Origin of the sequence: Segatella copri, assembly GCF_009494395.1 — a bacterium.
Lineage (GTDB): Bacteria > Bacteroidota > Bacteroidia > Bacteroidales > Bacteroidaceae > Prevotella.
The window spans coordinates 1-57,671 of sequence record NZ_VZCB01000092.1 but is presented as its reverse complement, the minus strand read 5'-3'; the positions used below and the strand labels follow the sequence as shown (position 1 = coordinate 57,671).

Genomic DNA, 57,671 nt, shown 5'->3' with positions numbered 1-57,671 from the left:
CGTTCTCATTCGTCACACCGCCATTTATCAATGAAGAGTCACGAACATTCAGCAGAGCTACATTGGCGAAATCTACAGGGCGTTTCTTATTGTCGATGATGCGACCTATCATCTTGGTGGGAGTCTTCTGCGTACACTCCACAAAGATGTTCTCGCCATCTATCGTCATCTTCATCGGATAGAAGCCCATAATCTGGCGGATGGCATCCGGAGCTGTTCGCTTCACGATACTTGTGGTAACCGTGAAATCCTCCAGTTCATCATACATAAAGTTGATACGATAATCCTTGGTGCTCTTGGCAAGGATGGTGAGCGCTTCTGACATAGAAGTGTTGCGGAAGCTGCGGGTGATGCGTTGGGCACAGATGGTCTGAAGAGAAAGGCTCATCAGACCTGCCAGCAGCATGATATATCTTAATCTTTTCATATTATTCCACAATTAAAGTTTGACCTTCATGACGAATATTCACTTTCTCGAAATGATTCATCAGTTCGATGATATCATCCAGACTCATGTTCTTCTCCAGTTGCAGGAAGAGACGGATGTGGCGAGCCGACTCGTTCTGATAAGTTACCTGGAGATGGAAATGCCCGGCGATAGAAGTCAGGATATTCTGAAGCTCAGCGTTTTCGTAAACCAATGGGAGCTGGGCAAGACTTGCAGAATCTGTCTTTTCTTCTATGTTGGATTTCTGAGGAGCAGAAACCTGCTGTATAGAATCCTTTCGGGATGCCACGAGTTCGGTATTGTTCTTATCAGATGGCTGATGAGAACGGGTTACCAGATGAATGGCAGCAAAGGTGATGCCGGAGACGACAAGGACGGCTGCAACGGCAGCTACCTTTCTCATCGGGCTCCAGAGAGGAAGCTGCTTGGCTGTTTGCTGGGTTTCTGCATTCTGACTCATCTCTTCTTTCTGCTGCTTTTCTTCTTTCTGCTGCTTTTCTTTCAGCTTCATCTCGTTTTTCAGCTTCTCCCATTCTGCATCAATCGAAGGCATCTTCATCTTTTCCTTCGACTTGGCGAAATCCAGAGACTGTCGGGTCTCTACCAACTGCTGATAGAGTTCATTCACTTCCTCATCGCCCAGAAGTTCATTCTTCTGGGTTTCGGAATACTTTTCGGGATGCTCCAGGAGATCGAGGAGCAAATCCCATTTCTGAGAATCCATCTTCTGAGGATTTATGTCAGATAATTCATGTTTCATTTTCTTTTCCTTTCTTCATTTTAGGGTTATTGTATAAGCGGATTGCAAATCCGCAAAATAAAGAGGTCGAACCTTTTTTAACGACGGATTGCAAATCCGTCGGAACGACTGGCGGAGGACTTTCTTGCGGCAAAGACTATCTTGCCGGAACGCCTGGCGGATTATTTTCCTTTCAACTTTTCTCTGAGCATTCGCAAACCTTTTACGATATGCTTGTTCACTGCCGAGACGCTGATGCCCAGCTCCTCCGCCGTATCCTTATACGACATTCCTTCCCGATAGCACAATCGGATGACGGAAGCTGTCTGGTCGGTCAGGTCGTGGTCGATGCAATCCACGGCAGCCTGCCATCGCTCTTCCAGACGAGAAGGTTCTTCCTCCGTCAATTTCTCTTCCGAGAGAGGAAGAAGCCGTTTCAGTCTTTCATCTCTCTTCTTTCTGGCTATAAGATTGATGCAGGCATTCTTCACGCTCCGCATCAGGTAAGCCCGGTCTGGAACCAGCTGTTTATCCCACAATCTGGAGAATACGTCGCTCACCACATCCCTCGCCTCCTCATTATCATGGAGCAAGGCAAAGGCGAAGCGATACATCTGCTCGTAATGGTCGTGGAACAGCCGTTCCATCCGCTGTTCATTTTCTTCTGTCATCACGTCATTTTCTTCTTGTTTCTACTCTTATATACAAGCTTTCCGGAAATCAATTACCCCTAAAATGAAGAAATTTTCTACTTTCTTTTGAAAAACCGATGCAAAGGTAATAAAAAACATCGGTCAAGCAAAGAGCAAACCAACATTGTTTTGCCTTCGCTTGACCGATTGTCATATATTCATTGTTGTATTGAGAGAGAAATCTATTTAATCGGCTCTGCATGGATACAATAGTAACTCTTCAAGGGATTTTCCTTATTCTTTTTCAAGATTAAAGCAACTAAACATCCCTCATAATCAGAGTTCCATTGCACAGGCGTATAGCCCTTCCAATACATCACAAGGTCTGCATCGGATGGCAAAGCCTTGAAACGATTGCGGTACTTCTCTCTGTTCGAATCATCTACCACAACACCCTTGCCATACTGACCATAATACATATCCATCAGATCAACCAGCATCCTCTTTTGCTCAGACAACACAGCCTCATGCTTCTTCATGCTTACCGGATCCTCAGAATCTAACAGTACCCCTGATACAATGTATTTCAACTCAGAATATGGCTTTTCTGGAAAATCAGGAGAATAACGAGGAGAGACTATCCGGAACCGCTTGCTCTGGTCGAAGATGCAATACAAATCATAGTCTTCATTAGATGGATTCAGCAAATCAGAAGAGCCGAAATCGTAACCCATGAAACCAGTATTATAGATATTGAGATAGATGCCGGAAGAATAAACTACACGTCCACCCTTATAGCCATCAGCAACAATCAAGGTTCTATCTTCCTCCGTCATAGAAGTATTACGGTTGATCTGAAAAAGATAAGTGGTAAGGTTAATTGACACAACACTCCAATTGTAATCATTTCTGAGACTCACTACCCTATCTGGCATTCCCTTACAAGACCATACAATGGAATCATAATAATGATAATAAGGGTTAGCTGATGAGTTATTGTTCTGATAATCGGTCAAATCAAAACTCAATAGTCTGAATGACTGAAATTTACTATGTCCATCACCCATTCCATGGGCATCCTTAGAATTGGCATATACACACCGAATATAATAACGGCAATCATCCGGTACTTTTTCAGTTTCATTTGGCTTGTCTTCTTCATCACTCTTATCAATAGTATAAGTATTCTGCACATCAATCAGTTCTAATGAAGATAAACGCTGATATACCACCAAGCCATAAACGGCTTTTTCCTGATTGTCAGCTACTGTCACCGAACCAATCTTCTCCATCACATACAGGTAAGCTTCATCTTCATGAAACTTCACATCCAGGATTTGCATATAATCATCCACCTTACCTGCCTTATTCGTTTTGATGACAATGCCCGTCGCATCATCATACGACCAATCCTGCTTCTTGAAACAGAATGTACGTGCATCTTCATCACGATAATAAGTCATCAACTGATTCTCTGATAAGAATTCATAGACCTTCGGACTATAATCCTTGATGCCTTCACGATAATCAGTTTTCGCAAGTTTACCGTTTTCCTTCATCTGATAGATGCCGACAGGTTGCCAGCCATAACTTACAAGCCAAGAATTCAGAACATTCCTATCTATATCACAGACAGGAGCCTTTCCATCTAAGATGCAATACCCGTCCTGATTTAAAACAAATGACTGGTTGAACAGTTCCTTGTCATTCCAAGGAAGGCTGTCCAACTTATCATCATCACTACTACAGCCAGTTAGCATCCAGATGCCAACCACCATGACTATCATCCATAAACAACGCTTCATATACTTTCTGTTTTTTTATTTTATAATCTGTTCTTTTCTGCATTACCAGCACCCGTACCCTTATACTTACTTCTACTAACATTAAACTTATAGCTGAATGAGCACATGAACATTCGGGTATCGGTATATTTTCTGGTATAGATATCGCTGGTACCATATACCAATCTTGTGGAATTGCGCATCGTCGCAAAAAGGTCATTGCCCGCCAAAATGACATTTAGGCGGTCGTGAAGAAAACTTCTACGCAAAGAGACGTCCACTCCTCCTTGTGCCATATAAAGCGGAAGCGCAGAATGGCCCTGCGTGTTCCAACTCATATCAAGATTAAGCGTCCAACCGCATGGTAGCGAAAACGCATTATCAAAAGAGCCAATGAATATCGGCTTGCTGTATGCCTTACCACCAATGGTCAGGAACTGCTTTCTCATACCAGCGTCCAACGTAGGATGCCACCATCCTATCGTCGGCGATGCCGTCAGTCCCACGTAACAAACCTGAGTATGATTCAAATTACGAAAGGTGTACATACTGATTAACTCATTGTCATGATACGGTTCTATCACCTGATAGCAAGGATCTACAAGATAACGCCAGTTGGCAAAAAACTGGAACCATTTATATCCCAGATTAATCCCTATGCCATGTTCGAAGGTTGACTTGAGCAATGGATTTCCACCCTGATAATAATAGCGACTATTATATTGCACATTACTACTTAACTGACTATAGGAAGGACGACTCACCGTCACCTTATAAACCATATTCATTTTCACATTCCCGATAGGAAAAGTCAAGGACACATTCGGAAAGAAATGGTCGTACTTACGACTTTGGTCGGGTACGAAATAATCCTTATTCTCCTCGCTCCAATAATCACCACCTGTATTATAGTAATTGGAAGAAACATGTTCGTATCTGAGACCAGCATTCAGTTCTACCTTGTTTAGTCTCAATCCATAAGAAACAAAGGCTGCAAGATTACTTTCCTTCACCTGGTCGTCCGTCTTGCCTGGCAAGTCAGTTCCCTGTTCATCTATAGTATAAAGATTGGCACGGCAACTTTCGGTAAACTCATTACCAATCTTCAGGGTACCTTTCCATACCGGAAAGCTCAGTACCAGCTTAGATGCATGCATCCAACTATCAGCCGTGAAATCAGATTCTATCGTACGAGAATCTCCGCCCTCAATTCCTGTTTCTTCAGAATATTGAGTCTGTCCTGTTTTACGAAGATATATTTCCCCATTCCATTCTATGCTCACCTTTCCTATCTGTCCGGCATAATAAGCCGTAATATCCTGCGTAGGTCGGCTTTTGAAACGACAATACATATCATTTGTATAGCTTTCTGTCTTGGAGCCATTCTTCCAGACATCCATCAGCGAATTCCATCCACCCCGACTATAAGGATTAATGCTCACCTCGTAAGTGGCACCCACAGAATGCCTATCATTGAAAACATAATTAAAACCAAGACTTCCACTGGTATAGTAACTCTTGTTTTTGATAATCAAGTCTTCGTTGATATTCATGAGCGTCTTGCCGTAGAGTCTGTTATCATTATGCTGATCCTGATAGCCCTGAGACAAACCGCCATACAAATTGGAGAAGATATCCAATCCCCGATAGCGATAGTTCAAATCGAGGACTTCACGATGATTGTCCTGATGATTGCGCTGATAGACTTGCCGATAAGTCAATCCCAAACCTTCTCCCTTTTTTCTTGTCGTTTTGATTCTGATGACTGCCTGATAGGTTGCATCGTATTCTGCACCCGGCTCGGTTATCACCTCCACATGTTTGATGTCAGAAGAACTCAATCTATCGAGGTCAATGGTTCCCTTGATTTTCTTGTTATCGATATAAATCAAAGGTTTACCTTTTCCCAAGACTTCTATATCACCGTTCTTCTGCATCACTCTCGGAAGATGTTTCAAAACATCTTCTGCCGAGCCCATTTTCTCCAAGGATGTACCTTCTACCTGAGCCACCAATCCTTCAGAAGTCATTCTGAAAGGCTGTCGATGTCCTTTCACTACAATTTTCTGCAGGTTCATTGTTGCCTCTTTCAGAGTTATTGTCCCTATCTTGCCTATATTATATGTATTGCTTGCCGTAATATAGCCCACGCAACTTACTCTTACTATCGCCTTTCTCGCCTCGCAGGGAATCACGAACTGGCCGTTCTCATTCGTCACGCCGCCATTTATCAATGAAGAATCACGAACATTCAGCAGGGCCACATTAGCGAAATCTACAGGGCGATTCTTATTGTCGATGATACGGCCTATCATCTTGGTGGAAGTCTTCTGCGTACACTCCACCATGATATTATCTTCCACCTGCGTCATCCTGATGGGATAGAATCCTATCAGCTGCATGATGGCATCGGGAACGCTCAGGTTTCTGACGCTCTTGGTTACCCTGAAATCCTCCAGTTCATCATACACGAAGTTGATGGTGTACTTATGCTGGCGGGCATTCAAATCCTTCAACGCCGCAGAGAACGACACATTATTATATTGTCGGGTGATGCGCTGGGCTAATATGGTTTGAAAAACAGCCACACAAGCACAAATCATAATCCATTTTTTCATATACATCAGTCTTTCTTTTTTCTGTTACTTATTATCTATACAGTTGAGCCAAGCGAAAAACTAAGCAAAACATAGATTATTTTCGAAAAACCTATGCAAAGGTAATAAAAAACACCCTAAAGCCAAGTATTTTGAACTATTATTGCAAGAAAACCCAGCAAAAACTTGGAACATAAAAAATAAAATCGTATATTTGTGGCAAAAATGGAAAGATAATGAAAACGACAAACGATTATATTACCATACTTCGCAAATACCTAAGCACCAAAGCAGATGCTTATGGCATTACAAAGATTGGAATCTTTGGATCTGTGGCTAGAAACGAACAGACCGAAGACAGCGATGTTGATGTTTGCGTAGAAATGAAAAAGCCAGACTTATTTACAATGGTTCACATCAAGGAAGAACTGCAAGAGCTCTTTGGTAAGCCTGTAGATATTGTCCGACTTCGCAATAACATGAATCCGATGCTTTTGAAGCAAATTAAAAGAGATGGAATCTATGCATGACGAAGAACTCTTATACTATTCACTCAAACGAATTGCTTCGACTATTGAAAGAATCATCAATAATTCTCAAGCGATTGATGATTCACAATATTATGTACTTTCTCCTGCTGGCATGGAACGCCTCGAAAGTACCTGTATGTTGCTCCTTGCAATAGGAGAAAGTATCAAAGGTATTGATAAAATGACTCAAAAGCAGCTTCTTCCTAACTACCCAGAAGTAGATTGGAAAGGAGCTATGGGAATCCGTGACATTATTGCTCATCACTACTTTGACATAGACGAATCTATTGTCTTTGATGTAGTCAAGAACAAACTCCCTGGAATGTTAGAAACAATCAATAAGATGATAGAAGAATTATAAAAAACATCGGTCAAGCAAAGAGCAAACCAATATGGTTTTGCCTTCGCTTGACCGATTTCAAACCTAAGAACTCTACTTCTTCAAAATAGAGATACCCTCTTCTGTGCTATTCAAGACTTTGCCGAGTTTATGTTTCTTCTCAGCATTCTTGCGGAAAGTATATCTTAGAATTACCCATGGACGGAATTTCTGGTCCTTGTAATGATTCTCTATTACAGAATGGAAAGATCCGTCAACCGTCGTCACCTTGCTTTGATATTCACCCGTAAGATGCTGTAAGCAGACACCCATATAAAAATCTGGCGTAAAATTGAAATTTACCTGAAGATTGGCAACTGACGGATGCTTATATCTGGTATAAGCCAATGCCGTGTAATCTCTTGAATTATAATCTACATCACCATAGAATGAAAAGTTTTTCACTTGTGCGTCAAAGCCAAATGAAGCATAAGCAGAGTTTTTGGCATCTTGCCCCATATAATGATCGGCTTTCCAGCCCCCACCGGCATAGACCCGTCCCCACTTAAAACGATAACTCAAATCTGCGCCTGCTGATACTCGGGAGAAATGCCCAGTGTTGGCATAAGTGCTATAATAAATGCCCCCATCGGAATAACCGTAGTTTTCTATCACATCACTTACGTATTTATACCCAACAGTAGGGATAAAGTAGAGTTTTCCGACATTCAAAGTATATGACATAGAGGCGTAATGTGTCATCTGAGGTTTCAGATTCGGGTTACCTAAACTTACAAACAATGAATCTGTTGATGTATTGTAAGGATTCAGATAGGCGACATTCGGAGCCATATTTGTAAGCTGGTAACTTAAGCGAACAGAGTTGTGTTTGTTGGCTATCCATGTCATACTAACATTGCCCCTTGGACGGAAATAACTGTAGCTGGCTTCGCCTGCCTTTGCCCATATACCCTCCATTCCTATTGATGCATTATAGCGTAATTGCTTGAAAGAACCACCATAACCTACATACACATATTGATTATAGCTATGATGTTTGAAAAGAGGATTTTCACCAATGGCATTATCGATGTCATCCATAATAAGCGTACTATGACTTCCCGCTATAAGAGAGCTATTGTTGGCATATTCTTTGGAATAGTCTATATTAAAACTTCCAGAATGACGCTTGTTGTTATATAGAATATTAGCATCAACCTGCTGCTCGTCGTAATAATCTACACGATTGGCACTATAATCGTTTTTATTGAAATTGTATGCTAAGCGCAACTCCAAATCACTACTTTTTGAAAATGAATGTTTGTAATACAGACTCGTGGTGAGAATATTACTCTTATTCTTATCAAAGGATTGAAAGCCATACAACTGCAAAATATCCGTAAGATAATTTCCCTGTGCCAAGCTTTTTCCTTCTGTAGAATTATATGAGTCGTAGAACTGAGCCGCAAAGTAATCATTAGACGTAATCAGATACTTCAGTAACAATTCCCCTATCCATTTGTGAGTGTCATTACGAGTTGACTGGTCATAAGTCTGTTTATAACCTGTGTTCGTGCGATTAACAGAAGATTCCACATCTTCATGATATTTATAGTGATAGGCAGCTCTACCATAAAGACTTATCTTATGGTTTCCCACTTCAAAATACCCCACACCAAAGCCATTGCCAACAGGAATTTCATGACGTGTTGCCCCTTCAAGCCATAAATATGGTTTGGTATGTCTTTTTAGCTTTATGTTCAAAATACTCGTAACACCTTCTTGCAAATAGCGGGCAGATACTGAGTTTACAACCTCAACAGACTCAATGTCTGTTGGAGAAATCGGTCCGATACCCGAATTGACCATATTGCCATTGATGAGAATCAAAGGAGCTTTACCGTCAAGTGTCTTTACAGACGAAGTATTAGCATCTGATATGATGGCAGGAATCTCCTGCAAAGCCCTGAAAGGATTGCTCATTTTCTTGGCTGCAGACGACAGATAGAACACTTCACCATTAGCTGTCCTCTTTACTATTTGGCTACGGTCTGCAACAACTGTCACTTCTCCCAATTCCTTTGCCTCTTCTGTTAACTGAAAATTACGACGGGTTGAACCTTTTATTTTAAGAGAATCACTTACCGACTGATAACCCAAGCACGTCACCTCTACAATATAATTACCGTCAGGAACATTCTTCATTGAAAAATGCCCTTTTTTATCAGAAGAGGTGGTTTTAAATATCTTTCCATCTAGTATAAGCAGGACATAGCCATCTGCAATTCCGCCATTTCCTTCCTTCGACACAATTTCTCCATGAAAAACATTCTGCTGTGAAACTCCAGAATTGGGCTCCTGCGCTTTTACCATGACTAATGATAGCAAGCTGATTATAACGAATAAAAATCTCCTCATATTTCTTTCGAGTTAGTAAAACCTTATATTTCGCTTACAAAAGTACAAAAAAAAGACGACAACACAACAAAACGACAGAATTTAACCATATTTAATTAAAATATAACAAAACAACAAAGGGGCTTAATAAGAAACATCGGTCAAGCAAAGAGCAAGCCAATATGGTTTTGCCTTCGCTTGACCGATTGTCATATATTCATTGTTTATTAAGAGAGTTTCTTCCTAACAAAAACTACAAGCGGCTCTTTTCTTCATTACCAGCTCCCGTACCCTTATACTTACTGCGCTTGGCATTGAAATTATACGTAACCTGCAAGGAGATGCTACGAGTGTAGTTGTAGCAGTCTTTCATGGTGCCCGACCCTAGTCCATACATCGTCCAACGCTCCTTTGCCGTCTTGAAGATATCATTTGCAGAAAGATAAATGATCCATGTGCGATTGGCAAACGACTTGTCAAACTGCAGATTGACGCTGTAATCACTCTTCATCATAAGAAATCCATCAGCATTGGATGTTGCTGCATTCAGGCTGATTGCCGCATTCATGGTTTCCGAAAGAGCGAAATTATTGTCGAGCGAGCACGATAGCAAAGGTTTGCTCAATGCCTTGCCGGCACCATACTTCCTGGTATCGAAAAACTGCTGGTTATAATTGAATCCCCACGTAGGACGGAAGAAGCCAAGCTTTGGCGAAACATTGACTGAAGCATAAAGCAGCTGCTTATGGTCGAAATTCAACGACGTGTTATAAGCAAACTCCTTTCCTGGATAGATATACTTGGTCCATTCTATCACATCCTTCAGGTATTTATAACCTGCGGAAACATTCAGCCACTTATATAACACCATTGCCTCAACATTGAACACCTTCTCCGGTTGCAAGGCAGGATTTCCGCCTTCATACAGGAAACGGTTGTCATACTGCATAAAGTTGCCCAACTGTCGATAGCTTGGACGACTTATTTTCTCGTTGACATTCAACTGCCAATTCCAGTTACCTTTGTTCCATGAAATGCTGAGGTTAGGAAAGAAGTTGCTGTATCTTCTACTTACATCATCCTGCTTGACTCCACCAGAGAAATAGTCGCGAATGATATTCTCGTAACGCACACCCAAACCAATGTTCCACTTGCTGAGGGGCAGTTCATATTGTGCAAAGCCAGCAACATTTCTTTCATGGATATCCGTCTCTGTGGATGGCACCAACTGCTCTTCATTCAGAAACGTTCCATGTGAGTCGGTCTTCGACAGCTCTGTTCCTACAGACATATTTCCTTTCCACAAAGGAATATTCACAACCAACTTGCCTGCCCACATATCGCTATTCTGACGATTGCTTGAGTGTACCTCCAGATTGCCCAACTCCTTGCTGCTTTCAATACTCTCGTCACTACGTCTGTTATTGACAGTATAGTATGTGGCATTGAAATCGATGCCTACCTGTCCTATCTTTCCCACATAATAAATTTCTGCCTCATGTGAACCAAGGTGAGGCTTTGCAACCTCATTCTGCCCAATGCTTCCCTGTGCCACACCGTTCAGAAACACATCCTGTTGGCTTGCACTATTCGTCCTGCCATTCAACATGCCATAGTAGCGATAAGAGCCACCAATAGAATTGCTGTCGTTGAGTGAATAGTCGGCCGAGAGATATTCCGACAAGAAGCGGTGTTTGGTATCCGAATTAAAATGCTGGTCGTTGTGATAATGCTTGTCGGGCAAATTGATATCTGTGTTCAGGTGATTATCCTCGCCAATATGATAGCCCTGCGTCCATAAGCTATTGGCTATCTCAAATTTCTTGGTCTGATACCGGGTGCTGATAAGCTCGTAATCCGACATCCATTTATTGTATTTACCGTAAGCATCCGCACGCAAGCTGAACCCATTGGCACGCCGCTCTTTGGTGCGGATACGAATTACCGATTCTACCTCGGCATCATATTCTGCTCCAGGACTTGTTATCACCGAAATCGACTTGATGTTGTCGGGAGTGATGTTTACAATCTCATTATTGTCATTCACACGCTTGTTGTTGATATAAACAATCGGTGTGCCTTTACCAAACACGGATATCTTTTGTCCATCAACAGAGACACGGGGCAACAGATTCAGGACATCAAAAGTGTTTGCCATCTTAGAAAGCAAGGTATGCTCTACGGCAACCTCCACTCCTCCAGGCGACATTTTATACTGAGGCCTTTCACCCTTCACTACAACTCCCTTGATAATCATCGTTTCGGGCTGCAATTTGATGATTCCCATTTCCGGATTGCTGTATATACGGCTGATTGTCTTATAACCAACGTATGTGATACGGGCTAAGACTTTCCGGGAATTACAAGGAATGACAAAACTTCCATTCTCATTGCTCACACCATGCCCTACGATTGTAGAATCTATGGGCGACAACAAGGTTATATTTGCATATTCGGCAGCATTGCCACTCTCATCTATAATACGTCCCTTATAACGAAGGGTTGTCTTCTGCGTACACTCCACCATGATATTATCCTCCACCTGCGTCATCTTGATGGGATAGAATCCTATCAGCTGCATGATGGCATCGGGAACACTCTGGTTTCTGATGCTCTTGGTCACCCTGAAATCTTCCAGTTCATCATACACAAAGTTGATGGTGTACTTATGCTGGCGGGCATTCAAATCCTTCAACGCCGCAGAGAACGACACATTATTATATTGTCGGGTGATGCGCTGGGCATAAGACTGCTGAACCCAAAGCAACAGGAAGAGAAGCAGAAGCTCTCTGACAGGCTTGCCGTTAACGGGCATTGGTTTCCAAAAATCTCTCATAAACATTTCCTCCTATCTTATTTCACCATCAATGTTCCGTCAATATACTCTATCTGTATGCGGTCGAAAGCATTCAAAATCTCCAGGTTCTGCTCCAAAGTCTTCGTCTTGTTCCAGTTGAAGAAGAGACGGATGTGCTGGGCACCGGCATCCACATACTCCACCTTGACATGATAGAAACCGGATAGCTGAGCCAGGATGGTTCCCAATTCGGCATCATCAAACACCACGGGTTTCATATCAAGCGAATCCTTGTTCTCTGCTGTTACAGCACGAAGACTGTCATTCGCAAGCGCCTGGGGGGTTGCCTTCTGTTCTGTAGCAGCCTTGTTATCCGCTGTCTGATCAGAAGCCGGGAATCCAAACCAGCCGTTGTGAATCGCAGCCAAGGCTACACCCGAAAGGAAGATGATGCCGACGATGGATGCAGCAATCTTCATCCGGTTGCGATAAACGCTCTTGGATTTGCCGGCATCCATCGCCAACTTACCCTCGTGATGTGCCTGAACAAATTCCTTCCAAGCCCCATCCACATCCACCTCCTTCGGATTAGCTTTCTTGCCAGCCATTCTCGCCATCGCCAGTTCATGGAAGAACTCCTTCACTTCCTCATCGGCAAGCAGGCGCTCCACCTGCTCGTCGGTATATTTCTCGGGATGCTCCTGCATGTCAAAGAGCATCATCCGCTTTTCTTCTTTACTCATGTTTGTCATTGTCTTGCTCATTTAAATTGTTTCTTAATCCAGTCCATCGCCTTCGAGAGATGATTGAACACCGTCACCTTGCTCACTCCCACTTCATCAGCCACCTCCTGATAAGATTTCTCCTGAAGATAGCGCAGACGGAAAATGAGTTGCCGGATAGGCGGTTCCAGGTCTTCGATGAGAAGCATCAGCCGGTCGAGCCGTTCATCGGTCTCTTCCGAGAGAATCACGTCGGCATCATCCAGCAGCAGCTTCGCCACCCTTTCCTTCACGCTCTTATGAGCTATCAGGTTGAGACAGCGGTTGCGTACACTCCGCATCAAGTAACCATCCTCACTCCCAGGCACCAGAACCACATCATCGGCAAGAATCTGGGCGAATAATTCGCTCACCACATCCTTGCTCTCGTCATCATCCGAAAGAATGCATCTGGCCAGATTGTACATCTTCGCGTAATGCTGACGGAATAACTGTTCTATGTCCTTTTTTCTGTTCATATACTATCTATACAGTTGAGCCAAGCGAAAAACTAAGCAAAACATCAACTTTTTTGTTTTTTCCTTTAAATCCGAATCGAAAACACCAAGATTCTCCCCGGATTGGAATACAAAAGTACACAATCTATCGGAGATAGAAGACAAATGGTAAGGATAAATCGATTTTCAGTTGATTTATTTGTTCATTCCAACATTTTTTAGTACTTTTGCCCACCAAATTACGAACAAGTAAATAAGATTGGTATAAAATAGGTATTACCAAGATAAAAAAAAGAATAGATTAGATAAAGGAGAATAAGATTATGTCAACGATTATTTATCCATCACCGATATTCGGTCCGGTAAACTCCCGCCGTCTGGGAGTTTCACTGGGCATCAACCTCATGCCATCTGATGGCAAGGTCTGCTCATTCGACTGCGTTTATTGCGAATGCGGATTCAACGCCGACTTCCGTCCTAAGAAGAAGCGCCCTACCCGCGAGGAGGTAAGAGAAGGATTGGAGAAGGTTCTGAAAGAGCGCCACGACAACAGCCAGCCTCTGGACGACATCACCTTCGCCGGAAATGGTGAACCTACAGGACACCCAGACTTCAAGGGAATCGTGGAAGATACGATGGAACTCTGCAAGAAATATTTCCCTGAAGCACAAGTATCCGTACTCAGCAACGCCACCTATATATATAAGGAGGAAGTGAGAGAGGCGCTGATGCTCGTGGATAACAACATCCTGAAACTGGATACCGTGGATATGGATTACATCAAGAAGCTGGACCGCCCTCAGCAGCCTAACTACGACGTGAAGGATGTGATCAAATATCTGAAGATGTTCAAGGGGCACGTCATCATCCAGACCATGTTCCTGAGAGGTGACGGTTTGGACAATACCAGCGAACACTTCGTAGCTCCTTGGCTGGAGGCAGTGAAAGACATCCAGCCTCAGCAGGTAATGGTTTATACCATCGCCCGCGAAACACCAGACAAGTTGCTGGAAAAGGCACCAAAGGAAGTACTCGATGCCATCAAGGACCGTGTAGAGGCATTGGGCATCAAGTGTACAGCCAGCTATTAAGAGATAATCAGGATAAGAAAGAAAAGCAAGTAGAAAAAAGAAAGAATGAAAGCGAAAAGTAATATCCTTATTATCAGCGATATGTGTGGCTACGGAAAGGTATCTGCCGCAGTTCAGATGCCTATCCTCTCTTATATGGGACTCGATGTGTTCAATCTGCCCACCATGCTCATCAGCAACACCTTCCCATACGGCAAGTACGCCATTCTGGAATGCACTTCGTATATCGAGGAAGCCTTGCAGAAGTGGAACGAACTGGGCATTCACTTCGATGCCATCACCACGGGTTTCATGGCTTCGGAACGTCAGGCTAAGCTGGTGGCACGTTATTGCAGAGAACAGGCAGCACTGGGCACCGACATCTATGTGGATCCAGTGATGGGCGATTACGGCAAGCTCTATGGTGGAGCCAGTGAGAGTACCGTGAGATGCATGAAGGAGATGCTGAGCGTATCGCATCTCTGTTTTCCCAACTATACCGAGGCTTGCCTGCTGACGGATTCGGAATACAAGGAAGAGGGAATCTCGGAGAAGGATGCCTATGAACTGATAGATAAACTGAGAGCCATCGGTTCCCACTCCGTGCTCATCACCTCGTGCATCGTAGAGGGTCAGCATGCCGTGGTAGGTTTCAATCATCTTACAGAAGAGTATTTCCTCCTGCCCTACGAAGAAATCCCAGTTCAGTTCCCGGGCACCGGCGACATCTTCTCCAGCATCATCGTGGGCAGACTGAAGGATGGCGATCATCTCCGCCATGCCACCCGCATCGCCATGGATACCCTGCGCAACTGGATAGACATCAACAAGGATGACAAGGACAAGAACCGAGGAATTCCGATAGAAAGACATCTGGGGGACTTGTAGATTGCCATTTAGCAAACTCAGAAGCAAGGGAATATCAATTAAGTTATAATGGAAAAGAAAGAAACAAATACACTCAGTATATTTCAGCGCCCGGTATGGGTAAGCCTGTTCGCCCTTACGGCTGCTATCTCGTGGGGATGGGCTTACCCATTGATAAAAATGGGAATGGAGGAATATCAGATTACAGCAGACATGACCGGAAGCAAGATGCTTTTTGCCGGCATCCGCTTCTTCATCTCCGGCATCATCATCCTTGCCATCGCCAGAAGCTCGCATCGTAAATTCGGATTCAAGAAGAAAGCTGTTCAAGAGAATGTCTGGTTCCTTCTCCTCTATGCACTCCTCAACACCACCCTTCATTATGCCTTCTTCTATTTCGGACTCTCGCATAATGCTGGAGCACGTTCGGCGATACTCAATTCTATGAGCGTCTTCACGGTGGTTATCCTTGCCTGCATCTTCTTCAAGAGCGACAGGATGACGTGGCGAAAGGCATTGGGCTGCATCATCGGATTCCTGGGCATCCTTGCCTTGAACCTTGGCGGAAAGGAAAGCGGAAGTTTCACATTCCTGGGCGATGGTATGATTATCCTCAATGCCCTGTGTGGAGCCAGTGCTTCCCTGCTGACCCGAGGATTGAGCAAGAGGGTGGATGTTTTCGTAGGAACCGGTTATTCGCTGAGCATCGGTGGAGCCTTGCTGGTGATTCCTGCATTGTTAATGGGTGGTTATCTGCCAGTCATCAGCCTCTGGGGCATCACTATCCTTCTGCTGCTCATCGCCATCTCAACTATCAGTTTCGCTCTCTACAACAAATTATTGAGCTGCAATCCCGTAGGAAAGGTAGCGATATACAATTCGCTCATCCCCGTAGTAGGAGCCATAACCTCCTGTCTCTGTCTGGGCGAAACCTTCTACTGGAAGTATCTGATAGCAGGCGCATTGGCTACTGCCGGAATTTATATCATCAATAAAGGGAAGAAATAAATTCCGGCTATTGCCCATGCAACCCATATAGAAAGCAAAGCCAACTTTCCTAAAAGCGAAAAATATGACTGACATAAGTCTGACATTTATCAATTAACGAATATTATATCTAGTTTTATTCCATCTTTCATAGAATTTCTGTACTTTTGCATTTGAATATTTAAACAGTATATCATTTAAACAGAATAGATAATATGAAACTGAAAGCATATCATTCCATCCTCATCTTCGCCATCCTTGTGATGTCTGCGGCATTCTCCAGCGTGAGTAACTACCGCAAGGCACAGTATGCCATTGTACAAGATATGAACAAAGCTTTGGCTCTGACTCTTCAGGAAAATAAATATCAATGGATTACGCCTGATACCATCCAGAGCTACCGCTCACATCTCAGCATCAACCTGCTGAAGTCGACCAGTAATCTCTGCTATGTGATGGAAGACAGAAGAAGAGGCAAGAACAATTCCCAGTTGGTAAATAGCGCCAACCTGCTCAGCAGCAAAAAGATGCTTCTCAACGAGCATTCTATCCAAAGTTATGCTAACTGTTCGATGGCAGATGTTTTGAGTATGAGCAACCAGCGGACATCTTTGACGCTTACCCTCATGGCTATGATTTGGGCAATTGCATCGCTATACTATCATCGCAGAAAACAACCCTGGAATCATGAGGCTGATATGTTCGGCACCATGTGCTATTCTCAAGACGAGGATTCCTTCTACAATCAGGAAAACGGACAAGCCATCAAGTTTACTCCGATGCAACACCAGCTGATGCAACTCTTCTTCAACAATACGCATCATCAACTCTCCAAACAGGAGATTTGTGATGCTCTTTGGCCCAAGAAACCGGATGCCAGCGAAACGCTCTATACCTTGATTCGCCGTATCAAACCGGTGATTGAGCAGAATAGCAACCTCATGATTGAGTCGGAAAGAGGCAAGTCTTACCGACTGATAATCAGATAAGTTCAGAAATGTCAGCCAAATGTCATACTTATTATTTAGCATTTTCCCATCTTCTTCATACCTTTGCAGCTATAATACAAAAGAAGCAAAGATATGAAGAAGATTTTTTTGATAGCAGTTGTCTTGCTGATGATGATAAACTTCATCATCAACTATCATCATGAGGTTACGAAAGAGCAGCATACACCCATGTCGGATTTCAAAACCAAGGTAGAGATGGCACCCATGAAGGAATACAATGATCCAGACTTCGGCTACGTTATCAAGTATCCTTGCTTCTTCCAGCAGGAGGATACTTCGGTATCGGGATACCAGGGTTATGCCCGCTTCTCATTCACCAATCATGCCAACATCATCCTGGAGAGTTATGTTACCCCCAACTATAGCAACACCCTCCAGGCTTGTGCCGATTCTCTTGCCCAGAAGCTTCATTCGGAGCGGACGATGCAGGCATCGAATAAAGCATTCATCCTCTCCGGTCCTGTCTATGAAAACGGAGTAAGAGTAGATGGCTATAGTCATTACGACAAATTCATCAAGAGTGGCAGAATACTCTTCGTCTATTCCCTCACCTATCCCGACAGCTACAAGCCAGCCATGCCCCGACTATTCAAACTCATAGACGACTGGAAGGTTTTAGGGGCATATTAATCTGCCTTGAAGATATCCTCACGAGCCTCTTGAAATTGTATAAAAACAGCTTTCAAAGAAGACAAAAGCGCTTGATTATTTGCATATATCAAATATTAATTGTAAATTTGCGGTGGAAATATAAACATCGAAGATTATGGCACTTAAGTTATATCCATTAGGCATACAGACTTTCGAGCGAATCCGCAAGGAAAACAAGCTCTATATCGACAAGACGGAATACGTTTACCGCCTGACTCACACCAGCGGTACCTATTTCTTCTTGGGACGTCCACGCCGCTTTGGAAAATCCCTGTTTCTCACCACCCTCCAGAGTTACTTTGAAGGCAAGAAAGACTTATTCAATGGTCTTGCCATCGAAAAGCTGGAAAAGGAGTGGACAGAATATCCTGTGCTCCACTTTGATTTGAGCGGAGGCAAACACATGAATAAAGAACAGCTGGAGAGATATCTCGCATTCATACTGGAAACAGAAGAAAAGAAATGGGGTATCACACAGCCACAAATTGATGCCAATAACCGATTGACAGAACTGATCAATACTGCATACGAGAAATCCGGAAAACAGGTAGTCGTGCTTATTGATGAATATGATGCACCCATGCTGGATGTGGTTCACGAGCAAGAACAGTTGGATACTTTGCGCAATATCATGCGCAACTTTTTCAGTCCTTTGAAATACAGCGAAGCTAAACTACGCTTTGTCTTCCTGACAGGCATCACCAAATTCTCGCAAATCAGCATCTTCAGCGAACTGAACAACATCACCAACATATCCATGAATGATGACTATGCTGGTATCTGTGGCATCACCAAAGAAGAACTTCTGATGCAGATGTCGGAAGATATTGACGAACTTGCCCGAAGAAGAAACATAACGAAAGAGCAAGTCATCGACAAGTTAAAAGAGAATTATGACGGCTATCATTTCACAAGATTCTCACCCGATATCTTCAATCCATATAGCCTGCTGAATTGCTTTGCTGAAAACAAGTTCGGATCCTATTGGTTTACTTCCGGCACTCCAACTTATCTCATCAATATGATGCGCAAATATCAGGTAGTTCCTACAGATGTCATCACCCAAGTGGAGGCTGATGCCAGCGAGTTTGATGTTCCTACGGAGAATATGCCAACCATCATGCCGCTGCTTTACCAAAGTGGATATATCACCATCAAGGAATATCATGAAGACTACAACTATTACGTTCTTGATGTTCCTAACAAGGAGGTGAAAATGGGACTGACCAAGGCACTGATTCCATCATACGTCACACAAAATACACTTGCAACAACCAATACAGCCCGTCGTATCGCACAGGCATTGGATAAGCAGAATATGGAGGAGGCATTAACCTTACTCCAGACATTTTTGGGAACTGTTCCTTACTGCAACAACGCTCATTATGAGGGACATTACCAGCAGATGCTCTTCATCATATTCTCTCTGCTTACAGACTATCAGGTGGACGTTGAAGTTCATACACCCAACGGCAGAGTTGACATCGTATTGCTCACCCATACAGACCTTTTCCTGTTGGAGATTAAGTTGGACAGGAGTGCGAAGTCTGCAATGCAGCAAATCAACCTGAAGAACTATCACAAACGATTTGCACTAAGCGGCAAGCCAATAACCAAGGTCGGCATCAACTTCGACAGTAAAACTGGGAATATCGAAAATTGGATAATCGAAAAAGCATAAAATAAAAATATCTGTCTGTGACATCATAGAGGAAGGTATGGTCTATGCATAGATAAGACAGCTTTCTGATACATCTAAAAAGCAAAAAAGAAAAGTTTATTATGTCAATATTCAGTCGCCTCTTTGGAAGGAAGAACAATCTCACCGTAAGCTCTGACATCAAGAAGAAAGATGCCAGAAGCAGGAACATTGCCTTCGTAGATACCGAAGTAGGACTGAAAGACCATAAAATACACGACATCGGAGCATTGCGTTATGACGGAGCCACCTTTCACCAAGCATCGCAGCCGGCACTGAACAAGTTCCTGCAAGAAGGAAAGGTTAACTATATCTGCGGGCATAACCTCATTCATCACGATGCTCGCTATCTCCAACTCAACGGCATACTGATAGATACCCTCTATCTCTCCCCACTCCTCTTTCCCAAGCGCCCTTACCATCATCTGGTAAAGGACGACAAACTGATGAGCGAGCAGATGAACAATCCTGTCAACGACTGCGAGAAAGCCAAGGAGCTGTTGATGGATGAAATCGCCGCATGGAATCAATTATCAGAAAGGAAGAGAAAAATCTTCACCTTGCTGCTCCAGCATGAAGAGGAATTCAGAGGATTCCTGATGTATGTGGGAGCCATCGACACCGATGATACAATATCAGATGAAACAATATCGGATCATGCAATATCGGATCATGCAATCATAGACGTTTCAGAATACATTCTTTCTGAATACAAGAATCATATTTGCGCCCATGCCGACATTCCGGCCCTTGCAGCCCAGTCGCCTTGCGGCTTGGCATACGCCTTGGCCCTCATAGGCACAGACGATTACCAATCTGTTACCCCAGGTTGGGTACTCTACCATTATCCCGAAGTAGAACATATCATCTATATGCTCTGCCATACCCAATGCACCGATGGCTGCGAGTATTGCAACCGCATGCTCGACATTCATTACAACCTGAAGCAGCTCTTTGGCTATGATGCCTTCCGTACCTATGACGGCGAACCACTGCAGGAACAGGCATCGCAGGCAGCAGTGGATGGTAAGTCATTATTGGCGATATTTCCTACGGGTGGCGGCAAGTCGCTCACCTTCCAGTTGCCAGCCTTGATGGATGGCAGAACCATACATGGACTCACCGTGGTTATCTCTCCTCTGCAATCATTGATGAAAGACCAGGTAGATAACCTCGCAGACCGCGGCTTCACTGATGCCGTAACCATCAACGGTCTCCTCGACCCTATCTCCCGCTCCCTAGCCATAGAACGAGTGCAGAGCGGAGATGCCACCTTATTATATATAGCACCAGAGATGTTGCGCTCCAAAACCATCGAGCGCATCCTGATGGCACGGCATGTGGTGAGATTCGTCATTGATGAAGCACACTGCTTCTCTGCATGGGGACAAGACTTCCGTGTAGATTACCTATACATCGGCAAATTTATCAAGGAATATCAGGAACGCAAGTTTGGCAAGGATGCCATGACCCGCAATCATGGTCAAACCCTGATACCCGTATCTTGCTTCACCGCAACTGCAAAACAGAAGGTGGTACAGGACATCTGCGACTATTTCAAGCATTGGCTGGGCACCGACCTCCAGCTCTTCGCCTCATCAGCCTCACGTACCAACCTGCACTATTCCGTTATCCACGTAGATAGTGACGGCAATAAATACAATCTCCTGCGCTCGCTGGTAGAGCAGGCAGATTGCCCAACCATCATCTACGTATCCCGCACCAAGCGAACCCGGGAACTCGCCCAAAAACTGACACGTGACGGCATATCCGCCCTGCCCTATAATGGCAAGATGGATGCTGAAGAGAAGATACACAATCAGGATGCCTTCATGAACGATAAGGTTAGAATCATCGTTGCCACCTCCGCCTTCGGTATGGGAGTAGATAAGAGCGATGTGGGGCTGGTTATCCACTACGACATCTCCGACTCTCTGGAGAACTATGTACAGGAGGCTGGACGTGCAGGAAGAGATCCACACCTCAATGCCAAATGCTATGTACTCTATAGCGATGAGGACTTAGACAAGCACTTCATTCTGCTCAACCAAACCAAACTGAGCATCAGCGAGATACAACAGGTATGGAAAGCCATTAAGGATTTTACCAAGCAGCGTCCACATGTAAGTTGTTCGGCACTGGAGATAGCCCGTCAAGCCGGTTGGGATGACTCGGTATCCGACATAGAAACCCGTGTTCGCACCGCCCTATCTGCTCTCGAACAGAGCGGATACATTGAGCGTGGCAACAACATTCCGCACGTCTATGCCACAGGTATCACCGTCAAGAACATGGACGAGGCAAGACTGCGCCTAACCGAATCACCCCTGTTCTCTGAAGATGAGATGAAGAATGCCATCCGCATCATCAAGTCGCTCATCACCCAAAAGCATATAGCCAAGGCACAGGATAGCGAGGCTGAATCCCGCATCGATTACCTCGCCGACATCCTAGGACTCAGCAAGCGAGACGTCATCTCTTCCATTGACCGAATGCGCCAGGAAGGCATCCTTGCCGATACCCGTGACATCTCAGCCTATCTGCAAGACATCAGCGACAAGCAACGCAAACCTCAGCAGATGCTGGAAAACTTCGCCAAACTGGAAAGATACATTCTGGAACATATCCCGGATGAATCGCTGCATATCACATACAAGCAACTCAATGACAATGCCGTACGTGACGGTATCAACACTTCAACAGAAAAGAAAATCCGCACACTGCTATACTTCTTAGCTGTGAAGGGATATGCGCACAAGAAGGAAGACGGTGTTCGCAATCTCATCGTAACAAGAGACAAGGATATAGAGACCATCATCAAGCGATTCGAAAGACGAATTGAGGTTTGCCGATTCATCATCGAAAGGCTATACAGCCTGGCTGAGGAAATAAGTAAAACTGTAACAGAAGAGAGCAACGTAACAGAAGAGAGCAACGTAACAGAAGAGAGCAACAATAGCTCTTCTGTAGAAAAGAATCCTTCCGGAGAAAATGGTTTAGAGAAAGCCTCAGGCTCTAGAGAGAATTCAAGAGAGAATTCAAGAGAGATTTCAAGAGAGATTTCAAGAGATAATTCAAGAGAGATTTCAAGAGAGAAGCCTCTCCAATTCTCGGTAGTTGAACTCCTGAACGATCTGAAATCCAGCAACCAGTCACTCTTCTCCGACTTCTCTTCCCTACAGTTGGAAGACGTGGAAGAAGCCTTGCTCTATCTCTCTAAGATAGGAGCCATGAAGCTGGAAGGAGGATTCCTGGTACTCTACAATGCGATGGCGATTAAACGCACCAAGGAACTTCGCCTGCGCTATAAGCAGGAGGATTATCGCATGCTCAACGAATTCTACAAGCAGAAGATTCAGCAGATTCACATCGTGGGCGAATATGCCAACCTGATGGTAAGGGATTATGATGCCGCCCTGCAATATGTGCAGGATTACTTCCAGATGGACTACCATCGCTTCATCTCAAAGTATTTCAAGGGCAACCGGGAGACTGAGATAGAGCGCAACGTAACACCTTCGAAGTATAAGAAACTCTTCGGAATGCTCTCTAAGCGACAGAAGGAAATCATCGACGACCATGAGTCTCGCTGCATCGTAGTCGCTGCCGGTCCTGGCAGCGGCAAGACACGTGTGCTCGTACATAAGCTTGCCTCTCTCCTTCTGCTGGAAGATGTAAAGCACGAACAACTCCTGATGCTCACTTTCTCGCGTGCAGCCGCTACCGAGTTCAAGCAGCGACTGATGCAACTCATAGGCAATGCCGCCCATTTCGTAGAAATCAAAACCTTCCATTCTTACTGCTTCGACCTGCTGGGCAGGGTTGGCAATCTGGATGAGGCTGGAGATGTGGTTAAGCAAGCTGCCGAAATGATCAACAATGGAGAAGTGGAGCCCAATCGCATCAGCAAGACCGTGCTCGTTATCGACGAAGCGCAAGACATGAGCAAGGATGACTATGCCCTAGTCACTGCTCTGATGAAAGCCAACGAAGAGATGAGGGTGATAGCCGTAGGCGATGATGACCAGAACATCTATGAGTTTAGAGGTTCCAACTCGCAGTATCTCTATGAATTGACCCAGACAGAACACAGCCGTTTTATCGAGATGACTGAGAATTACCGCAGCCTTCGCCATATCGTGGATGCTGCCAACGACTTCGCCCGCAACATCCGCCAGCGCATCAAAAGCGCCCCTATCATCTCCATGAATCAAGAAGATGGAGAAGTAAAAATCGTGAAGCATCCATACGAGACTCAGGAGAAAAAGGTTTATATGTATCAGCCTATTCTTGAAGATGTTACGCGATTACTTGGAAGTAACTCTTCAAAAGAAGCCGAGGCATCTTCCCTCAAGAAGAACGAAACCATCAGCATCCTCACGCAGACCAATGAGGAGGCAGTCATCATGCTGGCTCTTCTTCATAGCCATAACATCAATGCCAAGCTGGTGCAATCAATGGACGGCTTGCGCTTCTGGAATCTGGCAGAGGTAAGATATTTCTTGAAGAAAATAGACCAAGGTATCAAGGAGACGAAAACCCCAATCATCCCTGATGATATTTGGGAAGCAGCCAAGCAACAGACTTTCCAAAAGTATGCCACCAGCCAGGCATTGCCATACCTGCACCGCAGCCTCCAGATATTTGAGCAGACCAATCGTGCCAAATACTATAGCGACCTGAGGGAGTTCGTGTTTGAATCATCGGTAGAAGACTTCTGTGACATCTCGAAATCAGACATCGTGGTCAGCACCATCCACAAGGCTAAAGGTCATGAGTTTGATCATGTATTGATGCTCATTACCCATCCCGAACATCCTACTGATGACATACTGCGCCGATACTATGTGGGCATGACCCGTGCCAAGCATACGCTTGCCATCCACACCAACGGCAATCTCTTCGACAATCTGAAAAGTGCCCAGCATCTCTATGATGCCCAAGCCTATGATGAGCCCGACGAAATAGTACTCCAGCTATCACACAAGGATGTAAACCTGGGCTTCTCCAAGCCTCACAAGGACGCTATCCTTTGCCTGAGAAGTGGTATGCCGTTAACCTACCACGACCATTGCCTCAGTCTCCCATCAACAGGCAGAGACATAGCCCAACTCTCTATCAAGATGAAGGAGAAACTAGGCAAATGGGAGTTGAAAGGCTACAAGGTAACCGCAGCCCGAATCCGCTTCATCGTGGCATGGAAGTCAAAGGATGCACCGAGGGATGAGAAGGAATCCGCCATCGTGCTCGCAGATTTGGTGATGAAAAGAACAGTGAAAAAAAATTGATTTTCGTAGAATGCTATTAATTTTTTAACACGCATAATTTGCTAGTTTCCTACATTTTTCTTATTTTTGCAGGAACATTCTGTATCTCTTATATAGAGATTCAGATGACCGACATCAAAAAACAAACTTGATTCGCATGATGAAAGAGACAAATATACAACCACAGGTTACGTCCACTATTGCAGGGGACGACGGCGAAGCCGTGGGAGAATGACTATACTTTCACTTTATAAAACATTATAATTATGAAATATCCTCTTATATCAGAATACATTGAATCCATTAAGAATTCTGAAGACAATTTTAATGAGCTCACCAACCTTCGTCCTGTTTACGATGAAGCTGGTGAGATAGTGATGTCTAGCGGTAACTTTGCGGTGGTATTCAAGATGAAAGATGAATCCTCTGGGAAGCTATATGCAGTGAAGTGCTTTTTGAAAGAGCAAGAGGGACGTGATATAGCATATCAGCAGATAACAGATGAATTGGAATATGTGTCATCAAACTATTTGTGCTCCATCAAGTACTTCCAAAAAGAATTGTTTGTTGATTCTACAGTTTCTTCTGATACAGAATTTCCTGTATTACTCATGGACTGGGTAGAAGGAGTTACGCTTGATAAGTATGTTCATCAACACATATCCGATAAATATGCTTTGCAGCTTATCACATATCAGTTTTGTAGAATGGCTGCCTGGCTGATGTCACAACCATTTGCTCATGGAGACCTTAAGCCCGATAATATCTTAGTTACTGAAGATGGGGCCTTAGTACTAGTTGACTATGATGGTATGTACGTGCCTGCTATGCAAGGACAAAAGGCGCGAGAATTGGGCAGTCCTGACTATCGCCATCCATTGCGTACAGAAGATTGTTTCAATGAACATATCGATGATTTTCCATTGGCGCTTATTGGTATGTCTCTGAAAGCAATAGCTTTAGACACCTCTTTGTTGCAGAATAATGCTAGTTCAGATTCACTTCTGTTTTCAGAATCTGATTTCAAGGACATCGGTGAATGTCAGATGATGAAATCACTATGTACTCTTTTGAATGATGCGGAATTTTCGAAATTATATGCTTTGTTCATTTTGGCGCACTCACAGCAGGAACTATCAGCCGTGTCATTTCGATTGTTTTTATTAAATAAGGATTGGGGATACCCCCCAAGACAAAAACAAAATTATTCACAAATTCAAATCACAAACGTTATTAAAAAAGTAAATGAAATTGCAGTTATTAATGACTTGTTACTCAGTGATAAATTGATAAAATGGAATGAGGATAATAATACATTCCGTGTTTCTTTGCGTATCACTTATACATCTTTGCCATCTGATAATGATAAAGGAGTTGATGGCTTGTTGTCATTAGCTAATTTTGAGGATACCGGCGCGGTTGTTGGAAAGACATATTCGTGTCTTATTAATTTCGATAGTCTACTAACTGACAAACACGACGAAAGAACGCAAAAGAAAGCTCTTGATGAACTTGTAAAAAAGTTCAAGGGAAAGAAAGCTCGTTTTTCTACTTTCGAATTCAGAATTTCGGAGTTATCAGGCGGCAAAGGAGAGTCTATCAACGATGGCACGCACACATATTCATCGCTTGCTAATACCTATTTGGGCAAAGTTAACGATGAAGATGCAGAGTTTAACAAACTCAAAGAGCGTATGAATGATATGCTTGATGACGATTTCGAGTTTGGCGAGGCAGGGCAAAACCAAAAGGTAGAAAAGCCAATTGAAGAAGTTCTTTCTACAGAAGCAACGGAAGAGGATTTAAAGGATGCTATTGAAGATGAGTATGGAGTTAAGTATAGTCGCGATGGGAAAAAGCTATTAAAGGCTCCTTTCTTATTTGGCGGGGAAGAATATGTTGTAAGAGAAGGAACAGAAGTTATTTGCGATGGTGCTTTGCAATCTACTGGTATTAGAAGTGTAAAGCTGCCCTCTACGATAATATCTATCGGTTCTGTGGCATTTGCTGACAATTATTTGGTTTCATGTAATATTCCAGCATCCGTAAAATATATTGCTCATAACAACCCATGGGGAGGATGCGATATTATGAATATGGATATTCAATCTAAAAACTTCATCATAAAAGATGGGATTTTATATTCTTCTGATTTTAGAATTGTTTATGGTGCTATTTATTGGAAATCTGTTTTTAATATAGATAATCGATCCAAAAAAATATGTGCTAATGCATTTTGGTCTAGTTTTGAAAATAAAAACATATTAAAATCTATTGGACTATCAAATATAGAATATATTGGTACAGAAGCCTTTAGAGGGTGTGTATCTCTTCAAGATATCACCATTCCAAGTTCAGTAACCTACATAGGAGATGAAGCCTTTGGTGGCTGCGAATCTCTTCAAAGCGTCATCATTCCAAACTCAGTAACGAGCATAAGAAATAGAGCTTTCTTTTGGTGCCAATCTCTTCAAAGCATCACCATTCCGAACTCTGTAACGAGCATAGGAAATAGAGCTTTCTGTTGGTGCAAATCTCTTCAAAGCGTCACTATTCCAAACTCGGTAACGAGCATAGGAGATGAAGCCTTTATTGGCTGCGAATCTCTTCAAAGCGTCACTATTCCAAACTCTGTAACGAAGATAGGAGATGGAGCTTTCTTATTATGCACGCATTTAGATGAGCCTTCCCGACTACGACTAAAAGAATTAAATTATACGCAAAATTAGGATTAAATATTATGAATATCAAAGGTAACAAAATAGTTTTGGCAGTTATTGCCGTACTAATGAGTGGATGCAATAACAATAAGGCGCATAAGGCGCATAAGTCACTTGATTCAGATAGTTTAGCACAGTACCGCGATACTCTAATAGGGAAATTCAACGGAATAGATGTTGACACTCTTATATGTGAACCGATTGATTCCCTCTCTCCAAAAGAGGACGGAACGTATGGTGGTTGTCACTATGAATGGAGAGTTTACACAACAAACGGCACAGTCAAAGACCTTATCGTTGGAAAAACAATAGGCATAGACTTTATAAAAGAGGGTGATTTAGACGGCAATGGCACAGAAGAATGGGGCTATGTCACACAATGGCCTACTTCCATGTGGATGCGCTATAATGCTTTCACAAACATCAATGGTGAATGGCAACATATTATTGAGCCAACCCCAATATGGATTCCACATTTAGACCAACAAGACAGTTTAAATTACACAATCAGAGAAGAAGATATATTACAACCCTCAGAAAAATCAGATTTTATAAAAGTCAAATTTAGCGATGTTCGCAACAATGGTGAGGATTTTCTGTTGATAGATACGCTCATACAAGTTAATCCAAGACTGTTCAAATAAAAGTACATTTTTCAAGATTTTTCAGTTATACCTCTCTAAATATATAATACAATGATAGTAATTCAGAACAAGCGAAAGAAGCCTGAGAATATACTCAAAGCATATCCTGGCGCAATAATATGTGACGTGACTTCAAAAGCGAAGGACGGACTTGTGAAGCTGAGTCCTTTCTATCCTCATGGTGGCATTCCTGTGCCATTTAGCGAAGGATGGACAGCTACATGTGTGGAAGCGATATGGCAAGGATTGAAAGTCTTTGCCTCGGCTGATGTAGATACAGAGATGTTCAAGAACGACACGATGAAGAACATCAAGCGTACTGTTCGTCGCTTCGGAAAGCCTCTGGGGCATCGCAAGGGAGTAAACGGAAAGGAACTCCTCGGATATATTGATGCGCGCAAGCAAATCTATATCCCGACATTCCGTTGGGTGCTTGAAAATAAAGTAGCGGACATTATCGCTAAAATGAAAGAGGCAGCAAAGGCCAAAACTATCGTTTTGCTTGATTATGACACCAACAGCGAAGTAGATAATCCTGCCAAACCTCTCTCTCATGCTTACCTTATAAAGGCATATATAGAAGGACTTCCACCTTATGAAGATATGCAACAGGAACATAAGGAAGCCAACAAATCATATAAACAACTTTCATTATTTGATTAAATCTTAAGAACATGACATATAAAAACAATTATGACGAGTTTAAGAAACTCATCGAACAGCATCACATAACAACGCTTTATCATTTTACTGATAGAGAAAATCTTGAGTCAATCATCAATAATGGCGGCCTCTACTCATGGGCCGACTGCGAACAGAAGGGAATAAGCATATCGAAGCCTGGCGGTAGTATGAGTTCGCGCGACTTGGACAGACGTGACAACTTACAGAACTTCGTAAGAGTAAGTTTCGTAAGAGAGCATCCCATGATGTATGTCGCTATGAACGACGGTAGAATCTCCAATCCTGTGGTTCTGGAGATAGATCCGGAAGTAATCTATTGGCAAGATTCACTTTATGCTGATCGCAATGCCACTAAGAATGGAGCGCTTGTCGGATCAAGTATTGATGATTTTTCCCAGTTGCATTTCAATTCCTTCAAGGCAAAAAAGCATTTCGACCTTGACGCAGATGAACAGAAATTCTATCAGGCAGAAGTGCTTGTCAAAAATCATATTCCTTTGCAATTCATCAAGAATATCGGTAACTTCGGCTTTACCATTCCGTCCCAATCTGCACAGATGCAGACAAAGACCGCATATACCGCGCAGATTACTAGAAATACGCCGACAGCTTTTATCTTCTTGATAGACCAATCCGTATCAATGCGGAAGTACACGACTCTGTATGGAGAGGAGATGCCGATGGCAGAAGCTGTAGCTCGCATCGTCAACCATCAGTTGAATGAACTGGTTTTGCGTTGTATAAAAGGTTCTGAGACACGCGACTATTATGATATTGCCATTATCGGTTATGGCGAGAATGCATATAGTGGATGGAAAGGAGAATTAGAAGGACGAGACTTTGTAAAGCCTTCCGAACTAAAGGAACATCCATACAAAAAGATAACGACTAAGAAAGAGACAAGAACACGCAAAGGTGTGAAGGTTGTAGAAGTTGAGGAGGTGCAGTGGATTGAAGCTGAAGCTACGCAAAGCTGGACACACGTACACCATGCTTTTGAAAAAGCGAAAGGTCTGCTCGACGAATGGATGGAAAAGCATCACGAAAAAGATTGCTATCCACCCACCATTATCAATATTACTGATGGTATATTCAATGGAGCAACCAAGGAGTATGTACTCCAGCAAGCTAATGAGCTGAAGTCCATGTTCACCAATGATGGAAATGTCATCTTGTTCAACATTCATATATCAGCCGACAAGGATGTCAGCGTGACCTGTCCGGCAAGTAAAGATGAAGTTTCATTTAGTTCACTTGCTACTACCATGTACGAAATGTCGAGTCTTCTCCCAATGCGTTATTCTGATCGTATTGCTGACTTGCGAGGAGATGGAACACCCAATAATAGATACACGGCTATGTCAATCAATGCGGACATGTCGACCTTGATACAATTGATGGATATAGGCACACCTACTAATATAAGCCAAAACAAATGAGAGCAATATCAATAGCAAAGCCGAATCAAGGTACTATCAATGAGGATGCAGTGAAAGCTACTATCAACTTTATAGCAGTGTCTGACGGAGCAGGTGGTGGAGGTATTTATGCCGACAAATGGTCTGCATATTTGGTTGACAAATTACCCCCACAACCTATTCTGACCTTTGCAGAACTGGATGCATGGGTAGAAAGCATTTGGGAACCATTCTATAATGATTGCGAAGCAATGGCAAAGGCAGCAGGAGGAATGGTGCTCAACAAGTTCTATGACGAAGGCTCGTTTGCTACACTCGCTGCTATATGGTATTCATCAAATGTATGCCATTGGATAGCTTATGGAGATAGCGTCGCTTTCTGTTACAATCCTGATGATGATATCCTTCAGCATTCCTTTGGTCATCTACGTGATTTCGGCAATCCTCCATATCTTATCAACTGCAAGGATGAACTGTCCGAGAATGGTTTTAAGAGCGGTACGTTTGAGACTTCCACGAATTCAATCATCTTCTGTACTAGCGATGCATTGGCACATTACATCTTGATGATGTATGAGTTGTCGCATTGCAGCACTTTTGCAGACGAAATTCAAGAAGCAGAGCGGACGGGAACGAGAGAGTCAACATTCATAAAGAATGCCTCTTCTGCTAAATTTGACTTTCGCAAGGATGTTCTACAGAAACTCATGAACTGCAAAAGTCGATATACGCTTGAGAAGCATATATTTAAGCTCTTAAAGATTAAACTAATAGCATTGGATGACTATTCTTTCACTTTCAAAATATTATAATTATGAATTATCCTCTTATATCAGAATACCTTGAATCCATTAAGCATTCTGAAGACAATTTTAATGTACTGAGCACCCTTCGTCCTGTTTATGATGAAGCTGGTGAGATAGTGATGTCTAGCGGTAACTTTGCTGTGGTATTCAAGATGAAAGATGAATCCTCTGGGAAACTATATGCAGTGAAGTGCTTTTTGAGAGAGCAAGAGGGACGTGATATAGCATATCAGCAGATAACAGATGATTTGGAATATGTGTCATCAAACTATTTGTGCTCCATCAAGTACCTCCAAAAAGAATTGTTTGTTGATTCTACAGTTTCTTCTGATACTGAATTTCCTGTATTACTCATGGACTGGGCAGAAGGAGTTACGCTTGATAAGTATGTTCATCAACACATATCCGATAAATATGCTTTGCAGCTTATCACATATCAGTTTTGTAGAATGGCTGCCTGGCTGATGTCACAAACATTTGCTCATGGAGACCTTAAGCCCGATAATATCTTAGTTACTGAAGATGGGACCTTAGTGTTGGTTGACTATGATGGTATGTACGTGCCCGCTATGCAAGGACAAAAGGCGCGAGAATTGGGCAGTCCTGACTATCGCCATCCATTGCGTACAGAAGATTGTTTCAATGAACATATCGATGATTTTCCATTGGCGCTTATTGGTATGTCTCTGAAAGCAATAGCTTTAGACACCTCTTTGTTGCAGAATAATGCTAGGTCAGATTCACTTCTGTTTTCAGAATCTGATTTCCAGGACATCGGTGAATGTCTGATGATGAAATCACTATGTTCTCTTTTGAATGATGCGGAATTTTCGAAATTATATGCTTTGTTCCTCTTGGCCCACTCACAGCAAGAACTATCAGCCGTGTCTTTCCGCTTGTTTTTATTGAATAAGGTAGAAAAGCCAATTGAAGAAGTTCTTTCTACAAAAGCAACGGAAGAGGATTTTAAGGATGCTATTAAAGATGAGTATGGAGTTATATATAGTCGCGATGGGAAAAAGCTATTAAAGGCTTCTTACTCATTACGCGAGAAAGAATATGTTGTAAGAGAAGGAACAGAAGTTATTTGCGATGGTGCTTTGCAATCTACTGGTATTAGAAGTGTAAAGCTGCCCTCTACGATAATATCTATCGGTTCTGAGGCATTTGCTGACAATAATAATTTGGTTTCATGTAATATTCCAGCATCCGTAAAATATATTGCCCATAACAACCCATGGAGAGGATGCTTCCATATTATGAATATGGATATTCAATCTAAAAACTTCATCATAAAAGATGGGGTTTTATATTCTTCTGATTTTAGAATTGTTTATGGTGCTATTTATTGGAAATCTGTTTTTAATATAGATAATCGATCCAAAAAAATATGTGCTAATGCATTTGGGTCTAATTTATTTAATAACAAATTAAAATCTATTGGACTATCAAATATAGAATATATTGGTAAAGAAGCCTTTGGTAGGTGTGCATCTCTTCAAAGCGTCACCATTCCAAACTCTGTAACGAAGATAGGAGATAAAGCTTTTTGGTGGTGCAAATCTCTTCAAAGCATCACCATTCCAAATTCTGTAACGAGCATAGGAGATTGCGCTTTTAGCTGGTGCGAATCTCTTCAAAGCGTCACCATTCCGAACTCGGTAACGAGCATAGGAAATGAAGCCTTTAGTGGCTGCAAATCTCTTCAAAGCGTCACCATTCCGAACTCTGTAACGAGCATAGGAGATAAAGCTTTTGAACAGTGCGAATCTCTTCAAAGCGTCACCATTCCGAACTCTGTAACGAAGATAGGAGATGGAGCTTTTTATGGCTGCTATTCTCTTCAAAGCGTCACTATTCCGAACTCTGTAACGAGCATAGGAAATGGAGCTTTCTTTTTGTGCTATTCTCTTCAAAGCGTCACTATTCCGAACTCTGTAACGAGCATAGGAAATGGAGCTTTCTTTTTGTGCTATTCTCTTCAAAGCGTCACTATTCCGAACTCTGTAACGAGCATAGGAAATGGAGCTTTCTTTTTGTGCTATTCTCTTCAAAGCGTCACTATTCCGAACTCTGTAACGAGCATAGGAAATGGAGCTTTCTTTTTGTGCTATTCTCTTCAAAGCGTCACTATTCCGAACTCTGTAACGAGCATAGGAAATGGAGCTTTCTTTTTGTGCTATTCTCTTCAAAGCGTCACTATTCCGAACTCTGTAACGAGCATAGGAAATGGAGCTTTCTTTTTGTGCAAATCTCTTCAAAGCATCACTATTCCGAACTCTGTAAGAAATATCGGAAATAACGCTTTTCGTGGTTGCAATATATGTTTTTTCATTTGTAACTCAACATATTTCCAAAATGATGATGTTTGCTTGTTCAATAAGGATAAGACAGCTATTGTTAGTAGAATAAAAGATTGCGTCAATTATATAATTCCGAACTCTGTAACGAGCATAGGAGATGGAGCTTTTCAATTGTGCGAATCTCTTCAAAGCGTCACTATTCCAAACTCGGTAACGAGCATAGGAAATGGAGCTTTTAGTCGCTGCTATTCTCTTCAAAGCGTCACCATTCCAAACTCAGTAACAAGCATAGGAGATGGAGCTTTTCAATTGTGCTATTCTCTTCAAAGCGTCACCATTCCGAACTCAGTAAAGAGCATAGGAAATTGTGCTTTCTTATTATGCACGCATTTAGATGAGCCTTCCCGACTACGACTAAAAGAATTAAATTATACGGAAATTTAGGATTAAATATTATGAATATCAAAAGTAACAAAATAGTTTTGGCAGTTATTGCCGTACTATCCTTTGTCCTTACTTACCAGTATGACAAATGGAAATATAATACTATGTGGGAAAGATGTCAAGCATCGGATATGGCAGATAGCGAAGCCTATGCCTTCGTCAATCATCATTCTTCTCTTGACTTTATGCTCGAAGGTTTTTCTTGACAATCAAGTGGGTTCGCTCCCAGAGAATCCGACGATAGCCAATGTGTTTTATCGCAGTGGCTTGATGGAGTCATGGGGACGAGGCATTGGCCTTATCATGCAGAAGTGTGAAGAGGCGGGACTACCCCAACCTACCATCGACGTGAGTGTTTCGTTTGTCAATTTGACCATTTACTTTGCTCAGAGTTTAGAAACCTGAGTTCGGGATATGATTATGATCATAAAGTCTATGGCACAACAAGACAAGATATCTCATCCCTCCACAAGTGTGAATGGCTATCTATAGTTTGTAAGAAGTGAAAAGATTCCTTTATTGTATAACAGTAAGCAGCCCATCAACGTGTTCGATGCAATAATCGATGTTGATGGACGGCTTCTTCTCATAGAAGCTGTATGCAGCCAAAACAGACAGAACATTCATTGCAAAATTGAACACGCTGTGATGTCTTGAATGTACGAGTTTGCAACATTTTTCAGTTCGTCGTTGATGGTTTCTATAACCGAACGCTTACGGAGCAGAATCTTGTCATAAAGCGGCATGAGTTTGTTCTTCATGTTGCATTTCTGCCCTGTTACAAGTTCTATTCCATCGTTGAAAAGTCTCTCGAACAATCCTTGTGAAATGTATCCCTTGTCAGCGAACAATTTTCCGAACACATTGTCACTCAGCCTATTGAATACCTCTGGATTTCTGTCGTCAACGTTAGCCTTTGTAAGCATGAAATTCAAAAGTTTGCCTCTTTCATTGCATATCAGATGAAGTTTGAAACCAAAATACCACCCCATAGTACTCTTGCCAATCTCAGCATATCCCTTGAACACCTTGTTCCTTTTTATGCGCTTGTTATGGCAGACGGGGACACAAGTGCTGTCGATAAAGCTTATGCCTGTACACCTGCCGAAACAGAATAGCAGGATGAACAACATCATCTCGACTGCCACTTTGGATTCCAGCTCAATGAAGCGGTTATAGGAGAGCTGGTTGGGGAATAAGTCGCACAAATGATTCTTCACATAGAAAAGATAGTAATGCTTGAAATTACGGAACGTATTGAAGTGAAAATAGATGAGGATGGCCATTATTTCAGAACGACTCATTGCCCACTTGCGCCTTCTGTGCTTGCCTCCATTGGGTTCTGATATTGCCATTTTCTCTATTTCTGCATCATATTCTTTGCAAAAATCGTCGATAATACAAAAAATCTCTGTAATTTTGTCTTTGGTAATCTCCATAATCTTAGTATCCTTTAATTTATAATTTATTGGTTTACAGCCTTAAAGGTACTAAAATTTATCGAGATTACCAACTTTTAAAGCATATTTCTTATCCCGAACTCAGGTTCATAAGTATTCTGAATATAACTCTTTCTATCTGTTCTCCGATTCAGCAAGCCATCGGATCTCTTTTTAAATACGCTATTCGGATACAAAAATACATATTTTTATTTGATTACAACTCTATCGTATTGTTTAATTACAGATAATTAACCGTAAAAGACGCTTAATCATTACTTACTGCACAACAGCTGGATTACAAGCGCACAACACGTGTTGTGCAAGCGCATAACAGCTGATATGCAAGCGCACAACAGCTGTTGTGCGACTGACGGAAGTGACTTTTCCGGCAACATATACTTACTGTTCCAACAACTTATCCTACTTCTTCCGACAACTTATAAAGGCTTCTTACGATGCTTATTCCTATTGATAAGCAGTTCTAACCCACATCAATAGCACCGCTCATTCGTATCAATCAAACCGCTCATCCATAATAGTGCCATTTTTATTTGGTAGTTTAAGAATAAAAGATTACCTTTGTATCGCTAAACAGAAAGAAGAATACGATGGCTATAAAATATGAAATCCATTATCTTCCCAATGCTGGAGGAAATGAAGAGACACGCCGATTCGCCCATATCTTTGAGCAACCTGCGATGACAGACAAGCAGATGATAGAACGAATAGCCCAACATAGCTGTTTGGGAAAGGGAGAAGTGGCTACTGTCTTCATGCAACTGCGTGACATTATCGAAGAAGACCTGCAGGATGGAAAGCGTATCAACATCCCGGAAATCGGATACCTCTCACTCTCGGTAAATCTGGATATGGATGAACTGAAGCCTGACAGCAAGGTGAGAGCCGACTACGTTAGCGTAAGGGGCATCAAGTTCCGCCCCAATGAAGACCTGCTGAAACAGGTGAAGCATCATACTCATTTCGAGAAATCGCAATATACTTCCCGCTCCTACCCTTTCTCTGAAGATACCTTGAAGGAGAAAATAAGAGAGTATATGAAAAGCCATCGCTCCATCAACCGCAGAACCCTGGAAATGGAATTTCATATCCGCAAACAGACTGCACTCAACTGGTTAAAGCAACTGGAAAAATCCGGTTTCCTGATTAAAGAAGGTTCACGTAATGCTCCGGTTTATTTCCTGGCAGAAGAATAGAAACCTGCATCAGGATTATCGGCTATAGCCATAGGAAATAGCCTGAAATCAAGCTTTTCGTAATCTACAACCAAAAGTAAAATACTATGCCAAATAAAGAAGAAAAAAGAATAACAGAGCAGAGCTCACTCTACGAACATCTGGAAAAGATGAACGTGGATGAACTCACCGCTCATATCAATGCAGAAAACAAAAAGGTGGCTCTGGCAATAGAACAAGCATTGCCTGCCATCAACCAACTGATTTCCGCCATCGAAGGGCAGCTGAAGAAGGGCGGAAGACTCTTCTATGCCGGTTGCGGAACGGGCGGAAGACTGGCTACCCTCGATACCATAGAGGTGCAGAACACCTATGGCATCGACGGTTCACAGATACAAGCCATCTTCCCCGGAGGCATCGGCTGCCTTACGCAAACCAGGGAATCAAGAGAAGACGACCTGGAGAATGGTTGGCACCAGCTCTGCGATAAACATATCTCAAAGCAGGATTTCGTACTCGGTTTTTCTGCCAGCGGCACAACCCCATTCGTGCTTTCCATCTTGCAGCATTGCAAGAAAGAAGGCATTCCTACGGGTTGCATCGTCAACAATCCCCACGCTCCCATCGCCCAAGCAGCCGATTATCCCGTAGAAGTCATCACAGGACCGGAATTTGTAACGGGAAGTACCCGCATGAAAGCAGGCTCATCGCAGAAGATGATTCTGGACATGATAAGCACTTCCCTTCAGATCAGGCAAGGACGGGTGGAAGGCAACAAGATGGTGAATGCCAAACTCATCAACCATAAACTCATCGACCGTGCCTGCCGCATCTTCATGGAACGCAATCCGCAATATACGGACTACGAAGAAGTGAAACAGCTGATTCTGGAATCAGGAAGCGTGAAGAAGGCAGAAGAGAAATTACATCTTCTCGGTGCCGTACATATCGTTCCACCAACTGGCATCATCCTGTAACCACTTGGCAAACCAGGCGAAGATAGTATCTTGCCACTTGAGGCGCTTCTCGTAGTCTATGATGTGATGGTCCTGGTCTTTTACCAATACCATCGCTGTTGGACGGCCGAGGAGCTTCAATGCATTATAGAGCTGGATACTCTCGCCCACCGGTACATTGTTATCGGCAGTACCATGCAGAAAGAGCAATGGTGTATGAATCTTATCAGCATTGTAGAGCGGACTCTGATCAACGAAGAGATGCTTGTTGGTCCAAGGATACTCATTCGCCATGGAAACTTCGCTATAGCTGTAGCCCCAATAACCCTCGCCCCAATAGCTGGTATGATCGCTGATACCGGCATGAGAGATGGCTGCAGCAAAGAGGTCGGTCTTGGTCTGCAAATACTGGGTCATGAATCCACCATAGCTTGCACCGATACATCCTATCTTCTTACTGTTCACGAAGTTATGCTCCTTACAGAAAGCCTGCGTGCTGGCAATGATGTCTTCTGCCACGCCCTCGCCTGCCGTATCCACGTGGCGGGCAGAGAACTTCTGACCGAAACCGGTAGCACCGCTAGGATTAACCACCAGAACAACATATCCCATCGCTGCATATACATGATGAGGATAGCGACTCTGGAACATACGGGTGGTAGGACTGCAACCGCCGTAGTAATTCACAATCATAGGATATTTCTTCGCAGCATCGAAGTGAGGAGGCAGATAGTAACGGCAGCAGAGTGTATCGCCACGAGAGTTCACATAGTTCCATGCCTTGCATTCGCCCAGCTCGATGTCCTTCAGCAGTCGGGCACTGAGATCATCCACCAGCAGAGCCTTCTGTGCCTTGGTATTCATCTTGTAGAGACGGTCGGCATTGGAAGCACTCTGACCTGAGAATGCCATTTCCGGAGCAGCCGCTGCAATGGAGAAGCTCTTGATATTCTCTTCCGGAGTCTTCAGGAGAGTGAACTTTCCGGTCTTAGGCTTGAGCTGGAAGAGATGCATGCAGTCTTTATCCTCTGCTGTAAAATAGATGTTTCCATCCGCCTTACTCCAATCCACGCTCTGCACGTTAGGGTTGAAATCCCTGGTCATCGGTTTCACCTTCTTGTCTGCCAAAGTCATCAGATAGAGCTGTGTATCTATCATGCTTGGTGTCTGTCCCTCTTCTACATTCTTTCCGATGCCATTGAAAGCCTCAGGCGAACCGGTTATGAGGATGCTCTTGCCGTCTGGCGAGAACTGGGCACTATTGATGAATTCTCCCTTCTCTACCAAAGTCTCCACGCTCATATCGTTCAGATTGAGACGATAGAGGGAATTGACCGTTGTAGGACGCTTGGTAAGACGCTCCTCGCTCTTGCCGATGAGCAGATAGCGGGAGTCGGCAGAGATATCATTGAGATATACATTGTGATAGCCGAAAGTAAGAGGCTGGAGGATGCCCGATGCCAAATCATACTTGGCAAGATAGCTGCGGTTTCTCCATCCAGGCTGGCGGTCATCAGGCTCCTTTACATCAAACACCTGAGCATCCTGCTTTCTACCCTCCATATAAAGCGTATAGATAAGCGATTTCTCATCAGGAGTAAACTGGAACCAGCCTTCCGGAATATTAGCAGCCATCACCTCGCGCTCCATATTCAGCGGATTGATGGTGATAAGCTGCATGGCTCCGTCTGCCTTTCCTTCACCGGCGATGGCATTGTCGCCCGCCTTCTCGGTAAAGTACATCTTGTTGGTGCGAGGCATCCATCTTACGTTCTCCTCAAAGGAAGCAACGACCTTGTTGGTCTGGCTGTTTCTCAGCTCGTTGATGCTATGGTTCTTGCCCTGACGGTCTACCCAAGTCTTGCGCACAATCATAAACTTGCCATTTGGCGAAAGTGCCACACTTGAATAGTTTGGCATACAGATTACATCATATATATTAAGGGTGCGCTTGGTATTGGCAGAAGCCTCGCCCACGCTCAGCTGCTTGCCATCGGCAGCAGTAACGCTCACCTTGAAATCCTTGGCAGCATCCTTGTCTGCAGTCTTATCGGAAGACGAATCAGATACGGTGAGATATTTGATAACCACGGTATGAGTAGAAGGCAGCAAGACGGTCTCAGCCTTGTCACCATTCACCTTCACCTGCTCGCCATCTACGAAGAGGCGGTATTGCTTCAAGCCCTTTACCTCTACGGTAGCCTTGGTACGGCTGGTGTTAGATACGGTGAAGGAAGCCAGATGGAGTGCATTCTGCCTTGCATGATCAGCCAAGAGCTGAGAAGCAGCCACTTCCTTGGCATTATTCAATAGGTTGAACGATAATGGAGAGTCTAATACCCCCTCCATTGCAAACTTTTCTCCCTTCACATTTACGCTGTCTGCCATCCAGGGAGTAGACACAGGGAATGGTCCCACATGCTTCAGTTTCTGCACCTCGATAGTATCGGCATTGGCAGAAAGCGAAGCACAGAGAGCTGTGCTGAAAGTGAGAGCCCAAAGGCTCTTTCTTGTTGTTTTTATCATGATTTATTTCAATTATATTAAATTTTCTGCGAAATTACAAATAAAAGTTGAGATAAACGAAACTTTCGCTTACATTTTTTGCTTTTTATCGGGATTATTCTGTTTTTATGTTATCTGAATGTTAAGAAGAGCTTTCAGAAAGTTATAGTTGGGTTAAACCCCTATTCCAGCCATTGTCATTCCAAAAAAATCATTTACCTTTGCATCGTCAAACAGAAAAAATGACAAAGAAAATAACAGAATCAAGGAGTATTAAAACTAAAAAAAAGATTGTTATGAACAAGAAAAATATGATATTACTGAGTTCTTTGCTCGTATGTTCGCTCGAAAGCTTCGCACAGAACCAGGTAGAGGCTGCCGATTCCATCTGGAAGGATATGGACCTGGATGCAGTAACCGTGGTTGCCTCCAAGCCGCTGGTGAAGATGGAGACCGACAAGATGACCTACAACGTAGAGCAGGATGCCGATGCCAAGGCTTCTACCGTACTCGATATGCTGCGCAAGGTTCCGATGGTAACCGTAGACGGACAGGACAACATCACCGTGAATGGTTCTTCCAGCTTCAAGGTATACGTAGACGGAAAGCCAAATCCCATGTTCTCTGCCAACCCATCGCAGATATTCAAGGCGATGCCGGCAACCATGGTCAAGAACATAGAGGTAATCACCAATCCGGGAGCCAAATATGATGCAGAAGGAACGGGCGGTGTGCTCAACATCGTACTCAACAAGAAGACCTTGGGCGGAGCTGGAAGCAGCGACATCAGCAATGGATATAACGGCAACATCAGTGCCACTGCCGGCAATCAGGCGCAGAGCATCTCTGCCCTCATCAGCGGTCAGCAGGGCAAACTTACCTACAGTGCCAACGGTATGTACAACTACCAGAAGATGAACGGTACAACCATCTCCTTCGACCGTACGCAGAAAGACGGCAGCCTGATGAACTACTATCAGAAATCAGACATGAAGCAGCCGTTCTCGATGGGTAACATCAGTCTCAGCTATGAACTCGATTCGCTGAGCAACATCAGCGCCACGGCTGGCTTGACCACCTTCGGTCAGAAGCTGAACGGTCATCCGCTTACCCAGATGTCTGGCGGCATCTATGGCAAGGGCTTCGAATATGGCAACGAGATGAAGCAGAATCTGGACAACACTTCTTTCAATGGAAGCATCGACTATCAGAGATTCTTCAACAAGGAGCGCACCAACTACCTCATCCTCAGCTATCTCTTCAGCACCAACCCTACCCATATCGACAACTATACGTTCTACGATGACATCAGTCAGGTAACGGGAATTCAGCTCCACGACCTGCTCTCCAAGAGCAAAACCCGTGGCACGGAGCACACCTTCCAGGCAGACTTCACCCATTCGCTCAGCGAGACACAGCGCTTGAACTTCGGCGCCAAATACATCGCCCGCACCAACAAGAGCGATTCCCGCTACTACGATGTGGCAGCAGATAAGACCGAGACTCTGAACCCAGCCAACAGCATGGAATACAAGAACAACCAGAATATTCTGGCTGCATACGCTGAATGGAAAGGAAACTTCGGAAAATGGGGAACGATGATGGGAACCCGCTACGAGCAGACCTGGGAAAAGGTGAAGTTTGAGCAGGGCAAGGGCGATGACTTCGACAAACAGTACGGCAATCTCGTACCTAGCGCCAGCCTCTCCTACAACATGGCTCCGGGCATGAACATCGGAATGAACTATCAGCTGCGCATCACCCGTCCGGGAATCACCTATCTGAATCCATACGTAGACCGCAGTAATCCTACTGCCATCTCCTATGGTAATACAGACCTCGACGTGGTGAAGTCGCATCAGCTGAACATGGTATTCAATTACTATAACCAGCGATTCATGTTGAGCACCACCCTGGGTTACGGATTCTGCGACAACAAGATAGAGCAGTATTCCTTCCTCGATGCCGACAACCTGCTCAACACCACCTACGGCAATGTTTCGAAGACCCGCAACGCCAGCATGAATGTATTCATCAATTGGCTGATGTTCAAGAAGACAAGACTGATGCTGAACGAGAGCTTGAGCTACAACGATTTGCGCAGCGATGCCCTAGGATGGAAGAACAACGGATGGAACAGCAGCACGATGATCAACCTGCAACAGACCCTGCCTTGGGAACTGCAATGGACCGTGGGTAGCATCATCCAGACCAAGCAGCATAATCTGCAGGGCTATCAGAGCGGTATGGCATTCTTCTATACCACCCTCTCCAAATCTATCGTGAAGGATAAGCTTGACCTGAGTCTGATGTTCCTCACTCCTACCGACGACAAGCTCAACATCAAGCAGAAGACCGTGGGTTCGGATTACGTTCAGAACATGACCATAAAAGTGCCATTGCGCCAAATCAGTCTTACCCTGACATGGAAGTTCGGAAACACCAAGAAGCAATTCCAGCAGGCGAAGTCAAACATCAAGAATGACTTCCAGGAAGAGCAACAGGGAATCCAGACAGGAGGAATGGAGAAATAGTTTCGCCTGTGGTTCAAGAACGGGCTGAAGGCCCAAAAGCTCCTAGCCCAGGGCATCGCCCTGGGTATAATGGCAATCAGTAAGGCGCCCTGTAAGGGCAAAAGCTTTATGCTTTGTCTGGAGTTTTAAAGCTTTTGCCCTTACAGGGCGACAGGTTTGTGTACGTAATTACCCAGGGCGATGCCCTGGGCTAGGAGCTTCTGCCCTTTCAGGGCGTGTGGGGCTTACATGCGAAACTAGAATCTCTTAACTTCCCGAACGACCGCAGGGAGTGATAACTAGAATAATCTGATAGCTAAATCAATACCTGTCGGAGCTACCGAAAGACTGATATTGTCGTTAATATCTTTCTCTCCATCACTCTCCTTTCCTTTCTTTTTGTTCTTTCCCAGAATCCAATCGCCTATCAGATAGCCGGCTTCTGCTGAGGCTACACCGATGGCAGCACCCGCAACAACATCTTCCCAATGATGGCGATTGCGGCGCACTCTATCCACAGCCACTCCCGTAGCCACTGCATAGCCCGCCACACCAATCCAAGGAGAAACCTTGCGATATTCGTGCATCAATGTGGTGGCACCGCAGAAAGCCACAGAGGTATGTCCGGAAGGAAACGACTCGTTATCAGTCCCATCGGGTCTCATCTTGTGTATCGACTTCTTGAGCGAATAGGTTACAGCTGCATTGACGCCGAACGAGAGCACCGAAACAGCAATCCTTCGCTTCCAGGAACTCTCAGCCTCCACGCCCAGCATCTTCAATCCGAAGACAGATGCCGTTGGCACCAGGCGCAGGACATCATCGATTCCATCACCATGATAGCGCTTGTAATGGGTAGTCTGCTCTACAGGAACCGTTGTATTCTGCCCCATGGGCATCATCATACTTTGCGAAAAGACGGGGGCAGGAATCATCATGATTCCACCTATTAATATCTTTCTTATTTTTTTCATATTCATGTTAATATGTCGTACCCGGCATGTATGGCGAAAAGGGAAGCCATTTCCATTTTGCTTCCATTTTTATCCTAGATTTCTTCTACTATCTCGCTCATGTCCTTGCGTTTCTTCCCGGCATGAGGACAATCTTCTGCAATATGCCCGATAGGAATAATAACAACTGCCTCATAGCCCTCACGAGGGAAAAACTGCTGCATCTTTTCGGTATCGTAATTGCATACCCAGCAGGTTCCAAGTCCACGCTCGGTGGCTGCCAGACAAAGATGCTCTGTAGCAATGGCTACATCAATATCTCCATGAGGCTTCTCATCATATCTGCGAACCCAGTTTTCATTCACATTTCTCATGCCCACGATATACATCGGTGCTGTTTTAAACCACTCACGATCGTAGCATTCCTGCAATTTCTCCTTAGCCTCAGCAGAACGGACGATAAGCCAGAGCCAAGGCTGTCTGTTCACAGCAGACGGTGCCAACTGCACACACTGCATGATATAATCCAAATCCTCCTGGCTCACAGCCTCAGAGGTAAACTTACGAGCCGAGAATCTCGACTGGCTCAATGATAACATATCTTTCATATCGTTCTGATTTTACGATTATTCTAATCTAAATTATGGGCACAAAGTTAAGAAAAAATTACGGAACAACCAAAAAACAAGGATAAAAGGTAATAGGTTTCGGATTTTTTTTCGTAATTTTGCAGATTGTATAAGGATTAGTGGAATGAACTTTCGCCTGTGGTTCAAGAACGGGCTGAAGGCCCAAAAGCTCCTAGCCCAGGGCATCGCCCTGGGTATAATGGCAATCAGTAAGGCGCCCTGTAAGGGCAAAAGCTTTATGCATTGTCTGGAGTTTTAAAGCTTTTGCCCTTACAGGGCGACAGGTTTGTGTCCGTAATTACCCAGGGCGATGCCCTGGGCTAGGGGCTTCTGCCCTTGCAGGGCGTATGGGGTAAAACTTGAGGAAGTTCAGTTATACAAGAATTAGTGGATTATATTGAAAAAATGATAGGATTAGCAGATTGCAACAACTTCTACTGTTCGTGCGAACGAGTGTTTCGCCCCGACCTGATAGGGAAGCCCGTGGTTGTCTTGAGTAACAACGATGGGTGCGTCATCGCACGCTCTGAAGAAGCCAAGGCTTTAGGCTATAAGATGGGCGACCCATTCTATCAGGTAAAGGAAAAGTTGGAGGCAGAAGGCGTAGCTATCTTCTCCAGCAACTATACGCTCTATGGTTCTCTATCCAACCGCGTGATGTCGATGCTATCGCACTACTCACCCCATATCGACCAATACTCCATCGACGAGAGTTTCTTCGAAGTGGATCATTCCATGGCAAAGAGCTTTTTTGAAACAGATCATTCCATGGCAGAACGTTTCTTCAAGGAATATCCGAAGGAAAACGTTACTTCTGCTACATCAGATCCTTTGCTCCACCAATATGGTGCCAGGATTTCGGCTGATGTGCTCCGAGCCGTAGGCATCCCTATCTCCATCGGAATCGCAGAGACGAAGACTCTGGCAAAAATCGGTTCTAAATTCGCCAAGAAATACAAGGGATATCAGGGCTGTTGTCTCATCGACACAGACGAACGGAGACGCAAGGCGCTGTCTCTCTTCCCCGTAGAAGACATATGGGGAATAGGTAGGCAGATAGCCCGGAAGCTCGACTATATGGGAATCCGAACTGCTGCCCAGTTTGCGGAAAAGAAAGAAAGTTGGGTGCGCAGCCATTTCAACATCACCACCGTCAGGACCTGGAAGGAACTGAACGGAGAGAGTTGCATCAGCATCGAGGAATTGCCGCAGAAGAAGAGCATCTGCACCAGCAGGAGTTTTGCCGACGAGGGCATTACTGACAAGAACGTGATAGAAGAAGCCGTGGCTAATTTCGCAGTACGCTGTACAGAGAAATTAAGGAGACAAGGTAGCGTATGCCAGGGTATTACCGTGTTCGCATGGACCTCCAGATTCAATGAGAATGTGCCCGAATATACCATCCACGACTCCCTCACCCTACCCATCGCTACAAACGCACAAGATGAAATCGTGGGTGCCGCCCTCACCATTCTCAGAGCCAGATATCCGAAACCGATGACAGACAGCAGAGCTGACCGCCCCGACATGTCGTTTCACTTCAAGAAGGCAGGTGTCATCCTGTGGCAAATCTCACCCGACAGTCCTCGCCAACAGGACCTCTTCGACCCTATCGACCGAAGCAAGCAAAAAGCGCTGATGGAAGCCATCGATGCCATTAACCGCAAGAACGGCTATGGCACGATAAGGCAAGCCATACAAGGCACCGATTGCCAATTCGATTTGAAACGGGAATACATGTCAAAACGTTTCACAACGAACATCAACGAAATACTGAAGGTAAAAACCCAATGAGATGCAAAATTAGCCCCTTTCAAAAAATGGGCTCCATAAACTAAGAAAATGAATAAGAATAACGAAAATAATATAAAGCTGACATTTCACCCTGCGGAATTCGGAGAAAAGATGCCGATTCCGCTGGCTGAACAAAGCGTAAAAGCCGGCTTCCCTTCGCCGGCACAAGACTATATGGAGGGAGAAATAGACCTCAACGATATTCTGGTTCGCCATCGTGAGGCAACTTTCTACGTGCGTGTTTCGGGCGACAGCATGAAGGATGCAGGCATTTTTGACGGTGACCTCGCTGTGGTTGACCGGCAGATAGAACCCTCTAACGGCAACTTCGTCATCGCCTTCGTGGATGGCGAATTCACCATCAAACAGTTCAAAATGGACGAAAGCGGAACCTTTGGCTGGCTCATCCCATGGAACAGTGAATTCTCTCCTATCCGTGTAGATGAAACCAACCGCTTCATGGTTTGGGGCGTGGTGACCTATGTGATTCATCAGATTGCCGAATAGTTTTAAGTTAAAGAACGTAAAATAATTAATCGCTTTCGGTATTTTTTATTACTTTTGTTGGCTAAAATGTGGCATTTCAATACTGCACCAAACACAAATTAATAAAAAATAATAAAACAAAATAATCAAAAAAAGCCATGGAATACGCTTTATATAGATACGAGTTTGAGGTCATAGAGAAGAAAGACTCCTCCATAAACCTATTCCCCGAACTATCGGAGAGTTTTAACCCAAGACAGGCATTCGAGAAAAAGAGCGAACTGCTCAACTATCTGCTAGAAAATGACTATCAGATGCTCCTTGCAGAACAAAATCAGCAGGTTGCCGAACAAAATCAGCAGGCTGCCGAACCAAATCAGCAGGTTGCCGAACGTTGTCCCTTTCCTGTTAATCCGGCTAGCGCAAAAACTGAGCTAGCCTTTCCCTTTGATTGGGCTAGCGTAAAACCAACGCTAACCTTTACCAGCAGCAGAAAGAAAAAGCTCTACCACAAATACACTTCTGCACCGAAGGATGGATTTGCCATCCTGGAACTAGCCCGCTGTAGAAGCATAAGCCATCGTCCGCAACCCTTTTTGGATAAAGCCGTGATAGAAGACGACTACGAGTCACTTCACATCATCATAGACAACCGCGGCACCTATCAGCGTGTAGCCATCGAAGTGAAATCTTCCGTATTCAAAAAGACCGATACCGTGGCCGATTCACTTGCCCGTGCCCTGAGCGAGGCATTTGCCCGCTATGGACTCGTGGTGAAAGTGGTGCCCATCCGCGATGACAAGCACTTCTGGAGTTTAGTGAGCGACAGAAAGCAGTTTCCACGTGGTTTCAATAAACTGTGTGTAAAGTTTCCACAAATCAACGACCCAAAAGTAACCGAAGCTATGAGACGTGCCAATATCATCTATCGTGAAATGTTTCATTCCAATCTCGTTATCATACAAGAATCGTCTGAGGGAGAAAAACTCAGTTTCAACGAAGAAGACGAGAAACAGAGAGAATACATGAAACTTTGCGCAGAAAATGCCGACAGCATCCAGGTATCGCCAATAGGCGCCCGCCCTATCACGCTTGGAGGAAAAACTGCCAAGACGCAACAGATGACTGATGCGGAACGTAAAAACATCGAGGATGTAAACCACGAGATAGGGCTCTTCGATGGCGACCCAATTCAATCCACCCAATCATTCATGGACAAAGCATACGGTAAAGCATGACACAAAACGACAGAAGGCGCAAGAACCTCAGAAAAGAAGAACCGATTTATAGACAGCAGGCTCAATACCTACGAATAATGGGAGAAAAAAAAGCCTCTGACACAACAAATGACGATGTGGCAGATAAACTCCGCAACCTAGACCTCCTGACTTGGGATGAGACCGAACGATACTTCGCCCGATTCGCCGAAGACCTGGATGATGCGAGCTATGCGGTGACCGACTTGCTTATAGAAACAGCCTGCCTAGGCAGAACTATAGGAATGGAAAGGGAATTGCCTCCCCTGATAGCTGCCCTAACTTTCGCAAGATTGATGGCAGCCGGCGACGAGGTGTTTGAGAAATATCAGGACATCTGGATAGCCATCATGAGCTCACAAGACCGCAATCCAGAAGCCAAGCCCCTCTTCGAGAAATTCTGTCAAGAGATAGAGGCCAACAAGTTCGACCCATCCACCGGCAAGGAGACCATCTACCGCCGTGGCGACCCGATAAAGCGATTCAGAAGTACTGGGGTGGCTAAGACGGACGCTCGGCAAGAGGCGCTGCTCTACGGGATACTGGAAGCCACCAAGGAATGGAACAGAAAGGAGGCTTTCAAGGCTTGCTGGCCCCTATGGGAGGAGCTGTGGAAGTACTTGCTGGAGAAGGAGGAGCTGGTAGAGGAAATCTCCCGAAAGCATCCCAAAAGCAGCTCAAACAACACTTCTATCAACATCACACTGGTGTGCAATGTGGCTGGACTTCTGAACAGTCATTTAAAAACCCAGGGCCACGATGTAGCTTCCTGCTCAAGACTTGCAGACTTGATCAAGGAAAATTGGAACTCCTCGCAGAGCCACAAGGAATTGAGCAAAATCACCAAACTCTCAGATGAGCAAGCAAAGCTGATAAAAGTCTGGCTCACCATGAACATTAAATAAAGATTACCCCAGAAAATTACCAACAAATTACCATTTTTTCGCTAACTATCTGAAAGTGAGCGGGTAATTTGGTGGTAATTATTTTTTTGAAAGTACCTTCTACCACCTTTTGACCATCCACCATCTATTACTACCTTTGCACCCGTCGAAAGGACAAAACAAATTGTTTAATCTGAGTTGATACGAGTCTATCAGAGGGAGAGTTCCCGGGAAATAAGTGTCGACACCTTTCTTTTCTTGAAAAGGCTCTCTTCTACTCGCAAAAATTTTCAGATTATGAACAATCAGAATTTTCAGATAAACGGTGTGAAGCACACCCAGTTCTTAACCGCTGCCCAGCAGCACTCCGAGTTCTTAACCGCCCAGCAGCACACACTGCTCTCTGGCATGGCTTCTTACGACGGTGGCAGAAACTTCCTCTTCTCGCCCGATGAGCCTGTGGCAGGCCTGTTGCCACGATTCCGATGCCATGGCATCGCTCAGCAGATGACCGACGGCACCTTCGACTTCGTGGCCAAGCCCAAGATGAAGCCGCAGTCGCAGCTCATCAAGAAGCTGGCGCACGGCAGAGTGAGCAAGACCAAAGATGAGGCCATACAGCTCACACTCAAAGTGTATTGCGACGAGGGCGAAAACATCGCCGAGGCTATCTACAAGGAAGCTGGTATCGCCAAGGACGCCATCGTGGACTATCAGATGAATAGATGATTTTCGGGGGCTAAAACTGCTTGACAAACTCAGCTTGCAGGCAGCAAAACCGTCTCAGCGTCTCAGTCTCAGTTAGGAAAAAAGTCACAATTCCACTTCACACCCCCTTTCTTATACCTTATAACTTATTGATAATTAATTAGTTATATAATATATAGATAGAAGCGGATACCCCTTTTAAAACAACTGAGACGCTGAGACTGAGACGCTAAGCCACCCAAGTAACAAACCAAAAATTGATTTAATTCTCTATAAAGCAATGAATTACAACATTTTTAGCAGCACCGCTCCAGCGATGCCAAAACCGGGCAAAGGCACAGAATTTGTGAAATTTGCCCTCTCACAAGCCTCAAAAGACATGCGAGAAGTGCTCATTCCGATGGCAATTCCTGCCTTGGCAGCCCATCTCACGGACGTAAGATTCATGTATTGCGACAACAAATTTTATGAAATGTGCGGCCAAATGGGGCATTTGATAGGTCCTTCGGGCATCGGAAAGGCGCAATTGAGCCATCTTGTAGAGGCAATCATGCGACCTTTTCGCAAACACGATGAGATAGAGTATAAGAAACTCGTGGACTGGCAACGACAGATGAAGACCAAGGGTGCCAACAAGGAAAAACCCGAGCGTCCGGACGTGAGCTTCTGGTTTCCACCTGCCGACATCACCAACCCTGCCTTCATACAGAATGCCATGGCGCTGGAGAAGCTGGGCGAGCGAACCCAATACCTCAACCTGCCCGAGGTGGAGATGGCAGACAAGATGTGTGGTGGGCACAGGCAGGTGAGCCAGATGGTGAGAAACATCTACGACTGTCAGCGAGCTGGTGCCCTGCGTGCCACGGCTGATGGCGTGACGGGTAACCCCGTGCTGCGGGTGAACCTCACTTTTACTTCCACCCCCGATGCCGCCCGCCTCTTCTACAAGAAAGACTTGACCAACGGTTTCTTCGGCAGAATCCCCTTTGCCTACAAGGCTCGCGGCGAGCGACTGGGCAGGATTCCACGCCAAGGCACCTATGGGCAGGACTTCATGGAACAGCTGGACAGCTATCTGCTCAGGTTGGACAACTGCAAGGGCGCATTCACCGTGAAGCCGCTCAACAAGATAGCCGACCAGCTGGCAGAGGAGATGGCGAAGCTTGCCGACCTGGCCGATGATGACATGCTTTGGGAGCTCTCCCACCGCAGCATCTTCTCGGCATGGAAGAAGGGGGCAGTGCTGTGGATTCTGAACGATCAGCAGTGGGCTCGAAGCATCAGCGACTTCGTGGTGTGGTTTTGCTACTATGACCTGTGGTCGAAGGTAAAGGTATTCGGCGACATGTTTAAGGGCGCAGATGCCAACGAGGAGGAGACTCAAAAGAACGGACCAAAGAACATGCTCGACAGCCTGGATAATTCCTTCAACGAGCAGCAGCTGGAGGCATTGCGCCTGAGCCTCGGCAAGAGCAAGGAGGGCACCAAGCATCAGCTCAGAGTTTGGAAGAACCGTGAGTTTATCACCTACTGTGCCCAGACTGGACTTTACACCAAGACGCAGGAGTATCTGAAAAAGTAAAAAATTCAAGTTTCGCATGTAAGCTCCAAACGCCCTGAAAGGGCAGAAGCTCCTAGCCCAGGGCATCGCCCTGGGTAATTGGGGACACAAACTTGTCGCCCTGTAAGGGCAAAAGCTTTGTATATTGCCCAGTATTTTAAAGCTTTTGCCCTTACAGGGCGCCTTGCTGATTGCCATTATACCCAGGGCGATGCCCTGGGCTAGGAGCTTTTGGGCCTTCAGCCCGTTCTTGAACCACATGCGAAAGTTCAGTAAAAAAGACTTTTGTTTGGAAAAAGACTTTTGTTTGAAAAAAGTAAAAAAGACTTTTGTATGGAAAAATATGAAATTCAAAAGCTCCGCGACCTTCCAATAGAGGAGGTCGCAGAGCGACTGGGAATGCAGGTGTCGAAGCACAAGTGCCTCTGCCCTTTCCACGACGATCATCACGCCAGTTTCTCGTTCAACACGAGGAAGAACTATTGCCGCTGCTACGTATGTATGGACCACAGCATCGGCACCATCGACCTTGTGATGAAATATACAGGCAAGGATTTTCTCTCGGCTTGCCATTGGCTGGCAGATGCGCATCAAGTTTATATAGCAGATGGAAAGGAGAAATATTCTCCGGAGAAAGCACCCACCTCGAAAGCACCCTCCTTTGATGCCAGCAAGTACGCCCGATTCTTCGAGCATCCTTGGCTCAACGAGGCGGCACGTAGATTTCTTTTCGAGGAGAGACGGATTGATGCGAGAGTGGTAAACTGGTGCCGACTGACATCATGGACGGATAAGGAGGGCATCAGTTGGCTACAGACTCCTTACTATGACGTGGACGGAAAACTCATCGGCATCCAAAACAGAAATCTCGGCAAGGCGAATCTTAACAAAGAAGCTTCGGGAAAGAGCGATTTAGGCAAGGCGAATCCAGATAAAGAAGCTTCGGGAAAGAGCATTCCCCGCTTCCGATTCCCCTACGGTTCGCAATGCGGCATCTATAACCTGCCCGTCACAAGACAGCTTTCGCCTGGTGAACCTCTTTACATCACCGAGGGGTGCAGCGACTGCTGGGCGATGCTCTCTGCCGGACACAAGGCGATAGCCATTCCGTCTGCCACGCTCTTGAAACCAGCCGACAAGCAATGGTTGGCAGAAATGGGAGAAAAGCTCAAGATAGAATGGCACATGTATCCCGACAAGGATGCGCCGGGCGAACATCTCTACATGCAGTTGAAGGAGATTCTGCCCTCGCTAGTGCATCACCAGTTGCCCCCTGGATGCAAGGATTTCAGCGACTATTTTCTGATGCGAAAGTTCAGGAAGTTATTAATTTTTAAAGCAAAATAAATATGGAAGAATTTATCATTCACACGTACACCAAGAAGGAACTTGCCCTGATGTACTTTCCCGAGAGCATGCCACGCACTGCCGTCAACCATCTGATGGCTTGGATTCGACTTTGTACCCCTCTGTGGGATGAACTCCAGAAGATGGGCTACAAGAAGACCAGCAAGGCTTTCTCGCCTAAACAGGTGAAGGCCATCGTGGAGTATCTGGGCGAACCGGGATAATACCGTTTCAGAAATTTACGAAAAAATATTCTGAAAAATGTGCCGCCATCTCACGGCATCAGCCGCCAACGCATAACCGCTGGCGGCTGTTTTTGTATCTTTGCATCGTGATTCAGAAAGCGCTGGAAAATCACTTTCCTAGTTGGAGAAAAATATTTCTCCAGTTGGAAAAATGAAAAAGAGCATCTGGAGAAAGTCTCTGAAAAGAAAGAGAATGTCTCAGACAAGAAAGAGAAAGTCTCAGACAAGGATGAGAATGTCTCAGATGCATCAAGTTATAACCTAGACTCCATGTCCCGATACGAGTCCTTCTTTTCCTTTTTTATAAGAGGACGGGAAGTTAAAAGGGGGCAAGAGAAACGTATGAACCCAAACATGAAAGCATTCATCAAGTATCTCATCGTGGCCGTGTGCTCTGCCATCGTCACCTACCTCACCAGCTCGTGCACCGCAGGACTGGTAATAGGAAAGAACCAACGACAGCAACAGGAGAACAATATCTCCACCCGAGCCGATTCCACTCACTTCGTGCCTACCATCACCATTAGATAAATGGTAAAAAGAATTTTTTAAAGGTAAAAAAGTAAAAAGGTAAAATTACGAAGGGAAAGATATTGACAACCAAGTCTCCATTTAACTTGGAAATTACGATTATCAATTTTCTAAATTATTAATTATAAATTATTAATTATAAATTATTTAAAGTATTATGGCAATTAATCTGAAAGCAAAGGAAACCCTCATCCAGGTGGGTGAGTTGAAAGGTAAGTATCGTTACGTGCTCGGCACCGAGCTTTACAACAAGCTCTCTGAGAGCAAGGTTATCAAAGAGGCTGCTCTGCGCAGCGGAGTGAGCCGAGGCGTGATGCAGGCATGTTGGGATGCCGCAGGCGAGGTAATCAAGGCTTGGACCACCGAAGGTCACTCCGTGGCTATTCCAGGACTGGGCACCATGAGATTTGGCGTAAGAGCCAAAAGCGTGGAAACCGTGAACGAGGTGGCAAGCGGACTCATCACTGCCAGACGTGTCATCTTCACGCCTAACGTGGAAATCAAACAGGAACTGATGGACACTGCCATCCAGATAACCTGCTACGACCGCAACGGCAAGGTCATCAAGAACGTTACCTCTGGCGATAAAGGCGATGTAGAAGACCCAGACAACAACCCAGGCGGAGGCGAAGGCAAAAAACCAGGCGGAGGCGAAGACAACAACCCTGGCGGAGGCGAAGACAACAACCCTGGTGGCGATATAGGTTTGTAATAGCCCTACAATCATACGATAAAGACAGGCGGCTGTGCTCAAGCAATTGGGTACAGCCGTTTTTTTTACACAAAATTACGCTAAAAACTGCCGAATAGCTTAAAATGAGCGATTTATAACGGTTTCACCTCAATGGAGGTAATGATTTAGCAACATTCCTAATTTCTGCAATCTGCGTACATTTGCAGTCAAACAACTCTTTTTGGTTGCAAAAAAACAAAAAAGAAGGAGTTTACATGTCAAGATTTTTATAAAGAATGTTAAAAATAACAATAAATATTTGCAAATCTTTTATTTATTCACATTTTTGCATTATATTTGTGGCGAAAAGAAATTAATAGATAAACTCATATAGGATAAAACAATGAAGAAATTATTGGGTATCATATTATTGACAGTATTGGTTGTATTTAGTTCATGCAACTCTAATACAGATGCTTTTCTTACGGAAACATCACCACAACTATTTGGTGTATGTCAAGTAAGCACAGGCAATGTTGTGCAACATAAGGATTCTATAGCCTTTACTGATTTAGATATTGCATGGTTCAATCCTAAAACACGAGAAATCAAATTTAAGGAATATGATAAAATAAAATCTATTCCAATCTATGCATCAATAAGTGTAAAAAGTTCATCTGAAACACTGTTCATTATAGCTGCTAATATCAATCCTGTTGTGAATCGTGCATATGATGATTTGGTCTTATTCTGTGACAAGGATGGCAAATACTATCTCAACGATAATTATCCGAATTATTGGAATTTAGAAAAGACAAAACAAAATGCAGATAAGCGTTCTGAAGGTTGGAATAAGTTTATCAATCTTCTCAGAAAAGAAGGGCGTATCAAATAATTAAAAGAGACGGAAAATTCCGTCTCTTTTTTAAGTTATGCAGCATGAAAGTAATATGATTATGAGACGCTAACTCAACTTTTTCTAATACTTTATCCCTTATCTTTTACCTTGCAAACGTGCCCGAAAAACCAGCCACGAAAATCTCTTCCGGTACCCGCTTACCCAAAGCGCGGAGCCGCTTCTGCGCACCTATCGCCAAAGTATCAGTAAAGGCGAAGACGGCATCAAAAAGATGGAAGAACTCCTCAAAATGCTATCTGTATATTACATTTTATAACATCAGTTACCCGTTTCTGAAATGGAAACGATTGCAACAGTCTTCTACCCTGTTTTTCTACACTTCTTTCTTTGCCGTCTCAATTAAAAGCTGTACCTTTGCAAGCGAATTTCAGCGATGACTAGGCTAAATGCCTATAATATGAAAAATCAGTAGCAAATATATGTAATTAATTTATACAAACAAACAGCAGTAGTTATGAGTATTAATATCAAGAGAAATCAGTTGAAGAGAGTTGTGATTGTAGGTGGCGGACTCGGTGGTCTTCGTTTGGCAGAAGACCTCTGCAACGCAAACCTGCAGGTGGTGTTGATTGACAAGAACAACTTCCATCAGTTCCCTCCGCTTATCTATCAGATTGCCTCGGCAGGTATCGATCCAAGTTCCATCTCCTTCCCGTTCCGCCAGATTTTCCGCAAGCGCAAGAACTTCTACTTCCGCATGGCAGAAGCGAGAGCCGTATTCCCAGACAAGAAGATTCTGCAGACTTCCATCGGTAAGATTGAGTACGATTACCTGGTGTTCGCAGCAGGAACCACCACCAATTTCTATGGCAATGCCAACATCGAGAAATGGGCGATTCCGATGAAGACCGTTTCTGAGGCAATGGGATTGCGCAACGCTGTGCTGAGTAACCTGGAGCGTGCATTGACCTGTGCCACAGAAGAGGAGCGACAGGAACTGCTGAACGTAGTGATTGTAGGCGGTGGTGCTACAGGTGTGGAGATAGCCGGAGCCCTCTCTGAAATGAAGCGCTACGTGATTCCTTATGATTATCCTGATATGGACTCATCTCTGATGCACATCTATCTCCTGGAAGCGGGCGACAGACTGCTCGCCGGAATGTCACAGGACTCTTCTAAGAAAGCATACGAATTTCTTACCAGCATGGGTGTGGATGTACAGTTTGGCAAGATGGTAACCGACTACAAGGACCACAAGGTTCTGATGAAGGATGGTCAGGAGATTCCTACCCGTACCTTCCTCTGGGTATCAGGTGTAAAGGCACAGCCTATCACGGGTATCGATGGCGATCATCTGGGCCGTGGTTTCCGAATCGTAGTAGATGAATTCAACCGCATCCCTGGTATGGACGGTCTCTTTGCCATCGGCGACCAGTGTATCCAGACCACAGACCCAGCTTATCCTGGCGGTCATCCACAGTTGGCACAGGTAGCCATTCAGCAGGCAGCACTCCTGGCTAAGAATATCCAGAAGATTGCCGAGGGAGCCGCTGATTCCCAGCTCAAGCCTTTCCGCTACAAGAACCTGGGCTCTATGGCTACCATCGGAAGACACAAGGCTGTGGTAGAGCTTGGCAAGTTCCACAGCCAGGGCTTCTTTGCCTGGGTATTGTGGCTGGTAGTTCACCTCCGCTCTATCCTTGGCGTAAAGAACAAGGTAATGGTAATGCTCAACTGGCTCTGGAAGTACGTAAGCTATAACGATTCTATCCGAATGATTACCTACGCCACCAAGCCTAAGGAAGTGCGCGACCGTTTGAAGCGTGAACAGACCACTCACCTCGGCACCGACTTGCTGGAGAATGAAGAAGAGGAAGAGGAAGCTTAAGATAAGGCGATAGATTAAGTTTAAAAGCTTAAGATAAAGAGATAGAAAACGGGTGTATCATTCAATAATATAGATGATACACCCGTTTCTTTTATGCAGATTCCAGAAGTCGATACCTTTATTAAGTAGATTCCCTTATCACGGTTTCACCTCTCAATACAATTTCCTCTATCCTTCTATAGCCATCGGCAATATGCTCCAGCAACAGTCGGCAACTTTCCTGCGCCATTTTCTCAATAGGCTGTTCTACTACCGTCAACTGAGGATGAACCAAGGTAGCCAAGGCTGTGCCCGACATGCAGCAAAGTGCCACATCCTCCGGAATGCGCAAGCCACGCTTCTGGATAGCACTCTTGGCTCCCAACACAGCAGTCTCCGTAAAGCCAAAGACCGCATCAAAGGGCACATTCTTCTCCAGGAAACGCTCCATCACCCAACTACCCTCTTCAGCCGACAAGGCTGGCGACAAGACATCCTGTGCCTGATACTCTATATGAAACTTTTCCAGCGCATCCCTATAACCCCTCAATCGTTCATAGCTGTTTCGGATATAAGCAGGTCCCGGGATATGAATAATATGCTTATACCCCTTGCGCAACAAAGCCTCCACCATGAAAAACGACATGATGTAATCGTCCATGTGCACCTGTGAAGCCTTTACCTTCTCCACCGTTCTATCGAAAAACACGATGGGAATGCCCCTTTTTATCACCTTATTATATAGGTCCACATTATGCTCCTTATCGCATGCACTCATCAGGATGCCATCCACACGCAGCTGCTCCATCATCAGAATGTTCTCTCTCTCCTGCTCAGGATTCTCGTTAGAGATGGCAATCATCACCTTATACCCCTGCTTGCGCAAGATGGCTTGAGCTTCATTGATAAAGGTCATATAGAACGTTGTTACGATTTCGGGAATGATGATGCCGATGTTATGAGTACTCTGCTGGCGAAAGTTCACAGCCAGTTCGTTGCGATGATAGCCCATCCGCTCGGCAGTTGCCAATATCTTCTGCAAGGTTTCCGTCTTCACATTACCCGTATCTCCCGAAAGAGCACGCGAAACGGTGGACTTGGAAATCCCCAGTTCCCTTGCAATATCCATGATGGTTACATATTTTGCCATATCTCTTTTTGGTTTCTTGTTATATGTGCTTGCAAATTTATATAAAATTTTCGAATTATAAGCAAGTAATATAAAAAACTTGAATGA

At 44.3% G+C, this 57,671-nt stretch carries 44 protein-coding genes and 2 pseudogenes (1 of these 46 running past the window's edge); 31 read left to right on the top strand and 15 right to left on the bottom strand.

The window, feature by feature from the left end; all coding sequences use genetic code 11:
- The 5 genes from F7D73_RS12645 to F7D73_RS12625 all read right to left on the bottom strand — a co-directional run.
- Positions 1-427 carry the start of an outer membrane beta-barrel family protein gene (locus F7D73_RS12645; protein WP_153125224.1) on the bottom strand. 2,144 nt of this gene lie to the left of the window's left edge, so the window shows 427 of its 2,571 coding nt (coding positions 1-427); its start codon is at positions 425-427; its stop codon lies off the left edge, out of view.
- Position 428: 1 nt separating this feature from the next.
- The gene (locus F7D73_RS12640) at positions 429-1,208 is read right to left on the bottom strand and encodes a DUF4974 domain-containing protein (protein WP_153125222.1); all 780 of its coding nucleotides are present in this window, start codon (positions 1,206-1,208) and stop codon (positions 429-431) included.
- Positions 1,209-1,369: 161 nt separating this feature from the next.
- Complete coding sequence (locus F7D73_RS12635) at positions 1,370-1,858, bottom strand: RNA polymerase sigma factor (protein WP_228117747.1); 489 nt, start codon at positions 1,856-1,858, stop codon at positions 1,370-1,372.
- Positions 1,859-2,061: 203 nt separating this feature from the next.
- Entirely contained in the window at positions 2,062-3,624 is a 1,563-nt protein-coding gene (locus F7D73_RS12630; protein WP_153125220.1) for a hypothetical protein, read from the bottom strand.
- Between the two features lie 20 nt (positions 3,625-3,644).
- Positions 3,645-6,221: an outer membrane beta-barrel protein gene (locus F7D73_RS12625; RefSeq protein WP_194256918.1), complete on the bottom strand. Its 2,577-nt coding sequence runs from the start codon at positions 6,219-6,221 to the stop codon at positions 3,645-3,647.
- A gap of 215 nt (positions 6,222-6,436) precedes the next feature.
- Between F7D73_RS12625 and F7D73_RS12620 the strand changes: the two genes are divergently transcribed.
- Entirely contained in the window at positions 6,437-6,730 is a 294-nt protein-coding gene (locus F7D73_RS12620; protein ID WP_089544535.1) for a nucleotidyltransferase family protein, read from the top strand.
- Positions 6,723-7,091, top strand: coding sequence for a HepT-like ribonuclease domain-containing protein (locus F7D73_RS12615; protein ID WP_153125216.1), 369 nt, complete (start codon positions 6,723-6,725; stop codon positions 7,089-7,091). Before F7D73_RS12620 ends, F7D73_RS12615 begins: the two co-directional genes overlap by 8 nt.
- Before the next feature lie 72 nt (positions 7,092-7,163).
- Here the strand turns inward: F7D73_RS12615 and F7D73_RS12610 are convergent, their stop codons facing one another.
- The 4 genes from F7D73_RS12610 to F7D73_RS12595 all read right to left on the bottom strand — a co-directional run bounded on the left by F7D73_RS12610 (position 7,164) and on the right by F7D73_RS12595 (position 13,483).
- Positions 7,164-9,467 (bottom strand): TonB-dependent receptor, encoded by a 2,304-nt coding sequence (locus tag F7D73_RS12610; protein ID WP_153125214.1) that lies wholly within the window; start codon positions 9,465-9,467, stop codon positions 7,164-7,166.
- 232 nt (positions 9,468-9,699) lie between these two features.
- Entirely contained in the window at positions 9,700-12,282 is a 2,583-nt protein-coding gene (locus F7D73_RS12605) for a TonB-dependent receptor domain-containing protein (RefSeq protein WP_228117746.1), read from the bottom strand.
- A 17-nt stretch (positions 12,283-12,299) separates the two neighbouring features.
- Positions 12,300-12,986 (bottom strand): DUF4974 domain-containing protein, encoded by a 687-nt coding sequence (locus F7D73_RS12600; protein ID WP_228117745.1) that lies wholly within the window; start codon positions 12,984-12,986, stop codon positions 12,300-12,302.
- Between the two features lie 17 nt (positions 12,987-13,003).
- A complete protein-coding gene (locus F7D73_RS12595; protein WP_089544531.1) occupies positions 13,004-13,483 on the bottom strand; it encodes a sigma-70 family RNA polymerase sigma factor in 480 nt (159 codons plus the stop codon).
- Positions 13,484-13,785: 302 nt separating this feature from the next.
- Here F7D73_RS12595 and F7D73_RS12590 point away from each other — a divergent pair, with 302 nt between their 5' ends.
- From F7D73_RS12590 to F7D73_RS12525, 14 genes are all read left to right on the top strand, one after another.
- The gene (locus F7D73_RS12590; protein ID WP_153125210.1) at positions 13,786-14,553 is read left to right on the top strand and encodes a radical SAM protein; all 768 of its coding nucleotides are present in this window, start codon (positions 13,786-13,788) and stop codon (positions 14,551-14,553) included.
- Between the two features lie 45 nt (positions 14,554-14,598).
- Positions 14,599-15,420, top strand: a complete 822-nt coding sequence (locus F7D73_RS12585) for a bifunctional hydroxymethylpyrimidine kinase/phosphomethylpyrimidine kinase (protein ID WP_153125208.1) — start codon at positions 14,599-14,601, stop codon at positions 15,418-15,420.
- A 48-nt stretch (positions 15,421-15,468) separates the two neighbouring features.
- Positions 15,469-16,407: a DMT family transporter gene (locus tag F7D73_RS12580; protein WP_117692490.1), complete on the top strand. Its 939-nt coding sequence runs from the start codon at positions 15,469-15,471 to the stop codon at positions 16,405-16,407.
- Between the two features lie 194 nt (positions 16,408-16,601).
- Complete coding sequence (locus F7D73_RS12575; protein WP_228117744.1) at positions 16,602-17,375, top strand: winged helix-turn-helix domain-containing protein; 774 nt, start codon at positions 16,602-16,604, stop codon at positions 17,373-17,375.
- A gap of 93 nt (positions 17,376-17,468) precedes the next feature.
- Positions 17,469-18,026: a hypothetical protein gene (locus F7D73_RS12570; RefSeq protein WP_153125207.1), complete on the top strand. Its 558-nt coding sequence runs from the start codon at positions 17,469-17,471 to the stop codon at positions 18,024-18,026.
- 136 nt (positions 18,027-18,162) lie between these two features.
- Positions 18,163-19,728, top strand: coding sequence for an ATP-binding protein (locus tag F7D73_RS12565; protein WP_153125205.1), 1,566 nt, complete (start codon positions 18,163-18,165; stop codon positions 19,726-19,728).
- 101 nt (positions 19,729-19,829) lie between these two features.
- Positions 19,830-25,034 (top strand): RecQ family ATP-dependent DNA helicase, encoded by a 5,205-nt coding sequence (locus tag F7D73_RS12560; RefSeq protein WP_153125203.1) that lies wholly within the window; start codon positions 19,830-19,832, stop codon positions 25,032-25,034.
- 245 nt (positions 25,035-25,279) lie between these two features.
- Positions 25,280-27,742, top strand: coding sequence for a leucine-rich repeat protein (locus F7D73_RS12555; protein WP_153125201.1), 2,463 nt, complete (start codon positions 25,280-25,282; stop codon positions 27,740-27,742).
- Positions 27,743-27,753: 11 nt separating this feature from the next.
- Entirely contained in the window at positions 27,754-28,377 is a 624-nt protein-coding gene (locus tag F7D73_RS12550; RefSeq protein WP_153125200.1) for a hypothetical protein, read from the top strand.
- 51 nt (positions 28,378-28,428) lie between these two features.
- A complete protein-coding gene (locus tag F7D73_RS12545; protein ID WP_194256917.1) occupies positions 28,429-29,040 on the top strand; it encodes a DUF6939 family protein in 612 nt (203 codons plus the stop codon).
- An 11-nt stretch (positions 29,041-29,051) separates the two neighbouring features.
- A complete protein-coding gene (locus F7D73_RS12540) occupies positions 29,052-30,500 on the top strand; it encodes a DUF4433 domain-containing protein (protein WP_153125199.1) in 1,449 nt (482 codons plus the stop codon).
- Positions 30,497-31,291 (top strand): hypothetical protein, encoded by a 795-nt coding sequence (locus tag F7D73_RS12535; protein WP_153125198.1) that lies wholly within the window; start codon positions 30,497-30,499, stop codon positions 31,289-31,291. The genes F7D73_RS12540 and F7D73_RS12535 overlap by 4 nt, the downstream gene beginning before the upstream one ends.
- Before the next feature lie 2 nt (positions 31,292-31,293).
- Positions 31,294-34,032, top strand: coding sequence for a leucine-rich repeat protein (locus F7D73_RS12530; RefSeq protein WP_153125197.1), 2,739 nt, complete (start codon positions 31,294-31,296; stop codon positions 34,030-34,032).
- Between the two features lie 81 nt (positions 34,033-34,113).
- Positions 34,114-34,437 (top strand): ATP-binding protein, encoded by a 324-nt coding sequence (locus F7D73_RS12525; RefSeq protein ID WP_153125196.1) that lies wholly within the window; start codon positions 34,114-34,116, stop codon positions 34,435-34,437.
- A 111-nt stretch (positions 34,438-34,548) separates the two neighbouring features.
- Here F7D73_RS12525 and F7D73_RS12520 read toward each other — a convergent pair.
- Positions 34,549-35,471 (bottom strand): annotated as a pseudogene (locus F7D73_RS12520) (IS982 family transposase).
- Positions 35,472-36,082: 611 nt separating this feature from the next.
- Here F7D73_RS12520 and F7D73_RS12515 point away from each other — a divergent pair.
- Positions 36,083-36,688 (top strand): HU family DNA-binding protein, encoded by a 606-nt coding sequence (locus F7D73_RS12515; RefSeq protein WP_153125195.1) that lies wholly within the window; start codon positions 36,083-36,085, stop codon positions 36,686-36,688.
- Between the two features lie 86 nt (positions 36,689-36,774).
- A complete protein-coding gene (locus F7D73_RS12510) occupies positions 36,775-37,644 on the top strand; it encodes an N-acetylmuramic acid 6-phosphate etherase (protein ID WP_153125194.1) in 870 nt (289 codons plus the stop codon).
- Here the strand turns inward: F7D73_RS12510 and F7D73_RS12505 are convergent.
- A complete protein-coding gene (locus tag F7D73_RS12505; RefSeq protein ID WP_153125193.1) occupies positions 37,591-40,149 on the bottom strand; it encodes a S9 family peptidase in 2,559 nt (852 codons plus the stop codon). The genes F7D73_RS12510 and F7D73_RS12505 overlap by 54 nt on opposite strands.
- A 275-nt stretch (positions 40,150-40,424) precedes the next feature.
- Here F7D73_RS12505 and F7D73_RS12500 point away from each other — a divergent pair, with 275 nt between their 5' ends.
- Positions 40,425-42,662: an outer membrane beta-barrel family protein gene (locus F7D73_RS12500; protein ID WP_228117743.1), complete on the top strand. Its 2,238-nt coding sequence runs from the start codon at positions 40,425-40,427 to the stop codon at positions 42,660-42,662.
- A gap of 278 nt (positions 42,663-42,940) precedes the next feature.
- Here F7D73_RS12500 and F7D73_RS12495 read toward each other — a convergent pair whose 3' ends face one another.
- Positions 42,941-43,615: a phosphatase PAP2 family protein gene (locus tag F7D73_RS12495; protein WP_228117742.1), complete on the bottom strand. Its 675-nt coding sequence runs from the start codon at positions 43,613-43,615 to the stop codon at positions 42,941-42,943.
- 74 nt (positions 43,616-43,689) lie between these two features.
- On the bottom strand, positions 43,690-44,202 hold the full coding sequence (locus tag F7D73_RS12490) for a nitroreductase family protein (RefSeq protein WP_153125191.1): 513 nt from the start codon (positions 44,200-44,202) through the stop codon (positions 43,690-43,692).
- 426 nt (positions 44,203-44,628) lie between these two features.
- Between F7D73_RS12490 and F7D73_RS12485 the strand changes: the two genes are divergently transcribed.
- The 11 genes from F7D73_RS12485 (at position 44,629) to F7D73_RS12435 (ending at position 54,603) form a co-directional block, all read left to right on the top strand.
- Positions 44,629-46,017 carry a Y-family DNA polymerase gene (locus F7D73_RS12485; RefSeq protein ID WP_153125189.1) on the top strand — a complete coding sequence of 463 codons (1,389 nt, stop codon included), beginning with the start codon at positions 44,629-44,631 and terminating at the stop codon, positions 46,015-46,017.
- A gap of 48 nt (positions 46,018-46,065) precedes the next feature.
- Positions 46,066-46,524 (top strand): LexA family protein, encoded by a 459-nt coding sequence (locus F7D73_RS12480; protein WP_194256916.1) that lies wholly within the window; start codon positions 46,066-46,068, stop codon positions 46,522-46,524.
- A 137-nt stretch (positions 46,525-46,661) separates the two neighbouring features.
- Positions 46,662-47,741 (top strand): hypothetical protein, encoded by a 1,080-nt coding sequence (locus tag F7D73_RS12475; RefSeq protein ID WP_153125187.1) that lies wholly within the window; start codon positions 46,662-46,664, stop codon positions 47,739-47,741.
- 77 nt (positions 47,742-47,818) lie between these two features.
- Positions 47,819-48,664 carry a hypothetical protein gene (locus F7D73_RS12470; RefSeq protein WP_153125185.1) on the top strand — a complete coding sequence of 282 codons (846 nt, stop codon included), beginning with the start codon at positions 47,819-47,821 and terminating at the stop codon, positions 48,662-48,664.
- Positions 48,665-48,940: 276 nt separating this feature from the next.
- Complete coding sequence (locus tag F7D73_RS12465) at positions 48,941-49,372, top strand: hypothetical protein (RefSeq protein WP_228117741.1); 432 nt, start codon at positions 48,941-48,943, stop codon at positions 49,370-49,372.
- A 259-nt stretch (positions 49,373-49,631) separates the two neighbouring features.
- Positions 49,632-50,933 carry a hypothetical protein gene (locus F7D73_RS12460; protein WP_153125183.1) on the top strand — a complete coding sequence of 434 codons (1,302 nt, stop codon included), beginning with the start codon at positions 49,632-49,634 and terminating at the stop codon, positions 50,931-50,933.
- Between the two features lie 312 nt (positions 50,934-51,245).
- Entirely contained in the window at positions 51,246-52,259 is a 1,014-nt protein-coding gene (locus F7D73_RS12455) for a CHC2 zinc finger domain-containing protein (protein ID WP_153125181.1), read from the top strand.
- Between the two features lie 2 nt (positions 52,260-52,261).
- Positions 52,262-52,483 (top strand): DUF4248 domain-containing protein, encoded by a 222-nt coding sequence (locus F7D73_RS12450; RefSeq protein WP_153125180.1) that lies wholly within the window; start codon positions 52,262-52,264, stop codon positions 52,481-52,483.
- 363 nt (positions 52,484-52,846) lie between these two features.
- A complete protein-coding gene (locus F7D73_RS12445) occupies positions 52,847-53,035 on the top strand; it encodes a hypothetical protein (protein WP_153125178.1) in 189 nt (62 codons plus the stop codon).
- 157 nt (positions 53,036-53,192) lie between these two features.
- The gene (locus F7D73_RS12440; protein ID WP_153125176.1) at positions 53,193-53,747 is read left to right on the top strand and encodes a DNA-binding protein; all 555 of its coding nucleotides are present in this window, start codon (positions 53,193-53,195) and stop codon (positions 53,745-53,747) included.
- 364 nt (positions 53,748-54,111) lie between these two features.
- Positions 54,112-54,603: a hypothetical protein gene (locus tag F7D73_RS12435; protein WP_117693416.1), complete on the top strand. Its 492-nt coding sequence runs from the start codon at positions 54,112-54,114 to the stop codon at positions 54,601-54,603.
- Between the two features lie 118 nt (positions 54,604-54,721).
- Here the strand turns inward: F7D73_RS12435 and F7D73_RS12430 are convergent.
- Positions 54,722-54,835, bottom strand: a pseudogene (locus tag F7D73_RS12430) (substrate-binding domain-containing protein); the annotation flags it as partial.
- A 246-nt stretch (positions 54,836-55,081) separates the two neighbouring features.
- Here F7D73_RS12430 and F7D73_RS12425 point away from each other — a divergent pair.
- On the top strand, positions 55,082-56,455 hold the full coding sequence (locus F7D73_RS12425) for an NAD(P)/FAD-dependent oxidoreductase (RefSeq protein ID WP_153125172.1): 1,374 nt from the start codon (positions 55,082-55,084) through the stop codon (positions 56,453-56,455).
- Between the two features lie 121 nt (positions 56,456-56,576).
- Here the strand turns inward: F7D73_RS12425 and F7D73_RS12420 are convergent, their stop codons facing one another.
- Complete coding sequence (locus tag F7D73_RS12420) at positions 56,577-57,584, bottom strand: LacI family DNA-binding transcriptional regulator (RefSeq protein WP_153125170.1); 1,008 nt, start codon at positions 57,582-57,584, stop codon at positions 56,577-56,579.
- Between the last annotated feature and the right edge of the window lie 87 nt (positions 57,585-57,671).

What these genes read in the sequence shown, in the direction of transcription:
- F7D73_RS12640 (WP_153125222.1), bottom strand. Translation starts at nt 1,208, where the DNA reads ATGAAACATGAATTATCTGACATAAATCCTCAGAAGATGGATTCTCAG.
- F7D73_RS12635 (WP_228117747.1), bottom strand. Translation starts at nt 1,858, where the DNA reads ATGACAGAAGAAAATGAACAGCGGATGGAACGGCTGTTCCACGACCAT.
- F7D73_RS12630 (WP_153125220.1), bottom strand. Translation starts at nt 3,624, where the DNA reads ATGAAGCGTTGTTTATGGATGATAGTCATGGTGGTTGGCATCTGGATG.
- F7D73_RS12625 (WP_194256918.1), bottom strand. Translation starts at nt 6,221, where the DNA reads ATGAAAAAATGGATTATGATTTGTGCTTGTGTGGCTGTTTTTCAAACC.
- F7D73_RS12620 (WP_089544535.1), top strand. Translation starts at nt 6,437, where the DNA reads ATGAAAACGACAAACGATTATATTACCATACTTCGCAAATACCTAAGC.
- F7D73_RS12615 (WP_153125216.1), top strand. Translation starts at nt 6,723, where the DNA reads ATGCATGACGAAGAACTCTTATACTATTCACTCAAACGAATTGCTTCG.
- F7D73_RS12610 (WP_153125214.1), bottom strand. Translation starts at nt 9,467, where the DNA reads ATGAGGAGATTTTTATTCGTTATAATCAGCTTGCTATCATTAGTCATG.
- F7D73_RS12605 (WP_228117746.1), bottom strand. Translation starts at nt 12,282, where the DNA reads ATGAGAGATTTTTGGAAACCAATGCCCGTTAACGGCAAGCCTGTCAGA.
- F7D73_RS12600 (WP_228117745.1), bottom strand. Translation starts at nt 12,986, where the DNA reads ATGAGTAAAGAAGAAAAGCGGATGATGCTCTTTGACATGCAGGAGCAT.
- F7D73_RS12595 (WP_089544531.1), bottom strand. Translation starts at nt 13,483, where the DNA reads ATGAACAGAAAAAAGGACATAGAACAGTTATTCCGTCAGCATTACGCG.
- F7D73_RS12590 (WP_153125210.1), top strand. Translation starts at nt 13,786, where the DNA reads ATGTCAACGATTATTTATCCATCACCGATATTCGGTCCGGTAAACTCC.
- F7D73_RS12585 (WP_153125208.1), top strand. Translation starts at nt 14,599, where the DNA reads ATGAAAGCGAAAAGTAATATCCTTATTATCAGCGATATGTGTGGCTAC.
- F7D73_RS12580 (WP_117692490.1), top strand. Translation starts at nt 15,469, where the DNA reads ATGGAAAAGAAAGAAACAAATACACTCAGTATATTTCAGCGCCCGGTA.
- F7D73_RS12575 (WP_228117744.1), top strand. Translation starts at nt 16,602, where the DNA reads ATGAAACTGAAAGCATATCATTCCATCCTCATCTTCGCCATCCTTGTG.
- F7D73_RS12570 (WP_153125207.1), top strand. Translation starts at nt 17,469, where the DNA reads ATGAAGAAGATTTTTTTGATAGCAGTTGTCTTGCTGATGATGATAAAC.
- F7D73_RS12565 (WP_153125205.1), top strand. Translation starts at nt 18,163, where the DNA reads ATGGCACTTAAGTTATATCCATTAGGCATACAGACTTTCGAGCGAATC.
- F7D73_RS12560 (WP_153125203.1), top strand. Translation starts at nt 19,830, where the DNA reads ATGTCAATATTCAGTCGCCTCTTTGGAAGGAAGAACAATCTCACCGTA.
- F7D73_RS12555 (WP_153125201.1), top strand. Translation starts at nt 25,280, where the DNA reads ATGAAATATCCTCTTATATCAGAATACATTGAATCCATTAAGAATTCT.
- F7D73_RS12550 (WP_153125200.1), top strand. Translation starts at nt 27,754, where the DNA reads ATGAATATCAAAGGTAACAAAATAGTTTTGGCAGTTATTGCCGTACTA.
- F7D73_RS12545 (WP_194256917.1), top strand. Translation starts at nt 28,429, where the DNA reads ATGATAGTAATTCAGAACAAGCGAAAGAAGCCTGAGAATATACTCAAA.
- F7D73_RS12540 (WP_153125199.1), top strand. Translation starts at nt 29,052, where the DNA reads ATGACATATAAAAACAATTATGACGAGTTTAAGAAACTCATCGAACAG.
- F7D73_RS12535 (WP_153125198.1), top strand. Translation starts at nt 30,497, where the DNA reads ATGAGAGCAATATCAATAGCAAAGCCGAATCAAGGTACTATCAATGAG.
- F7D73_RS12530 (WP_153125197.1), top strand. Translation starts at nt 31,294, where the DNA reads ATGAATTATCCTCTTATATCAGAATACCTTGAATCCATTAAGCATTCT.
- F7D73_RS12525 (WP_153125196.1), top strand. Translation starts at nt 34,114, where the DNA reads ATGACAAATGGAAATATAATACTATGTGGGAAAGATGTCAAGCATCGG.
- F7D73_RS12515 (WP_153125195.1), top strand. Translation starts at nt 36,083, where the DNA reads ATGGCTATAAAATATGAAATCCATTATCTTCCCAATGCTGGAGGAAAT.
- F7D73_RS12510 (WP_153125194.1), top strand. Translation starts at nt 36,775, where the DNA reads ATGCCAAATAAAGAAGAAAAAAGAATAACAGAGCAGAGCTCACTCTAC.
- F7D73_RS12505 (WP_153125193.1), bottom strand. Translation starts at nt 40,149, where the DNA reads ATGATAAAAACAACAAGAAAGAGCCTTTGGGCTCTCACTTTCAGCACA.
- F7D73_RS12500 (WP_228117743.1), top strand. Translation starts at nt 40,425, where the DNA reads ATGAACAAGAAAAATATGATATTACTGAGTTCTTTGCTCGTATGTTCG.
- F7D73_RS12495 (WP_228117742.1), bottom strand. Translation starts at nt 43,615, where the DNA reads ATGAAAAAAATAAGAAAGATATTAATAGGTGGAATCATGATGATTCCT.
- F7D73_RS12490 (WP_153125191.1), bottom strand. Translation starts at nt 44,202, where the DNA reads ATGAAAGATATGTTATCATTGAGCCAGTCGAGATTCTCGGCTCGTAAG.
- F7D73_RS12485 (WP_153125189.1), top strand. Translation starts at nt 44,629, where the DNA reads ATGATAGGATTAGCAGATTGCAACAACTTCTACTGTTCGTGCGAACGA.
- F7D73_RS12480 (WP_194256916.1), top strand. Translation starts at nt 46,066, where the DNA reads ATGAATAAGAATAACGAAAATAATATAAAGCTGACATTTCACCCTGCG.
- F7D73_RS12475 (WP_153125187.1), top strand. Translation starts at nt 46,662, where the DNA reads ATGGAATACGCTTTATATAGATACGAGTTTGAGGTCATAGAGAAGAAA.
- F7D73_RS12470 (WP_153125185.1), top strand. Translation starts at nt 47,819, where the DNA reads ATGGGAGAAAAAAAAGCCTCTGACACAACAAATGACGATGTGGCAGAT.
- F7D73_RS12465 (WP_228117741.1), top strand. Translation starts at nt 48,941, where the DNA reads ATGAACAATCAGAATTTTCAGATAAACGGTGTGAAGCACACCCAGTTC.
- F7D73_RS12460 (WP_153125183.1), top strand. Translation starts at nt 49,632, where the DNA reads ATGAATTACAACATTTTTAGCAGCACCGCTCCAGCGATGCCAAAACCG.
- F7D73_RS12455 (WP_153125181.1), top strand. Translation starts at nt 51,246, where the DNA reads ATGGAAAAATATGAAATTCAAAAGCTCCGCGACCTTCCAATAGAGGAG.
- F7D73_RS12450 (WP_153125180.1), top strand. Translation starts at nt 52,262, where the DNA reads ATGGAAGAATTTATCATTCACACGTACACCAAGAAGGAACTTGCCCTG.
- F7D73_RS12445 (WP_153125178.1), top strand. Translation starts at nt 52,847, where the DNA reads ATGAACCCAAACATGAAAGCATTCATCAAGTATCTCATCGTGGCCGTG.
- F7D73_RS12440 (WP_153125176.1), top strand. Translation starts at nt 53,193, where the DNA reads ATGGCAATTAATCTGAAAGCAAAGGAAACCCTCATCCAGGTGGGTGAG.
- F7D73_RS12435 (WP_117693416.1), top strand. Translation starts at nt 54,112, where the DNA reads ATGAAGAAATTATTGGGTATCATATTATTGACAGTATTGGTTGTATTT.
- F7D73_RS12425 (WP_153125172.1), top strand. Translation starts at nt 55,082, where the DNA reads ATGAGTATTAATATCAAGAGAAATCAGTTGAAGAGAGTTGTGATTGTA.
- F7D73_RS12420 (WP_153125170.1), bottom strand. Translation starts at nt 57,584, where the DNA reads ATGGCAAAATATGTAACCATCATGGATATTGCAAGGGAACTGGGGATT.